This is a genomic window from Streptomyces sp. NPDC090741 (assembly GCF_044769045.1).
GTDB lineage: Bacteria > Actinomycetota > Actinomycetes > Streptomycetales > Streptomycetaceae > Streptomyces.
The window spans coordinates 1-55,947 of the sequence record NZ_JBIVXF010000024.1 but is presented as its reverse complement, the minus strand read 5'-3'; the positions used below and the strand labels follow the sequence as shown (position 1 = coordinate 55,947).

Below are 55,947 nucleotides of genomic sequence, written 5' to 3'. Positions count from 1 at the left end.
CCGGCTGCGGAACGGCAATTTTCGGACCCGCTTTGACCGAAACGGGAACGCCCATGAACTCAGTTGATCAATGCTCACGCCGAGGTGCCGCGTAGAGTGGCGCGAAATAGCATTCCGGTGACGCAATTCCTTCCCTGCATAACCGAAGCGGTCCTGACCCCGTCGGCATCGCTGCTCCCGCACTGTGGGGCCTAAGGCTGCGACGCGCCCGGGCGACACGCGTCCAGCGTTGGGGGTTGGCTTCGACACCATCCGACTGACGATCGCGGCAATCGCCGACATGAACGCCCGGGCCGGACACGAGAAGTGGCCGCCCACAGCCAAGGCGTTGAAGATCTACGCCGACGCCCGGCACGAGCAGCGCCAGGCCGGACGCAGCTCGAAGTCCGCGCCCCCGCTGGACATGGCCCGCCTGGTCCAGATGGCCGACGCATGCCCGGACACCCTGGCCGGGCTCCGCGACAAGGTCATCGCGTACGTCCAGTACTACACCCGCGGCCGACGCAGCGAGGGCGCCCACTTCCGGGTCGCCTCGGTGGAGCCGGTCAGCGATGACCTCCTGGTCGTGCGGAAGTGGACCAGCAAGAACGACAAGCAGGACCAGGGACGGGAGTACGAGATCGACGACCCGACGGCCATCGCCGTCATCCGGGCCTGGATCGAGGAGCTCACCAAGCGCGGTGAGGGCGCTCCCCACATGCCGCTGCTGCGCCGGGTGAACAAGGGAGACAACCTGGACCCTGTCAGCAAGAAGGGGTGGGGCCTGACCCCCCAGGCGATCAACGAGGTCACCAAGCGGATGGCGGTCCGGGCGCAGCTGGATGTGGCGGCGGACGTCACCTCGCAGGGCTGGCGTGCCGGCGTCCCATCCGACCTCGGTGCCCTTGGCTACTCGGCGGAGGAGATCAAGGACATCACCGGCGACTGGTCCTCGACCCAACAGGTGGAGAAGTACCGAAAGGTGGGCCGACGCAGGGCCGGCCTGAAGGCTGACGAGAGCCGCCGCAGCCGGGCCATCTCCGACCTGCACAGGCTGCGGGCCGGGGCGCACCCGGCGGAAGCGGAAGGCGGGCAGGAGCGGTGAGGGGCGGTCCGCTGCTGGACGAGGGCGCGGTGCTGAACTGGGACGACGAGCTGGTCCGTACCGTCCGGGAGCAGTACAACGCCCGGGCGGACGAGCTCGTCGAGGAGCACGACCTGTTCGAGGTGCCGTCCTGGCTGGCTGCCCGGCGTGGCTGGGTACTGCAGCTGGAGGGCGAGCGCGCGCAGGCGTGGGCGGAGCTGGAGGAACGGCGCCGGGTGTGGGAGCGGATCTCCCTGGCCTGGGCCGAGGGCTGGTGGGCCGACCTCGCCCGGCGGGCTGTGTAGGTGAGAACCAGGTTCTGGCACAGATCTTGGGGAGTTGTCGCGGAGTGTTACTCCGGTGTTCGATTGCGAGGAGACGGTTCGCGTGAGACCGCGTACGCCTTGTCGTCCGACGAACAGAATGGACGCTCCCTCAGGTGCCTGCCGGCCGCTGCTGCGGCCGGTTGTGGCCGGTGATGGTGCTGGTCATGCAGACCGTTGCACCGTTCTGGGACTCGCTGGTGTTCGAGGGGATCGACGATGTGGATGTCGAGGCGGTTACGGCTGCGTTCGGCACGGTCGAGGTGGTGGCGAGAGGCCGTGCGGCCGGGGCGGCGTGCCCGGACTGTGGGTGCTTCTCGGGCCGGGTCCACGACCGTTACCAGCGCAGGCTGAAGGACCCTCCGCTCGCTGAGCAGGGCTTTGTGATCCGGCTGACGGTCCGGCGCTTCATCTGCGGACCTGGAGCGAGTGGGGCTCGCGCCGGCCGGGCGGGCCGGCGTCCGGCTGGCTGCCCAGCTGGGCTTCGGAGCCGGCCGGATGACCTTGTTACGCAGGGTCATGGCCTTGCCCGATCCGCAGTTCGGTACTCCGCGGGTGCTGGGCGTGGACGACTTCGCGATCCGTCGCGGCCAGACCTACTCCACCGTCTTGACCAGCGTCGAAGACCATCGCGTGATCGACGTGCTCCCGACCCGTGAAGCCGGGCCACTGGCCGCCTGGCTGATCCGCCACCCCGGCGTGGAGATCATCTGCCGGGACCGGGCGGGCGCCTACGCCGAGGGCGCCCGGCGTGGCGCCCCCGACGCTTTGCAGGTCGCCGACCGGTTCCATCTGTGGCAGGGCCTCGGCCGAGCCGTGGAGACTTGCGTCGCCGCCCACCGCGACTGCCTGCGCAGCCCATCGCCCAGCGGCATGCTGCCGGAGGCCACCCGGGGTTCCGCTCGGCCGCAGGACGACCTGGCGCCCGTCGGCCGGCGGGCCGAGCGAAAGAAGGCAGCGCACGCCCTCGTCCAAGAGCTCCTCGCCCAAGGCCACTCACGCCGGGCGATCGCCCGGCACCTGGGCTGGGGCCTCAACACCGTGCTCCGGTACGCGAACGCCGCACGCTGGCAGGACACCATCCGCGACAACCGCCCCCGGCCCAGCAGACTGGACCCCTACAAGCCCTACCTGCAGCGACGCATCGCCGAGGGATGCGCCAGCGTCACCCACCTCCACAGCGAACTCGTCGCCGACAACGCACCTGTCACCTACCAGATGGTCCGCGCCCACATCGCCACCCTGCGCGGGGCTCGACAAGGCCGCGGGACACGTCCGCGACTTCGGCGAGATACTCACCGACCGCCTCGGCACCACACTCCCCACCTGGATCGACGCAGTCGACGCAAGCCAGCTACCGGGCCTCACCGGCTTCGCACTCCACCTGCTCCGAGACCTCGACGCCGTAACAGCCGGGCTCACCCTCGACTGAAGCTCCGGCAGCATCGAGGGCTCCGTCAACCGCATCAAGAAGATCAAGCGACAGCTCTACGGCCGAGCCGGATTCGAACTACTCCGCAAGATGATCCTCCTCCAGTAACACTCCGCAACGCCTCAAGATTTCTCGCCTACGGAGCCGTATCGCGCAGGTCGGGGCGGTTCCTTGGCAGTCCGAAGCCTGCCATCTCCTTTTCCTCGTAGGACAGGAAGCCCAGGCTCCGGTAGAACGCGTGGTTGCGGTTGCCCCCTGGTGACGACTCGTGGTCCGTGGACAGGAGGAAGAACCGGCAGTGGGAGTAGCGCCGCATCAGGTGCTCGACCAGCGCCCGGCCAACCCCCTGCCTGTGGTTCGCCGGATTGACCACGACGTCCTGGACGTAACAGATGTGCTCGTCGTCGGAGACGGTCCGGGCCAGTCCGAGGAGCGTTCCCGATCCATCTCGTGCCGTGATGACGAGGTGAGAGTTCACGAGACCGCGACAGAGCTTGTCTACGTCACTGGTGTAGCCCTCCCAGCCGACCGAGTCGTAGAGCTTGAGCATCTCCGCAGGATCGAAAACGCCCTCTGCTGCTATGAACATGCCGATCCCCTATGCGCTGGTGCCACTTCTCACCCTCAACTCGACACCACATACTTCCGGCACGTCAAGATCGACTACTGCCGGACCCGGCCGCCTCTCGCAGGCTCCCCGGCTCGTGGACGGGTGCCGGGGAGATGGACAGGACACGCGGCGGTCTCATGAGGCCCTCGCAATCGAAGGCCAGGATGACGCTCCGCGACGACTCCCCAAGATCTGTGCCAGAACCGAGTTCGGGAGTCACTCATGTCGATCAGGCCCCGGAATCCCAGCTCGGACACCACGGGGCAACTGACCCGCCAGTAGTCGCGAGCCGGACATGACGCCGTGGGTACCGACCGCTGTGGAAACGACCCCTGGGGCCGATCCCCGGGTCGATCCTTAGCGCCCTGAGGCTCTCCAAGGCCGGACCCCTGACCGGTGATGGGACTTCATTCGCAAGGTCACGCCAGCCCCCGCCAGGGGGCTGTCCGTCGGGGGGAGCACGATAATTGGTGCATGAGGCGCTTCTCCGGCTTTACCGGAGGCCGTACGCGAGTGCGGCCGGGGTTCTGGGTGCAACCAGAACCCCGGCCGCAGTGTGCGGGGCGTCGAGGTGGGTCCGGCCGATCATGTGCCGGTCGGGCCCGCTTCACACAGGCCGCGACTTGCCGTCCGGTACCTCACCTGCCCACATCGCTGCTAACGCGCGAACTGCGCCACACACCCTGCGATCGATGTGACCGCGCCGAGCACAGCAATGATCACCTGCGCCCGGATATCTGGGCCGATCCGTTTGCGCTGGTCCGGCCGCTTGGCCCGCTTCCGCATGTTCACCTCCCTCCGGAAGACTCCAGTTGGCAGGCACGCCCAATCCTCAGACTGGGACGCCCCACGCCTACCTGACACCCGGGCGCGGGTGGCGGACCAGGGTGCGCACCCTGGCGACTGATGGCGAATACTCGCTGAAGCATCTGACAGCAGGTAACTGTCAACTCAGCCGAGTTTCTAGGGGCCTCCTGGTCGGCTACCACGACGTCTACGGCGACCAGGAGCCGACAGCCGCACCGGCTGCGACCTCCGGCCGATACCGCACCTGGCGGAACTCCGGTCCGTACTCGCCGCAGGACACAGAAACCACTACCGCAGCCCCAGGCTTGGGACGACGTGGCACGGGCCTCGACAGACTGACCACAGCCCCTCGCCGGCCGGGGAGGCCGCGAAGAACGCCACACTCCGGCAGGCCGGCGCGAGCCTCCTCGCCATACGCGGACTTCAAGCGGCCGTGGATCGAAGCCCGGGATGACTGCCTCCCGTTCTCGTGAACATCGTCTATTCGGCGCGAACGTGCGACTCCCAAAGTCGCGTCAAAACGACGTCGCTACTTGGGTTCTGGCACACATTCCGTGAACCGCCTGTCCGGGGTCTGCCGCAGACCTCGGACAGGGGTGGTCTGCCACCGGAAGCTACTCGCTATCGACGGGAGCGTTGACCTGCTTGTACATGTCCTGGAGATAGGCAAGGTCGCTGGCGTAGAGACTCTCGATCACCCCGGCATGGATGTCCGAAACGGTTCCCAGCCGAGTGACCACCAGGCTTAGCAGAACTACACCGAGGTAGGCCGGGTTCTCGTGCACTCGCCGGTCGGCCAGCGGAGCCAGTTCGTCCCGAGCGGTGGCCAGACGCATCGCACCCTGCTTGTGAACGGTGCCCAAGCTGTCGACGTACCCGTGCGGCAGTTCGAAAGGGAACTCAGTGGCTGTGGTCATGCTGTATCCAGCTCCTTGAATGGGGCGAAGGCCGTTCGGATTGGACCGTCCAGGGTCCATGTCCGCGTGATGATCTTCACCAGGGTGGCACTCGCCTCTACCGGCGCGAGCGCAAACCAGCCGGTCAGGCAAGCATCCGGTCGGCCCAGCACTCACCACCATCCGCTTTACCTCGAGCGGGGTTCGCTGCTGTCGCCATCTTGGTTCTGTCATTTCGTGAACGACCTTGAACTACTGCCGCTCGACGGTGACGCTGTATGGACACGCGCAGCTGACACTGCGACAGTGCGCATCCGAGATCGTTCACGGAATGTGTGCCAGAACCGCTACTTGTGTACAGAGCCAAACGCGGTGAGTACGAGCCCGATCAGGCCACCGATCAGGGTCAGCGTGCCGTCGAAGGCGACGAAGCCACCGGTAATAGCGGCGGGCACCGTACGCCCGGCGCACAGCGGATGCCCTTGATCCGTAACCCGGGGTGGAACTGGCGGCCGGTGCGCAGGTCCGGCACGAAGGCGTCCAGCACCACGCGGCGGAAGCGCCGGCGCTGTGCGGGGGTGAGGTGGTGGAGGTCGGTGGTGAAGCGGGGGAGTGTCTCGAAGGTGGGCACGCTGGTCTCCTCCGGGCAGCACGACGAAGCCCCCGGCGGTCGCCGGAGGCTGCTGTAGGCGGTGCTCGTTGGTGGTGTTCGTTCCGTGGTGCTGGATGGTGCTCAGTGGTGCTGGATGGTGTTGTCCGGGCCGAGGTGTGAGAGTTGCCGGAGAGCGATGACATTCGCGTCCAGCCCGGGGCCGCTTCCCGCCTGGCGGGCGCACGAGAAGAAAGTTCGACCGTTGCTCCCGCCTGGCGGGACGTCCCGCTGATCGGCCTTTTCTTGCAGGTCAGAGCCGTGTGGCGTGGTCTCCATGACAGTGGATATCAGGGTCGTCCGGGCCGGTCAGATGTACCGCTACTTCCTGCGCCAGACCGTCGTCGGCGACGGCCGCCGCCCTGCCCGCACGCCGCTGCGCGAGGCCCAGGAGCAGGCCGGTGTCCCGGCCGGGCGATGGATGGGCCGCGGCCTGGCCGTGCTCGGACTCGCGCCGGGTGAGGAAGTCACCGAGGCGCAGCTGCGGAACCTGTTCGGCGAGCGGGGCCGGCACCCGTACGCGGACCGGATCGAGGCCGACCGGCTCGCCAAGGGCGAGTCCCCGAAGAAGGCGTTCAAGGCCGGCGCCCTCGGCCGCCGGGTGATGGTCACGGGCGTCGACTTCCTCTTCCGGCCGCAGCCGACGATCTACCTCCTGTGGGCGCTGGGGGATGAGGAGACCCGACGGGTGATCGAGGCCGCGCACGAGCGCGCGATCGAGCGGGTGCTGGAGTGGATCGAGGACGAGGTGGCGGTGATCCGGTACGGCAAGGACGGCATCTACCGGGTGCGGCCGCCCGGCGGTCTGGTCGCCGCGCGCTTGCGCCACTACGAGGCACGCTCCGGGCGACCCTTGCTCCATGACCATCTGCTTCTGTCCGTGAAGGGGCAGCGCCTGGACGGGAAGTGGGGCTCGATCCACACCACGGCCCTCCACGAGAACACCGTGGCCGCCTCCGCGCTCTACAACGAGCTCGTGGCCGCTGAGGTCTGCGAGACGCTGGGGCTGGCGACCGAGCCGCGCACCGTCACCCCGGGGCGCCGGCCGGTGATGGAGATCGCCGGGGTGCCGCACGAACTGATCCGCTGGACCTCCCGGCGCAGCGACCAGATCGCCGCCTGCCTGGCCGAGCTGGAGCACGAGTACGTCACCGCCGTCGACGACGACGGCGAGCTGAAGTTCCTGCCCGTGGTCTCCGAACGGGCCCGCGCAAAGCTGAACCAGATCGCCGCCCGCAAGACCCGCCCGCCCAAGCAGAAGACCCGGCCGCTCGCGCAGCTGCGCGCGTGGTGGAAGACGAGCGCGATCCTCACCTCCGGGGTGGCCGTCGACATCATCAACTCCCTCCTCGAGCACGCCCGCGCCGCAGCCGCGGCGATCCGGGCCCGGGTCGCCGCCGTGGTCGACGTCGCCCTGGCGGCCGTCGACGTCACCGCGACGGTGTTCGTGATGAACGACGGCGGCCGCTTCCACCGCAGGCACCTGCTCGCCGAAGCCCGCCGCCAGCTCGCCCTTGTTCTGCGCGGCCGCCGCCGCGAGCCGGGCCTGGACGACCGGATCGTGGCTGCCGCCATCTCCACGTACTGCTTGGACATCAGCGAGCCGAAGACGGTGCGCGGCCTGGAGGCCGGCTACCGCCTCTACACCGCCCGGTGGTCCCTATCCGACCTCCCCGCCCGCCGCCGCCCACCCACCCCCGCACCCGACCCGGACCGGCAACCCCCGGCCGACCCCGGCGAGCCGGCCGCGCCCCGGCCCCCGGGCCAGGACGCGGCGGAGTGGGAGATACCCCGACTCCCTTTGCAGTACGAGCGGGCCGTCCTCGCCGGCGTGGTGGTGCGGGAGAAGCTGCGCAACACCACCACCGCCACCGCCGTTCGGGGCCGGGCGTACGACGTCGTCGCCCACCAGCAGGCAGCGACGCCGGAGCAGCTGCTCGCACCCCCGGCCGCCGAAGCCGAGCACGACGACCAGGAGCCGGAGGCCGGACGCCGGGAGGCGATCGACATGACGGCGCTGCGGGCCTTGCGGGAGTCCCGCACGGACGTGGAAGCCCTCGATCTCACTGCCGAGCGGCTGCGCCGCCTCCAGGACGCGTTCACGAAGGCGGCCGACCAGGCCCGCAACAGGATGGACCGATACGCCGACCCCAAGGACGCCACCGCGCCGCGTCCGGTGCGCGAGGACGACCAGCGCGCACCCCGTCCTCATCCAGGCTCGCATCGCGGTCCGGAAGCCGGCGGCTGAGCCCACCCGATGCGGTGCACTCGGTGTACGCCGACCCTGTCGTGCACTCTCCGCACGGACGCCCGACATCCTCAAGGAGCGCAGGCACGCCGGGCCGCGGTCGGCTTCTGGCCGTTTCGGAGTTTCGCATCGCGAAACGTTCTCATTCCACTTGGCTGTTCGACGCCTCGCGCCGCCAGATGTCGCACGGGATTGTCGTAGGGGCCGCGGCTTCCGCTGCAATAAAAGGTCAGCATGTACCCCGACGTCAGAGTCGGCGGGGTACAAAGCGAAACAGTCGTGTCGACCGCCGAGGGCAATGACACCTGGACCCATGCCCGGGTGATCGCTGCCGGCGAATACGGGATGAACGACTGGGAAGACGACCTCTTCGTCCGCTGGTCCGACGGTGAGGTCACCATGTACGGCAACACTCAAGCCGGCGCCATGGGACGCGAGTACGTCCTCGTGCCTCCGTCGCCCCTCCTCCGCGCTACCGCGCCGGCCATCGTCGGCCGCCCAGAGGACCCATGCGCCACAGTCTGCGGCCCCGAGCTCTACCGCCGCACGCACTGACGCCACCCACCCGTACGACCTTCCGGGGCCTCGCCAACACCACGCGGGGCCCCGGGCCCCTCTAGGATGCTGCCATGCGGATAACCCGTGCCCTCGCCGTTCTGCTAGCCACCGCCGCCTTAACCACCGCCTGCGCCCAGGGCGACGGCAGCCGAGCCAGGGAGTGGGAACCCGACGACGCACTGCAACGCGCGCAGCGGGCTTTGGACGCCGACGACGCAGACACCACGCAGGTTGCCGAGGCATCCAGCTACGTCGCCTCTGGCATTGACCGGACCCTGGACACCCCGGGCGACAAGCCCTACCGCTTCGACATCGCCTGCGACACCGATGGCGTCTCCGCTGTCACCCTTACCATCACCCGCGGCGCGGTCAAGCGGCCCCTCGAAGTCCGCTGCGGAAACCGGCAGGCCTTACGTCTGAACGTACCTGCAGGTTCGGCCTTCACCGTCAAAATCCCAAAGATTGACAAAGAACCCATCCCGAGCGGCGTCATCGTCTGGAATCTCAACACCCTCGAGCCCCACGACATCCACGGCTGCCCAGACGACATCCAGGGCTGTAAGCAGTGACATAGGCCATGAGCGAACCGGCGGACCCTTTTACCAAGGGACCGGTAAGGATGGAACGGGTGCCGACCCGGCGCCACAACGATGTGACGGTCCCGCTGCGAAGCTCCCGTACGACCACGTCGCGCGTCCGTCGGCGCACAGGTAGACCCCAGGTGGCGACACGCACGCCCCTCACGCGCAAGCCGGGCCGGAAGGATGGGTCAGCGAGTGGCCATCTCGACGCAACCAGCCACGGCACCGGGCGGACAGCGGGATGCACCCGACCTCGTCCAGGGCGTGGGAATCCGCGTGCGGCTCCCTGTCGCCCAGGACCCCCATGACGGGGAAGACGATGTTCTCGGCGAGCCGCAGCAACAGGAAGGCCAGCTCCGGAGTGGCCGGCGTGCGGCCGGACGCGTAGTTCCCGCCGTCCATCTGCAGAGCGAGGATGTAGTCGAAAGCGCGGTCGACCTCCTCCGGGGTGAGCGGGGTACGGGCCGGTATCAGGTACGGCATGGAGGCCTCCTCAACTGTCGGCCGCCGTGCGCATCACGGCGACGTCCCGACAGCTTCAGGTCGCGGGCCTCTGGACAGCGGCCGGAGATTTCTCCTCCCCTCGGAAACGGACAAACCCTGCAGACGAGGGGCGTTACCGGACCCCCTTGACCAGCGCCCCGTTCGACGCTGTCTCCGCCCGCTGCGCTCCTGACCAGGTCGACCGCACGGCCGCGAACGCTGTATCGCCCCCTGACCTGCTCTGCGACGGGCGACCGTTAGACAGTGGTCAAGGGGTACCTCTGCAGGCTCTCTCTCCTCGGCCCCGGTGCGGGGCAGTGAGTGAGCGAAGGAGATACAACGATGGCGACGATCCACTGCCGCCCGGGAGACGGCCTGCGGCCGCCGGCCCCGGCGGGCGCCGAGCTGGAGGCGGGCAAGCCCCGCACTGGCTGGGCAAGCCGAAGTGGGCTCCTTGAGTGGGCACTTCGGAGCCTCCTTCGGTACCCACTTGGGGGCCCGACACCCGGCAGGGTGGCAAACATGCAGGTCAGCACGCGAATCAGCGTGGAAACTGCGCCGTCATTCCCCTCTTCTCCCCTCTTGTTGTCCGTATGGGAGGAGATCATCGGGTTCCAGGGGGCCCGGCGCCCTCCACGACCAGACGGGTCCAGCTCACGGCGGACCGGTGCAGCTGGTCGCGTACGGCGTAGGGGTGGAGCTGATGGCAGGCAGGCGGCTGACGAATCCGGCGGGGTCCTCGAACGACCTGCGCGGGGATGTGCTGCGCGTGCTGGGGGTGCTGAAGGTGGCCACGGCCGACCAGATCCAGCGGATCGCCTCACCCCATCTGACCTACCGGCACACCTCGAAGGCGACCGCCTCCGAGCGGAAGACTGCCCGGACGGCCTCGCATGCGGGTGCGCTCTCCGATCTGCGCAAGCACGGTCTCGCCGAGAACGGCGGCACCACCCGGGTGGGGGAGTCGCTGCGGAACCTGACCACCAAGGGTCTGGAGGCCGACTCCTACGAGCTCGGGCGCCCCATGTCGGAGATGGGCTCCACCGCTCGCGGTGCGGGCTCCAGCGGGGCTACCCACCCCATGGCCGTCAACGAGGCGGTCATCGCACTGCTCCGCCCCAAGCCCGACCTTCGGCTGCTCACCGGGGAGCCGGCTGAGGCGCAGGCGGCCGCGCAGGCCGCCGTCGACGCCCCGGCCGGTATTGGCACGATCGCCTCCTACGCGACGGAGGTCCCGCTGCCCGCCACCGGCACCTGGGGTGCGCCGGGCAAGGGCGGTGTCCAGGCCGACATCGTGCTCACCGCCCCGCAGGACGGGATCCCGCTGTTGTTCATCGAGGTCGACAACTGCCACGAGACCGCCGAGGAGATCGCGGCGAAGCTCGCGAAGTACCACCGCTTCTTCAAGCGGCAGATCAAGGACACCGACGGCAAGGACAAGCCGATGTGGCGCACCCGCTGGATGGCCCGCGTTCCGGAGCGCGGGGAGGCCCCGCACCCGCCGGTCCTGATCGTCTTCAACCACATCGGCGCCCGCGACCCCAACCGCACCGTCCCGCGGCTCCAGGAGCTGACCCGGCCGCTGTGGGCTGGCGAGCCGGCCGACGGGTTCAGCAGCTACGACCGGAAGATCCCGAGGCCTGCGCAACCTGCGCGAACATGGTCCCAACGGACCGGTCTTCCTCCGCTTCGGCCGCACCCACATGCAGCCCCTCCACGACGCGATCGGCAACCCCCGCCGCGACGCCGTCCTCGCCCGCCGGGCAGGGCGGATGAAGGCGCAACAGGCGGAGTACCAGGAGCAGTTGCGCCGCGCGGCCGAGCAGAAGAGGGCTGAGCGCGAGGCCGCCCGCCCTGCCTGCGCCGGCTGCGGGACGAAGTTCGACAACGACCGATGGGAGAACACCCAGCTGTCCCCGGGGCCGGGTCACCGGTGGTACCCGACGCTGTGCGAGCCGTGCGAGGCCAAGACGGTCGCGGCCGCCGACCAGGCCGAGCGCGACCGCTTGGAGGCGGAGGCCGCCGTGACTGCCGAGAAGGCCCGCGGCTGGCGCTCCCGCTTCCGCCCCGGGCAAGCCTCCTGATGGGCTGGGCAAGCCTCTCACCGACAGCGAGGGCAAGCCCAAGGCGAACCTGGGCAGGCCTCGCTGTCGGTGGCGGCTGGGACGCATGGAGGATTGATGTCTTGGTCCTCGACGAGGCGGTGATAACGGACGACCGGTCCTCGCCGTTCTCCCGGTGAAGGTGTTCGGCCATCGGCTCTTCGGGCGTGGCCCGTGTCGGTCACGTGCTGCGTTGGTCGTGGGTGTCCTGGCGGAGTTGGTTGGTGTGGCGGGTGAGGGCGTCGATGCGTTTGGCGAGCTCGGCGTCCTCAGGGCGGAGGTGGTTCCGGGTGTCGGCCAGGGGGCGGACGAGGCGGGCGGCGTCGTTGTCGGCGAGGGCCAGGTTCAGGTCTCCAATGGCGGTCTCGGCGCCTGCCGGGAGGCTGGTGAGGGCGGTCACCTGGCCGGCGAGGCGGCGCAGGTCGGCGGCGTTGTCGCGGGCCCAGGCGGTCACGGTGCGGTCGGCGGCACGGGTATCACGGGTGGCCTGGACGCGTTCCTCGCCGGTGCTCCCGGCGGTGCCGGGGCGCAGCCGGAGGTAGCGGCGTTCGGCGGCCTGGCGGCTGGCGACCCCGAGGGGGCCTGCGAGGTCGGCCCAGCTGGCGCCCTGGCCGCGGGCGGTTTCGATCAGGCCGCTCTCCCAGCCGGCGAGCTGTTCGCGGATCTCGCGCAGCATCAGCAGTGCGGCCAGGGCCGGGTGCGGGCCCGCGTCGGCCTCGGTTGCGCGCGGGCCAGGCGTTCCCGCGGAGGGTTGCTGCGCATCCTTGACGGCCTGGTCGATGGCCTCCAGTGCCGCCGCGGCGGCAAGGAAGGGGATAGGTGCGGTCGGCTCTGCGGCCTCGTTCATGGCACTCTCCGTGGTCTGTCATCCTCCTGATGACGTCCTGCTTGTCATCGCTTCGATGACATGCTACAACGGTGGCACGTTGAAGCGCATTGGCAGTTTCTGCCTGAACCAACTGGAGGTGTTTCGCGATGTTGATGCGCACTGACCCGTTCCGCGAGATGGACCGGATCGTCCAGCAGCTTTCCGGCACGTCCGGGACCTGGTCGAAGCCGTCCGCCATGCCGATGGACGCTTACCGTGAGGGTGACGAGTACGTGATCGCCTTCGACCTCCCCGGAGTGAGCACCGAGGCGATCGACATCGACGTCGAGCGAAACATGCTGACGGTCAAGGCCGAGCGTCGGCCCACGGGCAAGTCCGACGGCGTGCAGATGGAGCTCTCCGAGCGGCCCCTCGGTGTCTTCTCCCGCCAGATCGTCCTGGCCGACACCCTCGACACCGAGCACATCCAGGCCGACTACGACGCGGGTGTCCTGACTCTCCGCATTCCGATCGCCGAGCGCGCCAAGCCCCGCAAGATCAGCATCGGCGGCGGGGCCGGCCGCAAGCAGATCTCCGGCTGAACCCTCCCGTATCAGCCGGCAGCGGAGGGCGGGAAGAGCCGATTCCCCTCCGGCAGCCCCGTCCTCCGCACCCTCTTTGACCCCTTCACCCCTTTCCGGAGGTGACGTGATGTCGATGCGCAGGGAGTCGTTTCTGGCCCATGTCCAGGAACGCGGCGGGTACGAGACAGCGGAAGAGGCCGATCGCGTTGCCCGCGTCGTCCTGGCCCTGCTGGGCGCACACCTGGTCGGCAACGTGCGGGCCGAGCTCGCCGCCCGGCTTCCTGAGACGTACGCCCTGATTCTCCTCAACCCGCTGCAGGCCGCGGAACCGCTCTCGCCGGAGCGGTTCGTCCGCGCGACCGCAGCCTGGATCGAGGGCGCCACCGAGAAGACGGCTCTGTGGGACATCGGCGCGGTCCTGTCCACCGTGGCCGCCGCCGCGGGCGACGTCCTCACCCGCGAGGTCCTGCTCCAGCTCCCACCCGGCTACGACCTCCTCTTCGGCCACCCCCAGCCCACCTGACTGCCGACCCACCTGACCGCCAAGCCCACCTGACCACCACCGGCCGGACGCCGGACCCTTCCAAAAGAAAGGCAACCGCAGTCATGTACGACCAGCTTCGACCGAACCTGGGCCATCACGCCATGACGTTCGACCAGATGCTGGAACGCGTGCGCTACGAAGGCGCCTACCCCACCCGCGAACGCGCCGCGGAAGCCGTCCACCACGTCCTGGCCGCCCTCGGCCGACAGCTCACCGGCGACGAACGCGTCGACCTCGCCCAGTGCCTGCCCGTCGAGGCCGCCCTCACCCTGACCGCCCAGATCCCCGACACGCAGCAGCTCACCGGCTGGAGCTTCGTCAAGGACCTGGCGGCCCGCACCGGCGTGAGCCCGGCCGTCGCCCGCTGGGACACCGGCGCCGTACTCGCCGTCGTCACACGCCTCGCCGGCCCCGACCTCATCGCCCGGATCCTCCGCCAGCTCCCCGACGGCTACGCCCTCCTCTTCGGCCAGGCACAGCTGCGCCAGCCCGAGCCCGCCGCCTGACCGGCGGCCCCGGCACACGGGAACACGAGAAACGGGGCCGGAGCCGCCACTGCGGTCCCGGCCCCGTCGCGTGGGGCGGGAGTCTCAGTGCTTGAAGGTGTCCTTGACCTTCTCCTTGGCCTCGCGGGCATCGCCCTTGGCCTGCTCCGCGCGGCCCTCGGCGGTCAGCCGCTCATTGCCCGTCAGGCGCCCAGCGGTCTCCTTGAGCTTGCCCTTGGCCTGCTCGCCCTTCGCCTTGCCCTTCTGCTCACCAGACACAGCTGATCACTCCCTCTTCGGTGGAAACGTCCTACCGACCCCGTATGGCCGCTGAAAGCACTCCCAAACAGACAGAGCCCACCACTGGCCAACCTGGGGCTCTCGCTGGCCCGGCGTTGGCCGTGGGTAGGTGATGGCCCCGTCCGGGCGGCTTCAGGCGGGCCACGGGCGGCCACTCATCAAGGCGCATGCCGCGCCGACCGCATTGGTGTCAGCCGCAACGGCGCTTCAGCGGGGGAGGAGGGCGCGGACGGTCTTGCCACCTTCGGGCGTGGGGGTGACGTCGGTGGCGAGGGCGAGGTCGTTGACCATGTGCCAGCCGAACCCTCCGGTGCCGTGGTGCAGGTCGGGAACGCGCTTGCGCGGCGGATGGGGGCTGGGGTCCTCGACGGCCACTTCGATGCTGCCGGGATGGGCGGTCAGGCGCAGGGTGCAGGTGGCGCCGCCGTGGCGCACGGCGTTGGTGACGAGTTCGGAGACGACCAGGACCACGCTGTCCGCGGCGTCCGGACCGACGGCCGGCCGCAGAGCCCCGAGGAAGCCCCGGGCTGCCTCACGGGCCTCGGCGACAGCGCCCGCGGAACGGACGGCCGGGGCGTCGATGCTCAACGTCTCCATCAGGTGCTCCCTGCTCTGTGACCGTCGATGCCGGATCCCTGCCCGCCAGTTGTGCCCCGGTCCGAAACCGGCCAACCCCGCCGGCTGCGATTTCCTCATCACAGAGCACCCGAAATCTATGTCGGCCAGAGTAGACATTGGGCTGTGGCGTGGTTATGGTTTCTCTCGTAGCGCAGAGAGACAGCAGGGCCTGGCAGAGACGAACTGCCGGGCAGCAAGACCCGCAGTTGCAGTTTGTTGGACGGTGCGGTGGTGGAGTTCCGAAGCCAGAGCGGTTGCAGGGCGGTGACGGGACTGACGGCCGGACCGGGTGGCCCGCAGTGATCAGGGGCCGCCACAAGCAGTACCGCAGTAAGTGCAGTTGGCAGTACCCAGCAGTGAAGTCTGTGAGTGGTACCTCGGTGAAGGCGTCGGCTGCAGGCGCGCGCACCGGGAGGTTCGGCAGTGGGGTTCTAAGCCAGAGCAGACGCAGGATGGGCGACGGGGCTGGCTGCCGGAACGTGGCGCTGGGCGAGGCCACGAGCAGTACGCACCACCAGCAGTACAAGCGGTTCGCAGTATCAGCAGTAAGAGCATTACCAGCAGTACGCAGTCCCCCGTTTGGTAAGCAGTTGATCACCGAGGGAAGAACGGAGGAGTTGAGGCGCCATCAGGATCGCCCGGGCGGAACTCTGAGCCCGGGTACCGCAGGACATCGATAGTGAGGTGGTCTCCGGTCACGCAACCGCGATCCCCGCATTCCCGACAGAGCTCAGGTCGGGTCGGCGGAAACAGAAGGCCGGCGCAGTATCAGGGCCGGCAGATGGTGTAGCAGTTCCTTCGGGGCCCGGGTGCCATTACGGCACCCGGGCCCCTCCACGCGTTCCACAGAGAGGTGCAATGACCGCAGACGATTCGTTCGGCCGTCTCGATGACGACGACTACCCCGCCTACACCATGGGCCGGGCCGCAGAAATGCTCGGCACCAGCCAAAACTTCCTCCGCGCGATCGGCGAAGCCCGCTTGATCACCCCGCTGCGCTCCGAGGGCGGGCACCGCCGCTACTCGCGGTACCAGCTGCGCATCGCCGCCCGTGCACGGGAGCTCGTCGACCAGGGCACCCCCATCGAGGCCGCCTGCCGCATCATCATCCTGGAAGACCAGCTCGAGGAAGCCCAGCGCATCAACTCCGAATAGCGCCGCACTACCGAATCCGTCAATCCGACAGCCGGGGCTTGAGCTGGGGCGCGCCTGCCGGTTCTCGGCGGGCCTGCGCGCCCCTGGACAGCCGACGGTGGCCGTGGTCACGACGACGCCCATCACGCCCACCGCATCCCGACACCTCGGACAGCTTCTCCACCCGCTCCGACGTCAGTGTGGCGGCCCGGCATCGCTGGTTGTCGACCCACGTCCCCAGCTTCAGCGAAACGTCCCGCTGCGCCCGGCCGTCGCCGTCGAGGGTGATGGTCTCGATGTGCTTGCGGGGCACCGTGAGGTGGCCCTCGCGGGCGAAGAACTGGGCCGCGGCGGCGTAGTGCATGGCCCACTTGTCGGCCTGGCTGGTGCGCGGCTTCGGCTTCTCGTCCTCGCCGGCGGGCTCGATCCCGAGGACCTGCTCGCACATCCACTGCTGCACGGCGGTGAGCTGGTCCCACCCGTGCCGGACCGAAGTCACCGACCGGCCGAGGTCCTCGCCCTGGCGCACGACCTCGCCGGCCGTGGTGGGCACTGCCTGGCCGGTGTCCAGGTGTTGGCGGACGAGGTGGAAGCAGCGCTGCCACGTTACCGGCCATGCCGGGCACCAGGAGGGGTCGATCTCTTCCAGCTGTTCGCGCCGTTCCCGCGTCATCGCGCCTGCCGGCGATTCCACCGGCAGCCCCTCGGCACGCCGCTGCTCGATGTCCTGTGCCTTCCGCGCTGCGGTCCGTGCGTTCTTCAGCCAGATCCCAACGGCCGCGCCCCGGTAGGCGGCGTCCAGCGGCGCGAGGAGGTGGCCGTGTCCGGTGGCCCACCCGTGGGTGGCGGCCAGGCCCTCGGCCCAGGCGGTGTCGGCGTGGGACCAGACCATGCCGAGCTTCTCCAGCTGGGCGACGCGGTCTGGGTCCATGTCGCCGCGGTTGTAGAAGCGGCGGGCGTCGGCGGTCCACTGCCCGAGCGGGAAGCCCGCGAGGGCAGCCGGCCACCCGGCCGCCTCCGAGTTCTCGACGGCCGGCACGCGGCAGACGAAGGGGACCCGCAGGTTCCCGTGCATGCGGGCGTAGATGACGGCGGCTTCTACCCCGCGCCGCCAGTGCTCGTGTTCGGGGTTGAGGACGCGGAGGTTGATGAACGCGGCGAGCGCGGCCGGGTCTCGGGGCGTACTGAACTTCAGGAGGGCCTTGGCGGGGGCGCTGACGCTGCCGGTCCCGTTGCCGCTCGTCGGGCTGCTGTTCTCTCTGACGGGCTTGTAGCGGCTTGGCGCCTGCTGCTCGGCGAGGGTCTCCACGATCCGCGCGTCGTGCGCCCGGAGCGCCTCCAAGAGCTTGGCGAGGCCGCCGTACGCGCGGCTGGTGAGCATGTTGTCGGCGGTCTCGCCGGGCCCGAGGAGGATCGGCACCACGAGCGAGGCCACCTTGTCCTCGCCAGGCTGCATCCGCAGGGCGCGGCCGACGGCCTGGACGAGGTCGGCCATGGAGCCGCGTACGTCGGCCCAGTAGACGGAGTCGCAGTTCTTGGTGTCGACACCCTCTCCTAGGGCCTGTCTGAAGTCGTGATCAGGCGGCGGGGTGGGTGACAGCTTCATGCATGGGGCCGGTTAGGGTCTGCGCATGTTCGCTGAGCCTGTTCCCGCCCCCGTTCTTACGTTGCGCCTCGCAACCCGCACCGACCTGCCCGTGGTGCTTGCCCTGCTTGCCGATGAGGAGCGGGTGGTGGACCCGGCGACTGTCATGGTCACGGAGGCTTACGAGTACGCCTTCGCGGAGATCGACGCGGACCCGCGCAACGAGATGATGGTCCTGGTTGAGGACGCCGACGGTCAGGGTGAGGGCGGGACGGTGGTGGGCTGCCTGCAGGCGACGTACATCCCCGGGCTCGGCAAGGGAGGCGCCGAGCGGGTCCTGATCGAGGCGGTGCGGATCCGCGCGGACCGGCGAGGCGGGGGGCTGGGCCGGATCTTGATGGAACGTGCGGTCGCGCGGGCACGCGAGCGTGGCTGCGGACTGGTCCAGCTGACGAGCAACAAGCAGCGCGAGGACGCGCACCGCTTCTATGCCGGACTCGGCTTCATCCGCAGCCATGACGGGTTCAAGCTCGGCCTCTGAAGTCCGCCGCCAGCAGCGATCATGTGGGGCTCAGGCTGCGGAGCCAGATCACCGCGCCGCGCAGGTGGAGTCCGGCGAGGTAGCTCTGCGGCGTCTTGTCGTAGCGGGTGGCGAGCCCACGCCATGCCTTGATCTTGTTGATGCAGCGTTCCACGGTGTTGCGGTCGCGGTAGAGCGTGGCGTCGTGGTCGACGGGCCGTCCGCCCCGGCTGCCCTTCTTCTTGCGGTTGGCGGCCTGGTCCGCCTTCTCCGGGATCACCGCTTTGATCTTCCGTTTGCGCAGGTAGGCGCGGTTGGCGCGGGAGTAGTACGCCTTGTCGCCGGCGACCGCGTCGGGCCGGGTGCGCGGGCGGCCGACCGGGCCCCGGACTTTGACCTTGTCCAGGACTGGGACGAACCGGGGGCTGTCGGCGGCCTGCCCCTCGGTCAGGACGAAGGAGAGCGGGCGGCAGCGCGGATCGGAAGCGAGGTGGACCTTGGTGGTCAGGCCGCCACGCGAACGGCCTAGCAGGGCTGCCTCCAAGCGGGCCCGGCGCCGTCGCCGGATACGCCGCCGTTCCTCCCGGTCCGCGTCGACCGGGCCCTGTTCGCCTTCAGCCTGCGGCTTTCGTTCTTTTCCGCGGCCCCCTTTGACGTCTCAGCGGCCTTCTCCAGGGACGACAGGACCTCCTCGTCGACCCGCATGCCCGCGGCGTCGTGATGGGCACGGGCGACCGTGGAGTCCACGCTGACCAGGGACAAGTCCGTCTGCCCGCGCCGAGCCGCCTCGGCGATCATCCCGTCCATCAGCGCCTCGAAGATGCCCGCGTCACGCCACCGGATGAAGCGGTCGTAGACGGTCTGCCAGACCCCGAACTCCGGCAGCATCTCCCGCCACTGGGCACCCGAGCGGAACTTCCAGATCACGCCCTCGAACTGCTCCCGCAGATGCTCCGGATACGGGCCGGACCTGCCTATTGGCAGGAACGGCTCGATCAACTCCCACTCATCGCTCGCGAGTTCCCTACGCGCCATCCCAGAGGTCTACCAGTCGCCGAACGATCACCGGAAGACGCATCTCACCCATTGATCACGACTTCAGACAGGCCCTAGAGGCGTTGCTGTTACGTCCGTGCTATGCAGGAACTGCCGGGCCCCGCGCAGTGTGGTGCGCAGACCTCGCTGGGTGGCCCGGCTGTCGAGGCGTACGTCGAGGGCGCCGGGCAGCGTGCTGGCGGCCCGTAGGCCGGTGGGGAGTTGGGACGCGTCGAGCCCGTCCCGCTCGGCGATGAGGATGCCCAGCTCGTGACGGCTCACGGCGTCGGGCCCTGCGAGGTGGTGGACTCCGGTCGCGTCGGCGGCTGCCAGCTCCAGGAGGGCCGCGGCCAGGTCGGTGACGTGCACGGGGCAGCGGATGTCGTCGGTGAACAGGACGCCGTCGCGCATGCCGTCGGCGAGTTCGTGCACGGCCTTCTCGTGCACGGACCGGCCGTGACCGATGATCAGTGACGTTCGGGCGACAGCGGCCTTTGGGTGCACGGCGAGGACGCCGGTTTCTGCCGCGGCCTTGGCCGCGCCGTAGGGGGTGATGGGGTCGGGGAGGCTGGATTCGTCGTAGTGGACTTGCGAGCCGGAGAACACTGCGTCGCTGGATATGTGGACCATGCGGGTTCCGTACTTCGCCGCGGCCATAGCGAGCCGGATGGGGCCCTCTGCGGTGGTCGGCCAGTGGGCAGATCCGCTCGACGCATTGAGGACGAGCTGTGGGCGCACCTCGGACAGGACGGCGTCCAGGCTTCCGGCGTCGCGCAGATCGAGGTGACGCCACGCGGTGGAGGAGGCGGGGCCGGGTTTGGTGGCGTATGTCGCGACGGTCGTGTGGCCTGCTGTGTTCGCCTTCCGGACCAGTTCGGTCCCGAGGAAGCCGCTGCCGCCGACGATCAGAACTGTCATTGAGCCACCGTAGACCGGCTCTACCACGGTGAAGGCGCTCACCCGGGAGTCCGGGTGACCGCCTTCACCGTCAGCGTGCCGGTGGGCCCTGCCAGACGTATCGGACGTCCGGCTCGCGCTCGTCGTTGCGCAGGCCGTCCGTCCGCTCGACCGCGATGAAGCCGTGCCGCTCGTAGAACCGGTGCGCCGATACGTTGACCTGGAACGTCCACAGCGCCAGCCCGTCTGGCTGCCGCTCCTTGGCCAGGGCGATGAACCGGTCGCCCAGGCCCCGCCCACGCCACGCGGGGTCCAGGTAGAACTGCTTCAGCTCCCCACCATTGATCACCATGAGCCCGACCACGTTTCCTCCGGTCACCGCGACCCAGGTCTCGTACCGGGGCACGAGTACACGTGCGAACCAGTCACGTACGTCGGCTTCTTCATGGGCACAGCGCACGGTCGGTAGCGCGGTGGCGAAGGAGCGCAGCCAGACGTCGGCCGCGGGACGGGCGTCGAAGTCGTCGGCGCGACGGAGAAAAACGTTGTCACTGGTCATGGCAGGGCTCCTCCGGCTTTCCAGACGGTTGGTGATGCGATGCGGGCTTTCTCCTCGGGGACCGGTTCTACTTCCCCGGTCGTCCGAGCTGGTGGACGGTCCAGCCGGCCGTGCGCCAGGGCTCGGGGTCGAGGGTGGTGCGGCAGTCGACAGCAGGGCGTCGGCGGGGAGGCCGACGAGGGCGTGGGGGTCGGCCTTGCCGTACTCCGGCCATTCGGTGGCCAGGACGACGAGGTCGGCTCCGTCGACGGATTTGGCGAGGTTGTCGGTGTAGTCCAGCTCAGGGTTGCGGGTCATGGCGGAGGCCACTGCCTGCGGGTCGTGAACAGTGACGTTGCCGCCGGCCTGCTGGAGGGCGTGGGCGAGGGCGAGCGCCGGGCTTTCTCGGACGTCGTTGGTGCCGGGCTTGAAGGCGGCGCCCCACACGGTGATGTTGGCGTTCTTGACCGGGTGCCCGCTCAGGGCTTCGCGGATGAGGCCCATGGCGACGTCGGTGCGGCTCTCGTTGATCTCTTCGGCGGCCCGCAGGAGGGTGGCTGCCTTGTCGGCGCCGAGCTGGTGGGCGGAGGCGGTGAAGGCGCGGACGTCCTTGGGGAGGCAGCCGCCGCCGTAGCCGATGCCCGGCCGCATCCCGCCGCTGCCGATGCGCGGGTCGATGCCGAGGATTTCCACGATCTGGGAGACGTCGCCGCCTGCGGCCTGGCACATGTCGGCGACGGCGTTGATGTAGCTGATCTTCAGGCCGAGGAAGGTGTTCGCGGCGCCCTTGGCCAGCTCTGCCGTCTGCGGGTCGGTGACGAAGAGGGGGACGCCGGTGTCCAGGATGGGGGCGTAGACGGTACGGATCGCCTTTTCGGCCTCGGTGGTGGTGAGGCCGGCGATGATGCGGTCCGGGCGCAGGGTGTCCTCGACCGCGTGGCCCTCGCGGAGGAACTCCGGGTTCCATACGACGTCGACGCGTTCGCCGGCCGGGGCCAGGCGCTGGGCGAGGGCGGTGACCTGGACGGTGGTGCCCACGGTGACCGTGGACTTGCCGACGATCGTGCACGGCCGGTCGAGGTGGGGAGCGAGCTGGCGGATGGCGCCGTAGACCTGTGCGGTGTCGTAGGAGCGGCCGTCCGCGTCGATGGGGGTGCCGACGCCGATGAAGTGCATGTCGGCGAAGGCCGCGGCTTCCTGGATGTCGGTGGTGAACCGCAGGCGCCCGCTCGCGGTGTGCCGTGCCAGCAGCTTCGGAAGGCCGGTCTCATAGATGGGGCACTGGCCCGCGTTCAGGCTGTCGACCTTGGCCTGGTCGACGTCCACCCCGATGACTTCGTGACCCAGTTCGGCCATCGCGGCCGCGTGCGGGATGCCGAGGTGTCCGCAGCCGATTACTGAAATGCGCATTCCTTGACTCTCATCCTGGGAGGGGCCCGCGTGGCGGGGCCGGGGAACGAGCCCAGAGGCTAGCGCCGTTGCCCGGCCCCGCATTTCACGCGCTGGTCGAGTTGGGGTTCAGCAGCCGCTCCAGCTCGCCGATCGCGACGGCGGCCGTCTGCCGTACGACGACGTCACCGCTCTGCGGGGCTTCCAGGGGGTACTCGAACCAGGTGCCGTCCGGACGGGGGAATCCCTCCGGGTCGACGATGAACACCTTGAGGCCGGCCGCGCGGGCCCGCTTGGCCACCCACCGCCGGTCGGCGTGCAGGCCGATCACGACCAGCGCCTTCGCGTCGGGGTGGAAGCTGACCGGCGGGATCCGCTGGTCGTAGCGGCGCATGAACTCCTCCTCGAACCCCGCACGGGCGCCGAGCGCGTCGAAGTTGTTCGTGATGAACGGGCCGACCATGTGCCCGGCCTCCTCCATACGCTTGAGCGCATGCAGGGCCGGGGTGACCTCGGTGTTGAAGCAAGCCCGGTACATGTCCGACAGCTCGCCGACCTTGTCCTCGGTGTCGAGGAACATCTCCGCGAGCAGCGGGTCCCTGCCCGGCGCGAGGACGAACGTGAAGCCCTTGCCGAGCTGCTCGTCCTCGATCTCGTTGACGTGGTACATCTCGTGGAGCCGGTGCAGCGGCGGGATCCCGGCCTCGTAGGAGACCCCGCAGCCGACCTCGACCTGGAACGGCAGGAAGTCCGTGAGTTGCGCCAGGTCCTCGGCGTAGACCGGCTGTCCAGGGGTGTCCTTGACCCGCACCCCGTGGGTCAGGACCTCCCACGGCCGCCGCCGGACTGCCCTTGGGGGGAAGCAGTTGACGGACGTGAAGACGGTGTCGATGACCTCGTAGTCCGCCGGAAGCCGACGGCCTGCCCGCAGGTCCTCCGGGTGCTCCTCGACGCGGATCATGTGGACGCGCAGGTCCCCCAGCTCGAACCGGCCCGCCCCGACCTGCTTCCAGCCGCCCTCGGACAGCATGGCGTGGTTCTGCTCCCACGCCTCCTCGATCTCGGACCGCGGGGCTGCCACCGAGTGGTACAGGTACATCTGCGTCATGGCGAGCGACGGCGCCGCGGTGGTGTCGACGAGTCCGTACTGGTGCCAGTAGTGGACGATGCGGCGGCGCGCGTCGCCCTGGCCCGTCCAGCCGGAGTTGGAGGCGGTCTCCTCCTGCTGGGTGCGCCGCCAGATGCCCTCCTCCTCGAAGCGGGGCCGGTCGGCGCTCACCCCGTAGAAGTCGTGCCACTTGCGGAGCTGGGCCTCGTCGAGCTGGTCGATGACCGTGACGGGAAACTGCATGACGTGTCCTCGGATTCTGCTTCGAGACGGTCCGTCCCCACAGCAGGGGAGCGGCGGGGCGGGTCAGCTGAGGGTGGCGACCGCGTCGGTCAGCGCGGTGGTCAGGAAGTCGATGTCCTCGTCGCTGGAGTTCAGCGGGGGCGCGACGACCAGGCCCTCGCTGCGCGGGTCACCGGCTCCGGTGAACGGGTAGAAGAAGACGCCGCGCCGCTCGCACTCCTCCATCAGCGGCCAGAGCAGACCGGGGGCGACTTCCACCCCGTACAGGTGGCCGACGCCCCGGACCCCCCGCACCGGCGCCCAGCCGGCCAGGGACCGCAGCGACGTGCCCAGACGCTCTCCACGCGCGGTGAAGGCGCCGAAGTCCATGGCCTCCAGCTCGTCCAGGACCCCCAGACAGGCCGCCGCCTGGAGGGGGTGGGTGGCCATGGTGCCCATTGCGGGCAGCGGGTCCACGTCCTTGTGCCGCAGCAGCGGCGCGATCTGAGGCGACATGAGTACCGCTCCGACGCCGGTGTAGCCGGCGCCCAGGCCCTTGGACAGGATGACCAGGTCGGGCTCGCACCCGTCCCAGTGATGACTGGCCAGGGGCGTGCCGGTGCGCCACAGCCCGGTCAGGACCTCGTCGTGGATGACCAGGACGCCCCGCTCCTGGCAGATCTCCGACACCCGCCGCAGGTAGCCGGCCGGGGGCACGAACGCGCCGCCCGTGGTCCCGTTGATCGGTTCGATCAGGACCGCGGCGACGTTCTCTACACCCCTGCTGTCGATCGCCCGCGCCACCTCCTCAGCGCATGAGGCATCGCACCCGTGCCCTTCATGTGCGTGGCCGTGCGTTGGCGGGTAGGGCGCGGGGAAGGCAGGGCCGAGGCCGTAGCGGTCTTCGGGACGGGGGTTGCGGATCTGGTTGCCCGCGACCCCGAGGGTGAACATGCTGTTGCCGTGGTAGCTCAGGCTGGACGTCAGGATGTCCCCGCGCCGCTTTCCGTCGCGGACCCGCACGATGTTCCGTGCCAAGCCCACCGCGACCTCCACGCCGAGCGTCCCGCAGGTGGTCAGCGCGACGGAGTCCTCCGGACGGTCCACGGCGCGGCACAGGCGGTCCATCAGTTCCATCTGGATGTGAGGCTGGACGACGGCAGCGCCGCCGAACGAGTAGCGGGAGAACTGCTTCTCGATCCGGGCGAAGACCGCGGGGCTGCCCTGCCCCACGTTCGCGCAGAGGAGGCCGCTCGATCCGTCGAGGATCCGGCGGCCGTCGGCACGGTGCAGCCAGGGCCCGTTGGAGCCCACGGCTTCGAAGTCCGGCAGCGGCCTGGAAGACGTCAGCAGACGGTCGCGCTGCGGCAAGTACTGATCCACGGAGAAGTCCCTTCTGGGGAGTGCTCACAGGGGTGGGGAGTGCGCGGCGTTGGCGAACCGCCGCAACTCCAAGACCACCGCACCAGGACGCGGTAGAACAGTCAGTAGCCATTGGGCTGCAAGGAGTTTGCATCTCGTGCAAGTACGGACGGCCGCGTCCGGGCCCCCGCTCTCGGGGACCACGCAGCCTCGGCTACACCGGGACGGGGTTATGGATGCAGTTCGAAAGTCACAGGTGACACCCGATGCGCCATCACCGGGCGAGGTGGTCCGCACAACGCGCAGAACCCAGGGCATGACCCTGGCCAAGCTGGGATCGCTGACCGGCTACTCGGCCGCCCAGGTATCCCGTCTGGAGCGCGGGAAGTCGAACATGACCGACCTCTCCGTGCTCCAGCGGTTCGCCCAGGCTCTCGACATCCCGCCCCAGGCGCTCGGCCTCGCCCCGACGACCGGCGCCCATCCGGACCCGCTGAGTCCGCAAACCGGGCCGTATCCCAGCCTGCCCGCCCCTACTCTGGGCACCCCAGGGCGCGACGACGGAGAGGACCCGGTGCGCACGCGAAGGCAACTGCTCGCGAACCTGGCGGTCACCGCGGCGGCCGCCATGGGAGCCCCCCTCGCCGGCGCCACCCCGGCCAACACTGAGGAGGCGCAACTCGGCGAGACGCTCGTCGCGGGGCTGCGCGACGCGATGCTGGGACTCGGCCGCGCGGCCCCTGACACGCCCCCGGACCGCCTCTCGGCGGAACTGCACCGCGCCTCGGCCGACTTCAACGACTGCGCGTACTCCAGCCTCGCCCTACGGCTCCCACGCCTGATCTCCGCCGGGCACCAGTCCAACAGCGACAACTTCCCCGTGCTGGCGCAGGCCTACCTCCTGGCGACACGCATCCTCATCAAGCTCGACGAGCCGCAACTCGGCTGGATGGCAGCCGACCGCGCCCGGCAGTTCGCCGCCGCCGGCGGCGCGCCCGTCGCGGTCGCCGAAGCGGCCCGCCAGCAGGCCGTCCTCGCCCGCAAGGCGGGATGGCACGACCAGGCCCTCACCCTCGCCCTGAACGCCGCCGACGACCCGGCCCTGCGCGAACTCGGAAACGCCGGGATCGCCCAGCGAGGCCTGCTGCTCCAGTGCGCCGCCTACACCGTCGCCCACCAACGCGACCAGACAGGCATGCGCGAACTGACCAGCGAGGCCACCGCCATCGCCAAGAGCCTGGGCTCCATCACCCACCTCCGGGACACAAACGGCGGGTTCAGCTGGGCCACCGTCCAGCTCCACCTCATCTCGGCTGAGAACACCGCCGGAGATCCCTCGGCCGCCATCGCCGCAGCAGACGCTCTCGCCCCCCAAGCACTCCCCACCACGGAACGGCGCGCGCTCTACTTTACCGACCGCGCGAAAGCCTTCGCCCAATGGGGCCGACGAGACGAATGCATCCGCGCCCTCCTCCAGGCCGAATACTGGGCCCCCCAGGAAACCCACGCCCGCCCAGCCGTGAAATCCCTCGTATCTGGCCTGCTGCTCTCCGGACGCACTACGCCCGAACTCCGAGGCATCGCCGCCCGCACCGGAGTCCTGCACAGCTAGCTGAACCCCGAACCCGCCCTCGCGCACCTCACCGCCGAGACGGAGCCGGTCGCCGGGAGCACGGCACCACGAGTGCCGCGGCGACGACTTGCGGACGTGGAGGCCGCCCCTGTTGGGCAGTTGGCGTATCCGCAGGTCGCCCGTGGGGAGTACCGTCCGGGTGAGGAGTCCAGAACGGAGAGGTGCCGTCAGGACCCATTCCCCTGACACGGGCATCGGGGCGCGTGTGCGCGTGGCCCGGATCGCGGCAGGCCTGACGCACGCGGAGATGGCCGGTCTGGTGGGCCGCTCCGAACGCTGGGCCGAGGACGTCGAGACCAGCCGCCTCCCACTGGACCGGTACTCACTGATCACGGCCGTGGCCACGGTCTGCGAGGTCGACGTCGTCTGGCTGCTCGGACAGCCCTACCGGCTCCGCCGCGAGCAGGGCTCGGCGGTCCCGCACGTGCCCGCGCTGCGCGCCGCGCTGCGGCGTTCATCCCTCATTCTCTCCGGTCACCCCGGTCTCGTTCCGTCCGCGCCGGCTGCCGACGTCCAGCGGGTCCGGGACCAGGCGGCGGCGACGAACCGGCACCGCCAGGGCGCGAACCTCCCCGCGGTCGCCGGACTCCTGCCCGCCCTGCTGGAGGACCTCAACACCTTGATCCTTATGCATGAGCGCGGCACGGCCGAGTGGGACGAGGCCCTGCGCCTGCTGGTGGACGCGGCCCGCAACGCGCGCCAGACCCTCAATCAGACCGGACTGCCTGATCTGGCGTGGGTGGCGGCGGAGGTCGCGGCCGGGGCCGCGACCCAGTTGGACGATCCGATCGTGAAGGCCGCGGCGGAAACGTGCTCACCGTGTCAGGGACCGTGGTGCAGCCCCGGAGTCGTGCGGCGGGAGCTGGAGCGACGCGTCCCGGAAGGCCATCACCCGCATGTGACTGGAGCCGACGGCCTCCTGCCCCATGGGGGTGTTGATCCACTTCTGGAAGCGGGCCGTGACCTCTTCGGCGGCTCGTACGGCGTCGTCGCGGGTGGCGTACGCCGTTGGGTCCTCCGCTCGACGAGCCGCTGCATCACCGGCTCGGCGGCGTCGGCCGCGTTCTCGGCCACCGGTGGCGAAGGCGTCGAGGCAGCCTCGGCGGTGCTGTAGGTGATGGTGGTCGTCGGAGAGCCATCACGGAGCGTGTTGGCGCACGCCCCGCTGAAGAGCCGGTGCCGCTAGGGCCTGTGTGATGTTGTGATCAGTCGGCGGCTTTCAGGAGGTCGTCGATCCAGATCATTGCGGCGCGGAGGTGCAGGCCGGCGAGGTAGCTCTCGGGTGCCTTGTCGTAGCGGGTGGCGATGCCGCGCCAGGCCTTCAGTTTGTTGATCAGACGTTCGACGGTGTTCCGTTCCTTGTAGAGATCGGCGTCGTGGCTGACGGGCCGGCCGCCTCTCGCGCCCTTCTTCTTCCGGTGGGCGGCTTGGTCCCTCCTCTCCGGGATGACTGCCTTGATTCCGCGTTTGCGCAGGTAGGCGCGCTTGCCGCGGGATGAGTAGGCCTTGTCTCCGGCGGCCGCGCCGGGCCGGGTTCGGGGACGGCCGACGGGGAAGCGGATCCGTACTTTCTCGAGCACGGGGATGAATTGCGGGCTGTCCGCGGCCTGTCCGGCGGTCAGGACGAACGCGAGCGGACGGCATCTGCAGTCCGAGGCGAGATGAATCTTGCTGGTCAGTCCGCCACGGGACCTGCCGAGCAGGGCTTCCTTCAGACGGAGCTTGCGTCGGCGTCGGACGCGTCGACGCTCGGCCTGTCCGTTCTGTTCCTCCGGTCCGCCCCTTTTTGCCGGGCCTCCTCCTGTTCCCGCGCAGCCTCTTCCAGGGCCTCCATGAGGCTCTTGCCGACGCGCATCCCGGCGGCGTCGTGGTGGGCGCGGACCGTTGTGGAATCCACGCTGACCAGCGACAAGTCCGTTTTCTCTACGCGGGCGGCCTCGGCGATCACGCCTTCCAACAGCGCGGAGAAGACGCCGGCGTTTCGCCAGACCCGGAAACGCCCGTAGACGGTGGCCCAGGGGCCGAACTCGGCAGGCATCTCCCGCCACTGGCCGCTGGAACGGAACCGCCAGATCACCCCCTCGAACTGTTCCCGCAGCCGCTCGGGGTACGGACCGTACCTGCCGATCGGCAAATACGGCTCGATGAACTTCCACTGACCATTGGTGAGTTGCCTACGCGTCACGACCAATGTCCTACCGGGTTCCGCCCCACAGAGAAGGCAAAACCCAGCAACTGATCACGACACCACACAGGCCCTAGTCGGCCCCGGCTCTTCCCATGCCCGGACGCTCCATTCGCCCAAATTACCTGTACGGGAGTCGGGCCCCGTGGTCCCCTGCATACGCTGCCTGTTCGCCGTAGCGGGCGGGCGGATCTGAGGGGGCGGCATGGTGGTCGGGCTCTGGCACTGGATCGAACAGAACGCGGCGGGGTTGAGCCTGCTGGTTCCGTTCCTTGCGATCGGGGGCGGGCTGCTGGGGAACTGGCTGGGCGCGAGGATTCAGGCGGCGGGCGGGTTGGCGCAGGCGAGTGCAGCGAGGGAAGCGGCCCGAATTACAGCGGAGGCGTCCCGGCTGGCGGCGCTGAGAGATGAGCGCCGGCTGGCGATTGCGGAGTTCGTCCGGGCTGCTCGCACCCTGTTCCGTATCAGTTGGGACCTGTACCACCAGGACCACGAGGAAGAGGCGAGCCGAGCGCACGCTGCGCTCTCCTACGCTTATGCCGAGGTCGAGCTGTGCGCCCCGACGAGCATCGTGCTGCTTGCAGCTAGTGTGCTGGAGGCAGCCGAGGATGCCTGGTTCCTGGCGCGTTCCAGAGGCCCAGCCGCCAGGATCGTGCGGTTGCTGCGTGTGCCGGCGGCGGACGGAGGCACGCCGGGCTTGTTGGCGTATGACACCGTGAGGGCGGCGCGGATCGCAGCGGCCAACGATCGCCCGGACCGGGACGCGATCCAGGTGCAGGCTCTGAGGGAACTGCGACGGTGTGGCCTTCTCGATGAACGGCAGGTCATGGCCGTGTACATGGACATCCCCCATGGGTATCTTGTCACCGCGCAACAGGAGCGGGGCGACGCGTACGCGGCGGCGCTACACGCTTTCGTCAATGCGGCTCGGCAGGCACTGGGCGCCAACCGGGAGGGCGGCGTGGAGTGGATTCCCGCGTCCGGAGGCACCCGTCCCGTCCAAAACTAAGTCACTTGTAACAGACCCGTACGGGTCATCGCCGTGGCGGCGCGCGGCAAGATCGCGGTTCTACCGCCAAGGCCTGCGCCGCCGGGAGGCTGCGTGTTTGACCGTCCGTCTGTCCGCGCCGGCTCTCCCATGTGGGTGGTCTCGTGGTGTGGCTCCTCAGCCGCTTTCGCCGTGGGGTGTGGCATAGGTGGAGTGACCGGGACACGTGGCATCGGAGGGCTCCGCCGGATCGTGCATCGGCGTGCGGCGAGGCGAAGGCAGCAGCTGCGGAGGGGCCGGTTCGGGGCGCGTGCGGCCGCTGGAGGCAGCCCGACGCAGGGGATCTCACTGCTGATCCTCAGCCTGCCAGGGCTGGCTGCCCTGGCGGCGCTGCTCTTCACTTGGATGCAGGTGAGCCAGACCGGCAAGGAACTGCGGATCAGCGAGCAGGGCCAAATCACCGGCAGGTTCAACGCCGCGATCGGCAACCTGGGGTCGAGCTCGGTGGACGTGCGCCTGGGCGGCATCTACGCGCTGGATCGCATCATGCACGACTCCGCCCGGGACCAGCCGACGGTGGTCTCGGTACTGTCCGCGTACGTACGGCGGCGCGCTCCACTGCCGACGGGTACCAAGTCGACCGAGGGGCCCCCGCCCGCCGAGATCGACGCGGTGATGAACGTCCTGGCCGGGCGCCGCCCCGAATACGATAAGGGACTGTCGATCAACTTGAGTCACACCGACCTGAGCGGGTGGACACCTTCGTACGCGCATGGCGAGCGTGGCATCTCCCTGGTGGGTGCGGACCTCACCGGGACCGACCTCAGCGACACCAACCTCAGCGATGCGCAACTTCGCGGCGCCTACATCTCCGAAGCCAACCTCCGCAATGCGGACCTGAACGGCGCGAACCTGAGCGGCGCAGACCTGGGCATGACGAATCTCCGCGAAGCGAGTCTCATCGACGCGAACCTCTCGGACGCATCCTTCTGCGGCTATTCCGATCCCGTCCAGTGCGCGGACCTGACCGACGTAACGTTCGACAACGCAAACCTGACCGGTGCCATGCTCGCTGCCGCGGACCTGACCAAGGCGACTCTCTGTTCAGGTAATTTCTTCATTGATATCAGGACGGGAAGGGAACGTGGTGGGGGTTGCGCTCGCCTGACACACGCGGATCTCGCCAATGCGAACCTCTCGAAAGTGGACCTCTCCGGGGTAGCCCTGAACGGCGCGGATCTATCGAACGCCAACCTCAGCAAGGCCAACCTCACGGGCGCCGACCTCACTGGGGCGAAGCTGGATGGCGCCAGACTGGACGGAGTCCGTGGCCTTCCGCCGTCCCCCCCGCCGAGCGCCCTAAATTCTGGGCTGCGGCAGCTCAGTCCTGGTAGCGAGGCTGGTTGCGGAGTTTCTGGCACGTATCGAGCCCAATGTCCGCCGGACTGTGCTTCGGCCTGCAGTGCCATCCGCGCCCGGGTCGGGGTCGCCTTCATGATGGAAGGCGACCCCGGTTCCCGGGAACGCTCGTACGGCCGGGTGGCCTCGGCTCCCACGCAAAGGCGGTTCCACTGGCGTCGGCGGTGCGCCTCCGCGCGATGGGGTTGGTCGGCGGGCTTGATTGTCGCTTAGGTATGTGGAGACGTCTCGTCCGAGCCCTCGCCCTGGTGCTATTCCTCCTGGCCGCCACTCTCGCGGCGGTGCCCGCCGACACAGTCGCGCATCAGACGTGTAAGAGGACGTCTGGTTCGTGTACCGAGCTCACCTTTTCGACGACGTCTTCGGATCCGATACCGCCCAGGCCGCGTGAGCGAGGCTGCTGCAACGGCGGTCCCGGTTGGCGACCCGGGGTTCGTCTCGGAGCAGCCCTCCGCAGTGTCTGTCGGTGGCTCGCGGAGGGCCGCGCGGCGGGATGCGTACGCGAACGATCTTGGCCAGTTGTCCTCGCTGGTCGCGGTGACGGCCCGCCTGACCGGAGCAACGCCGCCACGCGGTGGCGTACGCGCGGACGGGCCAGGCGTGCGTGTGCAGACGGCACGACTGCGCCGGCGTGGTCCCCGTCTCCTGGTGCGCCGAACACGGCGATGCCCTCGGGCCGGTGCTGGAGTGGCACGTCGGCGGCGGGATCCGCTGCGCGGAGCCGTACCCTTTCCGCTACTTCGGTGAACTGAGGGGGGAACCAGAAGGGCCCCGCGTCCGAGGACGCGGGAAGGCGCGGATCCGGACCGCGCGTCGCTCGTCCGCGAGTCCGGCAGCGGGCTGTTGCCGCTGGGGAACGGTCGTTGCGGCCGAGATAGCCACGGATGAAAGGCAGCGGCGTCGGGTACCACTTGCCCGTAGGGGTCGATCAGCTCCGGCTCGTCGGTGTCTCCTGTGTAGCGGGAGCTCAAGTTCAGGAGGCCGTCCATGCCCCGGAAACGCCGGGTGTCCTTCCGGATCCGAACTTGCCCTCCGCGTCCCGTATCGATTGACCGAATACCGCCACAATTGCTCGATCGTGTCCACGATGTTCTCTCTCCGGCCGACGTTAGCGAACGCTTTGGGGAATCCACTGACCGGGCGCTTGTCGCCGTCTTCAGCCATCGGGGAGCGTTCTCATCACGTAGGCGCGTCCACTGCACTGAAGGGAAGTCAATGAGCTTGATCAGCGAAGCACTCCCCCTCGTCGGTGTCGTTGTGGGTGCCGCAACGTCGTATCTGGTCAGCAGTGCGAACGAGCGCACCCGATGGCGTCGGCAGCAGTCGGTCCGCTGGGACGAGCGGCGGCTGAACGCCTATGCCGAGTACGGCCACGCGGTCAAGGCATTGGCGCATCGCTACCTACGCATCGCTGTCTTCCGTGGGATCGCGACGGGATCCGCCCCGTTGGAACCCACCGATGAGGTACTTGGCGAGTTGGGGGAGGCCGAGAGTCATCGCTCGGCTCTGAGCGAGGGGCTCTGGCTGTTGGGCGACGCGGCGACCAACAGCGCTACGGTCCGGGTGAACCACTGTCTGTGGCATCTCGAGTGGCTGGCTCGTGGTCTGATCCCCGCGGACGCCGGAGCATGGGACACAGCATTCGCGGAATACCGAACTGCCCGCCAGGCATACCTCGAACTTGCGCGAGCGAGTCTTGGCCTGCCCACTGGGGAAACACGGTCGGATGTCGCCTGGCCGCCGTCCTGGCGGACTCCGCCGGACCGCGCGAGAAGGAATCCGGGACAATGACGCGCGTCCGGTTCATGCGCCGCCACCGGGGTAACGAGACAACGTTCCGTTGTCCAGGGACGAGAGGGTGGCCGCAAGGATCCTGAGGTGCGCGAAGAGTCACGTGAGCGGTTGTCCGCGCTCATGGACGAGCCCGCGGCGCACTGGCCCCGGCGCGGCACCTACACCCCGTCCCACCTCGCCGGACAGAAGACCGGCTACTGGCCTTCCGGTCGCCGACCGCCTTGCCCACGAGCCCGGCACTGTCCTACACGTCGCGTTCTCCCCCGACGGCACCCTCGTGGCCGTCGCCGAGGCCGCCGGGGTCCGCCTCCACAGCCTGCACCCGGGCACCTGAAGGTCCGGCGACAGGCACCGTCCCACCAGCCATTCCGGTTCTTTGTCACGGTGACGCAGAACTGGAACGGCTGCACCCGCCCCACTCGCTACAAACCAGGGCTGACCTGTGGTGCTACCCATCTCAAACAGTCACTGAAAGAGCGTTTTGTCCCGGCAGGGGTGTTTGATGGGTTCTTGAGTGGGTGACCTGCCTGTGAAGGTTGAGGCTGTTGGTCGCCTTCGTGGCATCTGTGGCGGGTGACGACGGTCGAGGGTCCGCTTGGGTCCCTTGGCTCCTGTCTGATCCCAAGGCGCCCCCCTCACCCCCGTTTGCGCCCTGTGGTCGAGGGACTGGTCCCGGTACTACCGAAACATGCGCCGACAGCGACCGTACCCAAGCGATCTGTCCGATGCCCGGTGGGAGTTGATGGAGCCCATTCTGTCGGCCTGGCGGGCCGAGCGGAGAGGGAAGGGCCTGGACATAGGCCGGCCGCCCGAGCACGATCTGCGGAGGATCATGGACGCGGTCCTCTACGTCGACCGCACCGGCATTCCCTGGCGCTACCTGCCACACGATTTCGCACCGTGGGAGACGGTCTACGGCTACTTCGCCGCCTGGCAGAAGGACGGCGTCTTCGACCGGCTCAACGGTGTGCTGCGGCGACTGGTACGTGAGGCCGAGGGCCGCGACCCCGAAGCAAGCGCATGCGTCCTGGACGCGCAGAGCGTCAAGACCTCCGCGAACGTGCCCGCGGCCAGCCAGGGTATCGACGCGGGCAAGAAGATCGCCGGCCGCAAACGCCACATCGGCGTCGACACCCTCGGCCTCCTCCTGGCCGTCCTTGTCACCGCCGCCAGCGTCTCCGACAATGCCGGCGGCATCCAGGTCCTCTCACAAATCTCGGTGGCTCACCCGCTCGTCACCAAGGCCTGGGCGGACAACGGCTACCGCACCAAGGCCATCGACCACGGCGCCCGCCTCGGCATCGACGTCGAAGTCGTCCACCGCGACCCCGGCCAGAAGGGCTTCAAAGTCATCCCGCGGCGATGGGTCGTGGAGAGGACGTTCGGCTGGCTCATGCACCAGCGCCGCCTGGCCCGCGACTACGAAGCCCACCCACACCGCTCCGAAGCCATGATCCACCTCGCGATGATCGACCTGATGAGCCGCAGACTCACGCGAGAGGCGACTCCGAACTGGCGCGACCTCTAACCAGAGCCTCCACCCCCGCCAGACGCTTCACGCAAGGCGGTGAAACGCCAGTCGAGGAGATCCACGCATTCATGAATCCCCGGCATCAGGCCGTCGGCGCACTCGCGCATCACCAAGACGGCCTGCACGTTGCGACCGGCGGTGATCAGGCGGTCCACCTCCCGCTGGCCCTCGACCGAGAGCCGGCCCCACAGAGAATCGTTCATCCCTGCATTCAACCGCCCGACCCAACCAGCGATTGCACCGCCTGCTTCGTCAGGTCAGAAGGGCCTTTACCAAACACCCCTACCGGAACAAAATGCTCTTTGAGGGCTTGGGCACGGAGGGTACGACGTTCGCCCGGGCCTCTGGCGACTTCGGCTTCAGCGGCGCTACGCCGTAGTAGACGTCGGGCAGGGGCCCCGCCGCATCCGCCACAAAGCAACGGATACGGCTGGCCTGGGTGCTTCGCCTGCCGGCTCCCACCCGCCCTGGAGAAAACCGGCCGTACTGCGTGTAGAACTTCAGCAGCCCGGCGAGGCCCAGTCGCGTCGCACCGCGCTTGCCGGACACGATCTCCTGCCCGTCGTTGGGGCGTGACCCAGCCGGGGTGAGCTTTGGCTGGCGCCCACCGACCCGGGCGCGGTCAGTCGGCAGCGAGCCATCCGACCTTGTGGTAGTCCCCGGCTTCGGGCCTCTCGTCGTATCGGCCGGTTCCCTCATAGAAGTCCAGTGCGCCGCGCATGTAATGCCGGAAGCACGTCACGAAGGTGTCCAGCTTCTCGCGGTCTTCGGTCGATGCCTGGGGCAGGACGCTGGGGAGTGACTTCTCCAGGGAGAGGTAGTGCCTCATGTAATTGTCCGCGAGTTCGATGGTGCGGCGGATCGCTTCCTCGCGGGTACACCCGAAGTCCCGTTCGATGATGGGCACCGCGTTGATGTCGTCCCCCCAGGACGCATCGCGTTCCAGGCCGTAGACGTCGTTGGCGAGATGGGCAAACGTGGAGCAGCTGTGGAGCATGGCGTTGACAGTGGGTGAAGCCAGGAGGGCCTCGCTCATCTCGCAGTCGTAGGCGAGCGTGGTCAGGTGGATGTAGGCGGGCGAGGCCCCGGACCACAGCCGGTTGTCGATGTAGCGTTCCAGGCTCGGGAGCCTGTCCTTGGCGCGGATGTCGGCGTCGCGCAGATAGGTCTCGATCCACCGCGAGAGCCGGTCCGCCAGGCGCTGGTTCCAGCGCGGTGACATCCCGCGTTCGCGGGTCGTGCGCCAGATGTCCGCCAGCGCGATCTCCAGCGGATGGGCCCCGGGCCGGGCGCCTTCTGCGGTGTCGGGGGCGAGGATCGCCAGGCAGCCCTCGATCATGGGTTTCACCAGGCTGACATCGCGGGCCTCCATGTAGTCGTCCGTGAGGGTGCCCCACATGTCCCAGTCGTGCATGAGCTTGAGGGAATCCTCGTCGCAGTCGGGGTGGACGCACGCAGACCACACCTCGATGCGGTATCCGCTCGCGGCCTCGGCGCCCTTGTCGGTGAGGACTCCGAGCCTCCGGTAGAAGTCGAGGGTGTGTGTGCGGGCGGCCTCGATGTGCGGATTCATCGCGTACGGCATCGGACAGAAGAACGCGTACCGCGGCGCCGAGCCCAGGCCCGGACCGTAAGCCGCCAGATCGCGTGTGGCGGACGCGGTGGTGTCGGCAGTCGTCATGGTTGCCTCGATCCTGTCGGTGGTTCGCTCACGGGGGCCTGGGCGCGCCGCTTCGTGCAGGGCTGTGTGGACGCGGGTGGGAAGGGGCTGTGGTTCATCTGGTTCTCACGGCGGCGGGCGATCTCCCACAGGGTTGCTGTAGCAGGAGGCGTGCCAGCCGATCACGCACAGCAGGGGGCCGGACCCGTTTGCCACCCGAGAACAGCAAGGCGCGCAGCACGTCGACGAGCTCGCCGGGCAGACCCTGCTCGGCGGCGGCGCGGGCCTTGCGGTCCAGGAAGCCGGCCAGGCGTGGGTCGAGTTCGCCTCGGTCGGCGGCCGTGTAGAGCGGGTCACCACCCAGCACGCTGTCGGTCCCGGTCACGCAGACACCACCAGGTCGCGAGCGGGCGCCGAGCGGAGGCACCCGAGCGAGTACTGCCCAGCTGGAGACCGCTGCAACCCCCACGGAAACCGCGCTCCAGGACAGCAAATCCCTCCCGCTGTACATGCTTCTCCGTACCCGACCACAACTTGCAGCAACGAGTTCGCTCACAGTGTGTTACTGGCCAACTAGGACGCCAAGTCTCAGCCGCTGTGACCGAGGACTTCGCTTGGCGAACCTCGCCAACTCAAGCGCTCATAGCGTGCGACCTGAAGGCGCCGGCAGGGCGCAATCATCGCGGATAGCAAGCGCAGGAAGGGCGCCATCCCTGCAGAGCGGGCGAGCCGGCCGAGCCGGTGGCGGCGGCTGGGACGCGACTGATCCGCGTGCGGCTCGTTGCTGAGGCAGCGCCGTCAGGAGCGTCTCGGTGACGCCCGTGTATTTGCCTCCGGCCGCAAGCATCACGTTACGCAGTTGATCCAATACGCTACGTTTATGGCTAGTGATCTGATCGAAGACCGAAGTGACGAGTCCTACCTCCTGGAAATCCAGGACATCACCCTCACGCCGAGCTTTCCGGTGCCCGGACAGCCTCTGACCGTGGAGCTGGTCGGCAAGCTCCGGGAGCAGGTCGACCTGACCAAGGTCATCGTCAATGTCCAGGTGAAGTTGGGGAACATCACGCTCTCGCGACGGACCCAGACACTCCTCTATTACCTGGAGTCGGTGGGGGCACCCGGGGATTACAAGCCGGCGGCTGGGCCCTGGAAGCAGACCTGGACCTTCCCTGTCCAGCGGGCGATGCCGAAGGCGGACTTCCGTATCTACGTGCAGTCCAGCACCACAGGACCGGAGGAGAAGGACTTCGCCGACCTCAACGTGCGCTTCGACTTCCGGACCAAGCAGTAACCATCGCACCTGACCCCCGTCCTCGCCCCGCCTCGCCCCGCCCCGCCCCGCCCCGCCCCGCTCCACTCTGCGTGGCGGGGCGGCAGGAGTCCTGCAATGCCGCAGTGAGGGCTCACCTGCTGTGACAACGCACCCACGCCACGGGCTTACAGCCCGCCAACCACAGCGCTCAGATTCCCCACCCCAAGCGCTAACCCGCCAAGTGAGGCGCTCAGTCACACACGGTGTGACTTAGCGTTGTAGTTGGCCCGGGTGGCCAACTACAACGCTCATCGTGTCGATGGCGCAGTGCCCGTGCACGCCAGTGTCCGGCGCCAGGTGTTCGTAGATGGCTGGTGCGCGGTGAGCTCCGCCTTTTGCAGCCAGTCGATGTACCAGTGGGTGAAGGTGACCGGCTTGCCGGCCTGGTCGAGGAGCGGGGCGAGGTCGGCGTCGTCTGCGCGGCAGTCGGACCAGAGGGTGCCGCGGTGGGTGCCGCTGATGATCAACCACTCCCTCTGGGCGCAGCCGATGTGGGAGATCACGATGGCGCCGGCGGTGCGCTCGGGGGCGAACATCAGGGCTTCCCAGCGTTCGTCCCACGCTTCGATGGCGTCGTCGAAGTCCTCGATCTGGTCGAAGTCCTCTTCTTCAGGGCGTACGGCGAGAAGTGCGTCGAGGTCTTCGGGATCCGGGCCGTGGTCAGGAAAGGGCCAGGCGAGCATGGCCGGGTCAGCCAGGTCTGCACCGTCTCCTTCCCAGCGCCAGCGGCCCTGCACGCGGCGAACCGGGAAGACACCGTACGCAGGACCCGCGCCGCCAGCGCCCACGCAGGAGAGGAAGCTCCGGTAGTCATCCGGCAGCCGTACGCCTATCTGTGCTTCGAGTTCGGCAAGCCCATCATCGGCCAGTGGGTCTTCCAGGACCCACACCGCTCCATTGCTGATCAACCATGCGCAGACCGTACGCGGAGCCAGTGACAGCGGAAACGGCCAGGAGGCACGCACGCTCTGCGGGCCACCTAGAACGCTCAACCGGCCAACTACAGCGCTAAGTCACAGCGCTGTGACCGTGCACGATGGTTGGCGGGATTCGCCAACTGTTGTGCTCAATCCCCGCAGCCCTGACCTGCGAAGATTGCGCACGAGTTCGTCAGCCGTGCTCGGACTGCCGGTAGAGGTTCTGCGCGAAGGCGCCGAGTGCCGTTCCGTAGCTGGTGTCCTCGTCGCCGCTGATGTTCACCGCGACGACGCTGCCGGCCGCCGGGTCGCCCGAGAGGTACGGGCCACCGCTCGACCCCACCCCCATGTGGCAGGGGATCCGCACCAGGGCTGTGCCGGCTGCCCAGGCAGTGACGCCCGAGCAGTGCAGGACCCGGTCCGTGTACGGGTAGCCGAAGAAGTGCCCGGACGCGCCCGGTGCCGCGGTGAACGAGATGGGCTGGGCCCCGACTACATCCGAGATGTTCCGCCCGTCGGCGCCGGGGTTCATCTCCAGCATGGCGACGTCCCGTCCGTCCGCCCCCCAGTCCTCGGCCATCCGCACCCGGCGCACCGTGAAGCCGCCATGAGGCCCCGACCCGCCCTGATACCCCGGTACAAAGTAGAGGTTCCGGTCCCAGGCGGCGGCTCGTGCAGGCGATCCCTCGGTCGATGTCCTGACACAGTGCCCGGCAGTGATCACGGTACGGACCCCGACGACGGTCGCCGTGCAGGCACCGGAGCCGCCGTCCACACCCGACATCCCGTACAGCCGGCCGACCGTACGGGCTATCGAGCCACCGCCGGTCCACGCCGGCTGGACCAGATTGTCCTTGGCGTCCACGCTGGCCACCTCGGCCATGCCACCAGCAGCCCAGTGGGTATCTACCCAGCGGCGGTCCTCCTCGGTGGTGGAGCCGTCGTGAACCACGGTGCTCACCTCGACGGGCGCCGTCCCGCTGCTTCCGGCAGTCGCTGCCAGACCACAACCCACGGCCCCCGACAGGACCAGAGCGGCCACTGCCGCTGCGCCCAGTGCACGTGTGTTCCCCATACCCCTTACAACCTCATCCCTGTTCCCACTCGCCTCCCGGGCCCATCGGGGCATCGTGCCCTCCCCGGTCGCAGTCCGACTGCCTGCATGTGTAATCGATCAACCGCGCGGAGCTTACGACAGCCCCGGACAGCGGATGCGCGAGGGGGTCGCCCACTTCAAATGCGTCGTAGTTGGCCAGCCTGGCCAACTAGTTGCTCAGGCGCGAGTCAGTGGAACCAGGCGACGAGGCGTACGTTTTCGGCGCCGTGGATTTCGCTGAGGATGCGCATGACCTTCCAGACTGGGCCCCAGTGGGTGTCGATCCCCGCGGCTGAGCCGCGGGTTCGCGTGCCCGAGGCATCGGTCCCCTGCCAGTCCGTGGTCTCCAGCTCGGACCAGGTCAGCCAGGTCGTCCCGTGCACATCAGGGGGGCCGCCCAAGTCGGCGAACTCACGTCGCAGCCGCTCCGAGGCATCATCCGGAAAGCCGCGATCCTCCGCGAGGGGCCGGAAACCGAAGTAGTTCCGGATTCCGAAAAGACAGGCCAGGCCGTCGTAGGCATTGCCCGTGTTGAGGAGCCAGAGATCGATGCCGGCCTCCCATACGGAGTCCTCGTCGTCAGGGCCCCACAGGCGAGCCCCCGGCCGGCACTCGATCATTCCGCTGACATCTGTTGACATGGGGAGATCCTGCCTGCGCAGGCCAGGGGGCAGCACCTCCATTTTGCAGAACGCGCGCGCCACCCGTCGAGGCTCCGGCTCTGCCGCTACGTGCAACTCCGGCCAACTAGAACGTTCAGTGGCCAACTGGTTGCTCAGCCGCCTGGATGGCCCTTCGTGACTCGTCGAGTAATCCGTTTGGGATCATGCCCGCATGGACTTCGACCTTGCCCCACCGACCGGCGTTGGCCCGTTGCGGATCGGTATGACTCGGCACGCGGCCAACACGGCGCTGGACTCGCTCCGCGATCTATCTGCGCTCTCGGAGTCTGATCGGCCAGGGCAGCACGTCTTCCGTCCCAGCGGGCTGATGATCAGTATCCACTGCGTGCGCGACATGCTTGAAGCCATCAAGCTGGGAAGGCCGTCGTCCCCGACGGACCGAGTGTCGTTCCAGGGCGTGGACCTATTCGCGCTTCCGGCCCGCGAGGTTATCCGGCGCGTCGGTGAATTCACCTTGATCCAGGAAGATCCTGACGACGATGCTTCATTCATCGCCGCAGACTTGCTACTGAGCTTCTGGCGTCCGTTCGCAGCCGACGATGAGCCGGAGGAAGAACAGGGCTACTACTTCAGCTCGGTCCTGCTGGCACGGCCTGGCTACTACGACACCCCTGCTCAGGCTGCGGAGCGCCTCCAGCAGAGCTCGTGACAGGCAGGTGAGGGCCTGTTGTGAAATGGTCCTGGTCGCGTGCGGTCTGGCATACATAGGGGGCGCCGTTGTCAGTGGTGCTGTGCATGATCGGCACATCAGCTCTACGTGGGAGTAGGAAAGCGCTATGCCGATCACAAACCAGCAGGTAGCGGGACACGCCTTCCTGTGGCAGATGTACGACGACTCGTACTTCCCTGATCGCGTAGTCGACCAGGGGAAGGCGGTCCTGCTGCGGCTGTGCGAACGAATTGAGGCCGAGCGGCCGTCGGATCTGGCGACCTTGTACGAGCTCACTCAGGCTACGACGGAGGAGTTCAACCTGCTGGACAGGGAGTTCGTGGCGGCCGGGAGCGGGATCGAGACGGTTGCGCGTGAGTGGATCTGTGACGAGTTTTGTTTCGTCGCGTCGGCGTACGGGTTCACCGGCGCGGATGCGGAGGAGCTGACCGCCGGCCGGGACTGGTGACCGAAGACGGGAAGGCCGCTTCCGGTCAATGCCATTCGTCAAGGACTGCGACCAGGCCGGTCGCCTCGTAGCGCGAGCCAGGGCGGCGTACGGAGGCCGGACCCGAGCAAACTGGGACGTCGCCTTCGGCAGGGCGTGTCAGGGGCGCCCGCCTCGCGGGTTTCGATGGTCAGCGACTCGCAGACCACGCCCAGAAACGCTGTGGCCTGCCGATCCCACCGATGAACTCGCAAGCTGACCTGTTGTGGCGGTGCGCCATAGATGGCTCCGACGGCCAACTTTGGTGCTCAGAATCCGTTCGCGTAGATGCTAAGGGTGCCGGTGCTAGAGGGTCCGCCCCCGCGGCCGCTGTGCGGTGAGGCCCTCGGCCGGCCTTAGACGTCATCTCATTTGGCCAGTCTTCGGTAGCAGATGAGGGTGCAGGCGATGCTGGTGAAGGCAAGGAAATGCTCGGCTTTGTGTTCGTAGCGGCGGTGGAGGCGGCGGCAGCCGGCGAGCCAGGCCATAGTGCGTTCGATGGTCCAGCGGTGGCGGCCCAGTCGCTGCGAGGACTCGATGCCCCTGCGGGCGATGCGGTGCTTGATACCGCGTCCGCGTAACCATCTCCGCAGGTGGGCGTAGTCATAGCCCTTGTCCGCGTGGAGCTTGCCGGGCTTGCGCCGTCGGCGTCCGCGGCGCGAGCGGATGGGCGGTATGCCGCGGACCAGGGGCTCGAGGGCCTGGCTGTCGTGCAGGTTCGCACCCGAGATTCCGACGGACAGGGGCAGACCGGTCCGCTCCGTGATCAAGTGGATCTTCGACCCGAACTTGCCCCTGTCGACAGGATTCGGACCCGTCAGATCCCCCTTTTCAGGGCCCGCATGTTCACCGAGTCGATTGCACAGCGGGACCAGTCCAACTCACCGCGAGCGCCGAGCTCGTCGAGGACCAGACGGTGGAGCTTGGCCCACACCCGGGCCTTGCTCCACTCGGAAAAACGCCGATGAGCTGTCGCCCCCGACGGCCCGAACGACGCCGCCGGCAACTGCTGCCAGGTACAGCCCGACGTGGCCACGAACACGATCGCGGCGAGCACTTCCCGGTCACCGTGCCGGCGCCGGCCACCCCCCTGCGGCCGCGACGGCGCCTCCGGCACCACCCGCTGGAACAGTACCCACAACTCATCCGGCACCAGCCGCTCAACAATCCCCACCACGACCAACAGCCTACCCAATACTCCAAATGAGATGACATCTAAAACACGGCCTAGGCGAGGTCGCTCCGGAACCAGTTCCAGGAGCTGGTGCTCTCCCACTTCTTGACCGGGTTGTTGAAGCCGCTCCCGGTGCTGGTGAGAGTCCACAGCGCGGTGATGTTGGTGCCGTCTGCGTCCTGCCCGTTGTTGTAGAGCACGCCCACGTCGGCCTTGCCGTCGCAGTTGAAGTTGCCCGTCGTGACCTTCGAGCGGTCCCAGTTCCATGAACCGACCCCGCCGCTCACGTTGTCCCACACCTTCACCGGAGCGTTGAACCCGCTGCCCGTGCTGGTGAACGTCCACAGCCCCGAGTGGTTGGCGCCGCCGTCCTCCTGGCCGTAGTCGTACAGCACCCCGGTGTCCGCCTTGCCGTCGCCGTTGAAGTCGCCCGAGGCCTGGGTGGCCGTGGACCGGTTGGCGGTGAAGAAGGAGACCCCGGCCGAAGCGGGGCCGGGCTGGCCGGCGTCGTTCACGGCCTTGACCGTGAGCGTGTGCGGGCCGTCGGACAGGGCCGAGGTGTCGAAGAGCACCCTGTACGAGGGGCCGGTACCGGTGTCCGTGCCGACCGCCGTGCCGTCCACGTAGAAGGTGGCGCCGGTCGGAGTGCCGACCGCGTCCGTCGCCGAGGCGGTGAGCGAGACCGGGCCGGTCAGTACGGTGCCCGCGCCCGGGCCGGTGACCTTGGACACCGGCGGGACCGGGTCGGGGTAGGGGTCGGCGTGGTCCGCTCCGAGCCCGGAGGACGGCCCGCACAGCGGCCAGGCCCGCTCGCCCTGCCCCTTGAGGACCTTCTCGCCGATCAGGATCTGCTGCTGCTTCGTGGCGCGGTCCGCCCGCGAGGCGTAGGCGAGGCCCCCGTACGCCTGCCAGGTGGACTGGGAGAACTGGAGGCCGCCGAACCTGCCGGCTGTAGCCCTGTACGAGCGGCTGGGGTTCTCGCGCGTGGGGACCTCGGAGCCGGCGCCCGGCCCGTGGATGGCCGATTTCCGGCTGAAGCGATCCGGCTGAGCGAGAAGGCGATTCGCCCCAACAGCCGGTGCGGGACCTGCCGCGGTCGGCCGCCCTGTATCGACCACCGACGCCCAGGGCGCCACGGTGTTCACCAGCTACGACGTCCTGGGCGGGCCCACTCTGCGCAACCCGGCCACCGGCCGTCTGTTGCGCACCTGGCTGGACAAGCAGGATTCGGTCACTCGCGGAGCCTGCGAGCACGACCCACGCATCGGCACGCCGGTGTGCGGAACTCGACTGCCCGGCACGCCCCTGCCCCACCCGCCGCAACTCCAAGCGGTGAGTAGTGAGTGGAGCGGCGACTCACCGGTGCGTGGGGCTGGTGAATGAGCTCGGTGCGACCGGAGGTGCGAGCAAGACTGCGACGAGGCACTGCAACAGCGTGCTGCCTCGCGGTCTGCTGCCGGCGTCCGGAGCTCACATAAAGTGCTCCGCGGCCACCAATCGGAGCCGAAGCTCTTTGAGTAGTAGTTTTAGTCAACTGCTCTGAAATGTAGGGCGGTTGAGAGGAATGGATCGGCGCAATGGGTCCCAGTACCCCTCAACATGCTTCCGTTGTGCAATCGTGACTATCCCTTGGTGGTCAAATGTCCAAAATTGTCGGATCTTAATAATGTTTAAATGATCAAGTCGCCGAGGAGGGCTTGACCGCACCTTCGACAACAAGGCGACTCACTAAGACTGCGCATCCAAGGGGTTGGCCGCGTCTGGGTGCATGGGGGTGCGTATGCCCTGCTGCCTGCGCGGCATCGGGTACGCCTGTCTGGTGCCGTTTGGGCTCCAGTGCCGACTCTCTCCTTGCTTGCCCGGGCCCCTTGCTGCCTCGTGGGTGCGGCCGGTAAAAGGAATTGATTATGAGTTTCGCAAAATCTCGTTTCGTGATGGCCGCGATTGTCGCCACTGCAGCAACGCTGCTGATTGCACCTTCCGCTCATGCAGGCTCTGCAGAGGATGAGGCGAACTACTGGGGGAAGGATGTGTGTGTGGACCCGGGATACGGGGCGTTCAAGTTCACGCTGTTCTATAACTCCAACTTCATGGGTGCCCACCGGAACATGGGCTACAACGTCTGGGATTTCGGCGGTCCGCGGCCTTTGACCTATTGCCTGGACGGCGCGAGTGCGCCTGCCCCGGGTTACGGGCAGAACCTTAAGAACAATGCTGCTTCCGCGAAGAACTTCCATGCCACCTTTGTGGCTGATGTTTACTACAACAGCGGCTTCAAGGGTGCGGTCGACGATGTCTCCTGGGGGCGCAACTTGAACTACACATACAACAACAATGCGTCGTTCGCCTGGCGAGGGTGACATGAGTTAATTCGCTTGAATTGCCAAGCGGATACTCGGCTGGCAAGTCCCCGCCGGGTTCAACGCCGGCGGGGGCCCAGCCTTCCCCCACCCAATTCCGTCGTCAGTTCACCCGAGCACGTCCCGTAGTCCCAGAATGGTAGACCGCATGCGTTTCTTGATTTCTTTCCCAGCCAGGTCGACGGGTACGTTTGTTTCTCTCGGCTTGGTGGTTATCACTGCAGCCGGCTGCTCTTCTACGTCCGGGTCGACTCCGTCTCTCCGATCCGCCCCCACGCGCGCCTTCAATGGAGCGGACCCTGCAACGTGGACGCTACCGATGGAGGCGTACTTGCCCTCGGAGGACGAGCGGCGACAGGTATCCCAGGCGAAGGCCATGCTCATCGGTGACTGCATGAAGGCTGCCGGGTATGGGCAGTGGCGTGCGGCGCCTGAACTGCCGAAGATGGGGCCGAAGACGCTGACTGACTGGCGTTACGGCATCCATGACGGGGAGTTGGCCAAGAAGCGCGGCTACAAGCCGGAGGAAGCTGAGCAGGCTGCCTACGACGCGGCGGTGAATGTGGGGGCGGTCGACGGAACCTCGGCCCTTGGCCCTGACGGGCAGGCGCTCCAGGTATGTCGGGGCGAAGCACGCACCAAGCTCAAGGGGGACGTGGTCGATTACTCGGATGAAGCGCAGAAGCTGGGTAACGAGGCATTTGTACGGTCGAAGGAGGATCCTACGGTCGTCGCCGCGTTCCAGGCGTGGTCTGCGTGCATGAAGGAGCAGGGATACGACTACAAGCAGCCGCTGGACGCCAGTGATGACCCGCGTTTCGGTAGTCGCAGTGTGTCACCTGAGGAGATCGCGGCGGCGACCTCTGACATAACCTGCCGCGACCGGACTCAGGTCGCGAAGATTTGGTGGGAAGCGGAGACCAAAATTCAGGCCGCTGCGCTGGAGAAGCACGCTGAGTCCCTGAACAAGTCCCGCAAAGACATGGATACCGCGGCGAAGGCTGCGGCCGATGTTCTCGCCGGCAAGAAGTAGGGGCGCCGGACGGTGAAAGACTCCACCGCCTTCGGCGAATCCACCACAGAATCTCGTACGCCGGGACGCAAACGCACTGCTGCGCAGCGCGGCGGGCTGGTGCGTCGCCGTCGGATCCTCATCGGCGTCGTCGGGGGGACGCTGGCACTCACCGGTGTTGGCGCAGCAGCGGCCGCCCTGCTCAAGTCACCGGCTCAGGTTGCTGCGGAGACCGCGCCTCCGACGCCTGATGTGCTGACGGCACCGGTGGAGAAGAGGGTGCTTTCGGCTTCGCTGGTCACACGCGGCAAAGTCGGCGCGTCTCAGCGGGTGGAGGTTTCCTCCGCCGGGCTGAGCGGACCGGACACCATCCGACCGGTGGTGACGAAGGTGAACGTGAAGCCGGGCGATGTCGTGAGGCCCGGCTCGGTTCTTGTCGAGGTTGCCGGCCGTCCCGTGCTGGCCTTGAGCGGTTCGCTGCCGGCCTACCGAAACTTGGTCAACAGCGCTGTCGGTCAGGACGTAGTACAGGTTCAGCAGGCACTGGCTGCGCTCGGCCATCACTGCGGGAGTGACGCGTCGGGCTATTTCGGGCCCGGTACCCAGGAGGCCGTCCGTGCCCTCTACAAAGCCGCCGGCTATCCGCCGCCGACTGGCGGGGGTGGGAAGGGCGACCCCTCGCCTAAGCCGGGCAGCGCGAAAACTGGAGAAACCCTCGACAAGCCCGCATCTCCTGGGGCGTCTGTAAGCGCGTCCGCAGGCGTGACGTTGCCGGCCTCTGAGGTGGCGTTCGTGTCCGACGGCCCTGTGCGGGTCGAGGCTGTCGATGCTGTAGTCGGCGGGACGGCAGCTGAGAAGCTTATGACCCTCAGCGCTGGAGCACTAGTCGTCGATGGCGCCTTGGAGGGCTACCAGAAGGACACGGTGCGGCCGGGTCAGAAGGTGGAAATATTCTCCGAGACCACGGGGGGACGGGCTGTCGGTACGGTGACGTCAGTGAACGCTGCGCCCGCTCCTACGGCGAAGGACGCCGCTGCCGGGGCAGCGCCCGCTTACGTGGTCAAGGTCAAGCCCGACACGGCGCTCCCAGCCGAGTTCGCTGGCCAGAACGTCCGACTGACCATCACCGCGGCAGCATCCAAGGGAGAGGTCCTGGTCGTTCCGGCATCGGCCATCTCCTCCGGAGCGGATGGACGAACCACTCTTACCGTCCTCTCAGGCAATGGCAACCAGACCCGAGTGGAGATCCGTTCCGGAATGGCCGGCGACGGGTATGTGGAGGTCACCCCCGCCGGAGGCGCTCTCGCGGCCGGTAACCGTGTGGTCATTGGTGTGGGCCGAACCACGGTCTCTCCGGGGGACAAGCCGTGATCCAGGCCGCGCCGATTCCTGTCATCGAGTTTCGCTCAGTGGGGCTCACCTACCCCGGACCGCCGCCGGTCCCCGCTTTGCTGCCGTGCGACCTGACCGTGCAACAGGGTGAGTACCTCACGATCGTAGGGCCGTCAGGATCGGGGAAATCGACCTTCCTCAACATAGCCGGGCTGTTGGACAGCCCCACCGGCGGCACCTATCTCCTCGACGGCATTGACACCACCGGCATCCGTGACAAGGACCGCACCGTCTTGCGCGGATCACGGATCGGATTCGTCTTCCAGGCATTCCACCTGCTCTCACACCGTAGCGCCCAAGAGAACGTCGAGATGGCCATGCTCTATCAGCGTATTCCTCGAGCCCAGAGGCGTGAGCGTGCCAAAGCCGCGCTCGTCCGCGTCGGTCTGCGCCACCGGCTCCAAGCCCTGCCCACCCGGCTGTCCGGTGGCGAACGCCAACGGGTCGCCATCGCGAGAGCGCTGGTCACCGAGCCGTCCCTGCTACTTTGCGACGAGCCCACCGGGAACCTCGACACCGCCACCGCAGAATCGGTTCTGGAGCTGCTCGACCAACTCCATGGCGACGGGGCAACCATCGTTGCCATCACGCACGACCCCCACGTTGCCGCTCGGGGCCAGCGCACCGTGTCGATCCGCGACGGGCGCCTGACCCATAGCAGCACCGCACGGATCGGCGTATGACTCGGCACAGAACTTCCGGTCCTGCGCTCAGGCGATCGACTCTGGGCCGCCGTTCGGGGATGACACCACGTGACCTGCTCGCCGAGGCTCTCGCCGGCGTGCTCCAGCGGCCCGCCCGCTCTGCCCTCACCGCACTCGGTACAGTCCTGGGCGTAGGCGCCTTCATTGCCGTCCTCGGACTCACCGGCACTGCCGCCTCACAGATCGACAGCCGCTTCAGCGAGCTGACAGCGACCGAGGTCACCGTCAAGGACACCGGCGGCCACGACGCCGGCCATGTCCCTCTGGCCTTCCCGCCAGACGCTGATGAGCGCATCACGGCACTGAACGGAGTCTCCGCCGCCGGCGTCTTCTGGAACGTGCGGCTGCGCGCCGACCAGGACATCACCACGTCGTTCCTCGGAACAAGCGGAACTGGCAGGAGCGCCGTACGCCCCCAGGTCATCGCCGCATCCCGGGGAGCCCTCCAGGCAGCGGGCCCTCACCTTGCCCAGGGAAGGACCTTCGACGCCTTTCATGAGCGCGCACATCAGCAGGTCGCGGTCATCGGCTCGGCGGTCGCCGCACGGTTGGGCATCACAGGTGTCCAGAACAATCCGGCGATCTTCATCGGCAGTACACCCTTCACCGTGATCGGCATCCTGGGAGACGTCGACCGCAAACCCGACCTCCTGATGTCCGTGACGGTCCCCCGCTCCACGGCCGAACACATCTGGGGCCCACCCGCGGACGACCGGGCGTCCATGCTCATTTCCACTCGGCTCGGCGCTGCGAGCCAAGTTGCCGGCGAGGCAGCCCTTGCCCTGCGCCCGGACCACCCCGAATACTTCAAGGCCCTGGCACCTCCCGATCCCAGAACTCTCAGGTCCGGCGTCGGCGGAGACCTCAGCTCCCTGTTCCTCCTCCTCGCTGCCGTATGCCTGGTCATAGGAGCGGTGGGAATCGCCAACACCACCCTTGTAGCCGTCATGGAACGGACGGGCGAGATCGGTCTGCGCCGAGCCCTGGGCGCCCGCGGCCGCCACATCACGTTGCAGTTCCTTGCGGAGTCCACTGCGTTGGGACTCATCGGCGGACTCATCGGCACATCCATCGGCACCGCAGCCGTGGTCGTCGTTTCCGCCGCCCGGCAGTGGACGCCGGTACTAGACCCCACGACCCTCGCCACCGCACCCGCTCTCGGCCTCGCCACCGGGCTGCTGGCGGGCCTCTACCCCGCCTGGAGAGCGTCCCGAATCCCACCGGCAGAGGCACTCCGCCGCTGAACAGACCATGCCGACCACGCCCGGACAGGGGTGGGCGCGGCTCGGATACAGCCCTCACATCAGACAAGGAATCACGTGGACCAGAAAGTTCTCGACGCGCAGAAGTGGGTCAACAAGACCTACGCCTCGAAGCCGGGCTACAATGCCTGCCCGGAAAACGGCCAAACCGGATGGAGCACGATGTTCGCGCTCACCCGGGCTCTTCAGATTGAACTCGGCATCGCCACCCCGTCGGACAGCTTCGGTCCGACCACGGAAGCCAAGTTCGCGGCTCTCGGAACTGTGGGCCCCGGCTACACGGGCAATCGAAACATCGTGCAACTTATTCAGCATGCCTTCTTCTGCAAGGGCTACTGGGGCGGTGAGGGCGGCGACTTCGGCATGGCCACCCAGAGTGCTGTGATGCAGATGAAGGACAATATGGGCCTGGACAAGGGCGGTCCGAATGTCGAGCCCAAGTTCATGAAAGCGTTGCTGACCCTCGACGCGTACGTCGTGGTCTCAGGCGGGACCGAGAAGGTTCGCGACATTCAGCGTTGGCTCAACGGGCGCTACTCCAACCGGTCCTCGTTCAGTATCGGCCCGGCTGACGGCATCTACTCGCGCGACGTGCAGAAGTCGTTGATGAAGGCAATCCAGTACGAATCCGGTGTCGCAGACGACGCCGCCTCGGGTAATTTCGGGCCGACCACCCAGGCCAGCCTCCAGGCACACCAGGTCGGCACCGGCAGCTCGGGCATCTTCGTACAGCTGTTCTCGGCCGCGTGTATATTCAACGGCCTCGCCGTCTCCTTCGCCTCGTCCTACAGCGACGATCTGAAGTCCAAGGTCTCCACGTTCCAGGAGTTCTCCGCACTGGAGAACACGGACGGCCGCGGTGACTACGACACCTGGTGCCAGCTTCTGGTGTCCATGGGCAACCCGGACCGCCGCGCCACCGCCTGCGACACCCGGTTCTCGATCACCCTGTCACGGGCCAAGGCCCTCAAGGCAGCGGGCTATGAGGTGGTGGGCCGATATCTGGACGAGGAAGTACTCGATCCCAAGTACGACCTGAACAAGGAGATCCAGCCAGGCGAGCTGGACCAGATATTCGATGGAGGGATGAGGTTCTTCCCCATCTCCCAGTACAACGCGCGCAAGCTGCCGGACTTCACCTACACCGAGGGATATCGTCACGCGTCCAAGGCGCACGACCGGGCCGAGCAGGTCTACAAGCTGAATCGGGGCACGGTCATCTACTTCGCTGTCGACTACGATGCCACCGACCCAGAGATCACTTCAAACATCATTCCGTATTTCAATGGGATCCAGGCGGCTCTGAGCTCGAAGGGAAAGAGGTACCTTGCCGGGGTCTACGGCTCCCGCAATGTGTGCCAGCGCGTCAGTGATGAGGCGTACGCGCTGCATTCGTTTGTGTCCGGCATGTCCTGGGGCTTCTCCGGGAACCTCGGATTCTCCATGCCGAACAATTGGTCATTTACCCAGATCAAGGAATTCAAGTTCACCTCGGGTGGGGACACCTTTGACCTCGACCGGAACGTGATGCGGGGCACGGATCGTGGCCTGGGGAAGGAGAACGTCGGACTGCAGGACTCTCCTGTCGACCTGATGCTGAAGTACATCGACGACTTGTACACGGCAGCCGTCTCCTTCGGCAAGGGCAACCCCAACGAGCTGGTCTGCGAATACTTGCGCCACCCGAAGTACGACGGCCTGTCGTCGGGTTGGCAGACGCTGCTGTACAACGCGGATCCGGCATGGCTTTCGTACGCCGACCAAAAAGTGGGTCGGCGAACGTCAAGCTTCACCGACCCGTCGTATGGCGTTTCTCTCAACCTCGACCACCTCGGGGCCGCAGCCAACGCCGTTATCACCAAGGGCTCCAACTCGAGCACGAAGGCCAACCGCGGTGACTTCGCAGGCTGGGGCGGGGACCTGTGCACGTTCTACGTGGACTGGCGGCTGAACGCGGACTCCTACGCCTCCGGCTACCTGTTCTGCCAGGACCGGTTGGCGAAGATCACGGTTCCGTCCTCGTTCGGCTTCGGCGACCTCGTCGAGGACGCCGACGGCTACCTGATCGGCACTGCGGCCGGGATCAACAGCAGGCCCATCAACCAGGTGTTCCGGGCTCACTACGCACCTGGCGGGAAGACCGGCCACCTGCGCCGTTTCGCGGACTTCTACGCGCAGCGGTTCGGCAACAGCATGGACAAGGTGAAGGCCGCGGCCAACGACATGCTGGAAGGCGAACACGAGTCGGTCGTCGATAGCCTCCGCACCGCCGTATTCATCAAGTTCGGCAAGGGCATCCTGACGCCACTTGCCCTGCCGGACGACAAGCTGGCGCCGTTCGTGTCAGGTTTTGCTGATACTTTCCAAAAGATCCTGGGTCAGGAAAATGCTTAGGCGCGGGCGCGCTGACCGACCTCCGCAGAAGAGGAGTACGTGGACGTGATCCAGATGGTTTGGAATGAGGTTCGGGGCAAGCTCTGGTCCCGCGCAGTCTGGTGGCTGCTGCTGTCCATCGTGACCGCCGTGCTCACGGCCGCGGCGTATGCGGCCGGAGCCTTCGCCGGGTGGGGAGGCATGGATATCGGAGAGACCTGCGGCGATTTCTACGACGACGCTTTCAGGGCAAAACACCTCGACGACCCGCTGTTCCCGCTGCACAACTGGTGCAACGCCGATCAGGACCTCGTCCCCTCCTGGGTCAACCCGACCGTCGCGGGTCTCGCCGTGCTGTGTGCGGTCTGCCTGGTCATGACCATGGTGCTGGGCGTGGCCCGCGTCATCCGCAAGAAGAAACAGAGGGAACTGAAGGTATGAGCAAGTCCATAGGCAGGCTGTCGCGCCGCCGGTTCGTCGGGGTTGCCGCGGGCGCCGCCGGCGCTGCGGTGTGGGGGATGGTCTCCGCCGAGAACGCTGCGGCCGTGCAAAACCCACAGACCGCGGGCGGGATCTCCGCCTGGCGGGGCGGCAAGTCCGCCAACGGATGGCCCATTGTCGGTAGCGTGCCCACACAGCTGATCGAGGGCAGTGAGGTGTCCGTGCCGGTCCTGGACGGCGATGTCGCCACGATCCTGCTGCACGTGGCGCGCCGCTTCCATTATGAGATCGACACCTTGCGCGGTGGTGAAGTCGTCGGCCACACCACGTCCCGGACCGTAGCCGCCGAGTACGAGTCGAACCACCTGTCCGGCACTGCCATCGCCATCCGGCCGTCGTCCTACCCTGTCGGTGTGCGGGGCGGGCTCTACCCGCACGAACTGGTGGTGGTCCGGGACGTCTTGGCGGAGTTGAACGGGACTGTCGCATGGGGCGGCGACAAGAAGACACCAAAGGAGTCGCATTTCCACATCGCGCTCCAACCCGGTCACCCGAAGATCAAGGGAGTGGCCCGGAAGATCCAGGGATGGAACGACACCCCGGGCCAGGGCGCCGGCGCGGTTGACGCATTCGAACCGTCCCGGCGCCGGGCGGCGGCGGCTTTTACAAGCTGACCACACTGTTGTTACTGACAGGACCGGGCTGAGGCCGTCGGCGGCATGGTCCGTCGACGGCCTCGGTACCCAGGGCACCGTTACCCGGGCCGGATTCGGAGGGGTCGATGCCTTGGACGAGCTGCTCATGGTCTTCCTGAGAACCCTCAGGCGGACCATGGTGCCCGTGATGATCGGTATCGGACGCTCGTGGTCGATCCACGCCGCCCGCCGGGTCAGCCGCGGGTGGTGCCGGTCCCATGCCTGCGCGGTCGCCGTCCCGTACCGCGTGGTGCTGGTCCGGGGTGCCGCGGTGCCCCCAGGCGACAAGCCCTACCGCTTCGACATCGCCTGGGACACCGATGGCGTCTCCGCTGTGACCCTTGGACACACGGGTGGTGTCGGCCGCGAGGTGACTCGGTGCTGCTGCGCCCGGTCGGCGACCATTGGGTCGGACCGCTGACGCCGCCAGGATCTGCTTCGTGGCCGTGAAGGCTGGGCCGTCTCGCGGTGAAGCCCTAGGGGCCAGTGCTTCACTTCCTCGCGGGCGTTACGGGCGCTGTTCTTCACTTTGGTGATCAGGTCCTGCCGGGTGGGCTCGTCCATGGTGCGGGCCTGTGCCCAGGTGCGGGCCATGTCAACGCCCTGGGCACGCAGGCGTTCCGCGCGCTGCTTTTCGGGGGTGTTCCTGAGTTCCTGGAGCCACGCGGCGGTGAGGGGACCGGCCGGCTCCGCCTGGTCTGCCTGTTCGGTGAGCAGACGGCCGAAGACCGTAGCGTGCCATTTCCGGGCCTCTTGGGCGTTCTGGCTTGTGGCTGCGTCGGCGATGCCGTCCAGGACGCCGAGAGCGCGGGCGTTCTTCGTCGGCTGCAACAGGTCTGCGCCGGTCGGCTCCGCAGGGACGGCCGCGAGCCGCCCAGCCGCGGTGCGGGTCTCTGCCATCCGCAGCAGGGCGTATGCCCGGGGGTCCACTGCCACCGCCCGCAGGGTTTTTGTGAGCACGCTGTTCCAGACCGACAGGTGGTAGGTGCCCTCGGCTTCCCAGGGCGGCTTGTTGTCGCCCGCCTTCACTATGTACTCGTTGTCGAAACCGGCGAGCACCTCATGTACGTCGGGGGCGTAGTCGGCCAGGCCGTTGCAGGGTGGGGGCGTCTCGCGCCTGTCAATCCCCTCTGATCGTGGAGTCCTTCCTATGCAGCCAGGCCCATTGTGAGGCCGGCCCTGTACTCACGTTCGTAGTCGATGGGTGACTTCCATCCGCAGACGCTGTGTAGCCGACGTGTGTTGTAGAAGTCGGTGATCCAGGTCGCGATCTTGATGCGGGCCTCGGTCCGGGTGCCGAAGGTGTGCCGGTGGACGTACTCGACCTTCAGGACGCTGTTGAACGCCTCGCTTACGGCGTTGTCGAAGCACGACCCGACGCGGCCCATCGACTGGAAGACGCCCAGCTTGCGGCAGGCCTGGTTTAACTTCCGTGAGGTGTATTCGCTGCCGCGGTCGCTGTGGAAGATCACGCCGCGGACGTCCCCGCCCCGGGTAGCCGCGGCCATGTTCAGCGCCGCCACGACCAGGTCCGCGTCGTGACGGGCGCCCATGGCATAGCCGAGCAGGCGACGGGAGTGCAGGTCTATGACCGTGGCCAGGTAGAGCTTGCCCTCGCCGGTGACATCTCGGTCATGTCGCCGACCCAGACCAGGTCGGGTTCCTCGGTGGTGAAGTCACGCTTCACGAAGTCTGGCGCGGCCGGCCGCTTGCCGGGCCGGGTCAGCCCCCGGCGGCGTCGGACCTTGCGGCCGGCCAGCCCGAGCTCGGCCATGATCTTCGCGACGGTGTTCACCGAGACCCGCCAGCCGGGGATCAAGCCCAGGGCCTCGGTCCGAGGCTGTCACTCAACCGATGATGAGGGCGGGTAGACGCTGGTTCTCCACCTCATCGCGAGGGAGGAGGAGACCGAATCGGGTCTCTATGAGCGCCAGTGTGTGGCGGTCACGGTCACGGTAGGGCTCGCCTTCCGGTCGTGCGTACGTGCCGTCTGGGTGGAGCACACCAGCCGCAATCAGCTCCGGCAGTAGAAGGTCCGGCTGGTCGCCCCATCGCCATACTTCTTCGCCGATTCCGAAACTGCAGAGGTCCGCACCGTTTCTCGCGTAGGAGAACATCGCCGGAGGATGGTCGGGGGAAGGGTCCAGGTGGATCGCCTCCACTCCGTCTCGCGAGATCTCGGCCAGCCTCCCACCTCCGTCTCCCAGCCCGTACTCGACAGCGAAGGACCAACCGCCGCAGGCACCGACCCGCACAACGTCATCGTCGTTCGTCGCCAGGTCCAGGACCCTGTTCCAGGCCTCCGCGTCCGTGAGCGGTGACAGCACAGATTCCGGCACGCCACCCATCCGCACTCCCAGCACCTCCGGCTCGATGCCGCGCGCGAAGACCACGCCGTGATGCCAGTCGTCCTGATCCACAAGCCACTGAATGCCGCCACCCATGACACGCCTCCCTCACAGGCACAGGTTGTCCCGCCATCCGTGCCCACCGAAGCAATCCCCCTAGCCAGGGGGACTGACAAGCCCTGCGAATCTGCGGTTCGTTGTCATTGGGGAGTTGTCCGTTGTCATTGGCCGGGGAGTGTTGTTGTGTTGGTGACGGGCTCGGCATGGTTGGGCTGGTGACAGGTCGCTGCGGTTTTGGTGGTGACGGGTGGTGACGTTCTTGCTGGACAGGATGTTGCAGATTCTCAGCGAGTGCTGCGCAGCTTCAGCGATCCTCGACACTTGCCCCTGATGGACGTCAGCCCGGTTTGGTGTTCCAGAGTGTATCTGCTGAGCATTTTGAATCAGTGGTGGACTGCGCTCCCGACCGGCGTGGTCGGCACGGGGCCGGAGAGCGGCTGCGAACGTGCCGGATGTTAGTTTCCTTCGCGCGGTGGAGCACGAGGACGAGACCAGGGCGGCCTACGACGACATCGTCGAGCTCTATGCGTCGATGTTCGCCGACCGGCTGGAGACGCGGCCGTTCGCGCGGGCCATGATCGGGACCTTCGCCGAGCTGGTGCGCGCGGCGGGAAACCTGCGGACGGCCGACGTCGGGTGCGGGCCCCGCCCAACGGGCCGGAGGCCCGGACCCCGTGAAACGGGGTCACTTCCCGCGCGCAGCACGGGAACACCAAGGCCCGCGAAGCGGGCCCGTTCGGGTGGAGCGCAGCGGAACCCGAACAGTCCGAAGCGCAGCGCAGGACCCCGGCCGAAGGCCGGCCTTGAGTCCGCGAAGCGGACTCCCGCCGAGCGAAGCTCGGCGGTCCGTTGGCACAGCGCGCAGCGCTGTGGGACCCGCTCCGCGGG

General features: G+C 67.9%; 54 protein-coding genes and 6 pseudogenes. 32 read left to right on the top strand and 28 right to left on the bottom strand.

What is annotated here, in order from left to right; all coding sequences use genetic code 11:
• The first annotated feature begins 280 nt into the window (after positions 1–280).
• The 4 genes and pseudogenes from ACIQU4_RS39605 to ACIQU4_RS39590 all read left to right on the top strand — a co-directional run.
• Positions 281–1,084, top strand: coding sequence for a hypothetical protein (locus tag ACIQU4_RS39605; protein ID WP_403741889.1), 804 nt, complete (start codon positions 281–283; stop codon positions 1,082–1,084).
• Positions 1,081–1,368, top strand: coding sequence for a hypothetical protein (locus tag ACIQU4_RS39600; RefSeq protein WP_403741886.1), 288 nt, complete (start codon positions 1,081–1,083; stop codon positions 1,366–1,368). The genes ACIQU4_RS39605 and ACIQU4_RS39600 overlap by 4 nt, the downstream gene beginning before the upstream one ends.
• Before the next feature lie 173 nt (positions 1,369–1,541).
• Positions 1,542–2,045: a transposase family protein gene (locus tag ACIQU4_RS39595; RefSeq protein WP_403741950.1), complete on the top strand. Its 504-nt coding sequence runs from the start codon at positions 1,542–1,544 to the stop codon at positions 2,043–2,045.
• Positions 1,942–2,917 (top strand): annotated as a pseudogene (locus ACIQU4_RS39590) (transposase); the annotation flags it as partial. The gene ACIQU4_RS39595 and the pseudogene ACIQU4_RS39590, both read left to right, overlap by 104 nt.
• Before the next feature lie 37 nt (positions 2,918–2,954).
• Here the strand turns inward: ACIQU4_RS39590 and ACIQU4_RS39585 are convergent.
• From ACIQU4_RS39585 to ACIQU4_RS39575, 3 genes and pseudogenes are all read right to left on the bottom strand, one after another.
• Positions 2,955–3,407: a GNAT family N-acetyltransferase gene (locus tag ACIQU4_RS39585; RefSeq protein WP_403741884.1), complete on the bottom strand. Its 453-nt coding sequence runs from the start codon at positions 3,405–3,407 to the stop codon at positions 2,955–2,957.
• Between the two features lie 1,460 nt (positions 3,408–4,867).
• Positions 4,868–5,152 (bottom strand): annotated as a pseudogene (locus ACIQU4_RS39580) (hypothetical protein); the annotation flags it as partial.
• Between the two features lie 385 nt (positions 5,153–5,537).
• Positions 5,538–5,762: a hypothetical protein gene (locus tag ACIQU4_RS39575; protein WP_403741881.1), complete on the bottom strand. Its 225-nt coding sequence runs from the start codon at positions 5,760–5,762 to the stop codon at positions 5,538–5,540.
• 295 nt (positions 5,763–6,057) lie between these two features.
• Between ACIQU4_RS39575 and mobF the strand changes: the two genes are divergently transcribed.
• The 3 genes from mobF (at position 6,058) to ACIQU4_RS39560 (ending at position 9,155) form a co-directional block, all read left to right on the top strand.
• On the top strand, positions 6,058–8,028 hold the full coding sequence (gene mobF / locus ACIQU4_RS39570) for a MobF family relaxase (protein WP_403741878.1): 1,971 nt from the start codon (positions 6,058–6,060) through the stop codon (positions 8,026–8,028).
• 234 nt (positions 8,029–8,262) lie between these two features.
• The gene (locus ACIQU4_RS39565) at positions 8,263–8,583 is read left to right on the top strand and encodes a hypothetical protein (RefSeq protein WP_403741876.1); all 321 of its coding nucleotides are present in this window, start codon (positions 8,263–8,265) and stop codon (positions 8,581–8,583) included.
• A 74-nt stretch (positions 8,584–8,657) separates the two neighbouring features.
• Positions 8,658–9,155, top strand: coding sequence for a hypothetical protein (locus ACIQU4_RS39560; RefSeq protein ID WP_403741873.1), 498 nt, complete (start codon positions 8,658–8,660; stop codon positions 9,153–9,155).
• A 171-nt stretch (positions 9,156–9,326) separates the two neighbouring features.
• On the opposite strand, the gene ACIQU4_RS39555 is transcribed toward ACIQU4_RS39560, so the two are convergent.
• Positions 9,327–9,650 (bottom strand): hypothetical protein, encoded by a 324-nt coding sequence (locus ACIQU4_RS39555; protein WP_403741870.1) that lies wholly within the window; start codon positions 9,648–9,650, stop codon positions 9,327–9,329.
• 667 nt (positions 9,651–10,317) lie between these two features.
• Between ACIQU4_RS39555 and ACIQU4_RS39550 the strand changes: the two genes are divergently transcribed.
• Together ACIQU4_RS39550 and ACIQU4_RS39545 are read left to right on the top strand one after the other, a co-directional pair.
• Positions 10,318–11,487, top strand: a complete 1,170-nt coding sequence (locus ACIQU4_RS39550) for a replication-relaxation family protein (RefSeq protein WP_403741867.1) — start codon at positions 10,318–10,320, stop codon at positions 11,485–11,487.
• A complete protein-coding gene (locus tag ACIQU4_RS39545; RefSeq protein ID WP_403741864.1) occupies positions 11,423–11,734 on the top strand; it encodes a hypothetical protein in 312 nt (103 codons plus the stop codon). Before ACIQU4_RS39550 ends, ACIQU4_RS39545 begins: the two co-directional genes overlap by 65 nt.
• A 199-nt stretch (positions 11,735–11,933) precedes the next feature.
• Here ACIQU4_RS39545 and ACIQU4_RS39540 read toward each other — a convergent pair whose 3' ends face one another.
• Positions 11,934–12,599 carry an HSP18 transcriptional regulator gene (locus tag ACIQU4_RS39540; protein ID WP_403741861.1) on the bottom strand — a complete coding sequence of 222 codons (666 nt, stop codon included), beginning with the start codon at positions 12,597–12,599 and terminating at the stop codon, positions 11,934–11,936.
• A gap of 128 nt (positions 12,600–12,727) precedes the next feature.
• On the opposite strand from ACIQU4_RS39540, the gene ACIQU4_RS39535 reads away from it, so the two are divergent.
• The 3 genes from ACIQU4_RS39535 to ACIQU4_RS39525 all read left to right on the top strand — a co-directional run bounded on the left by ACIQU4_RS39535 (position 12,728) and on the right by ACIQU4_RS39525 (position 14,194).
• On the top strand, positions 12,728–13,162 hold the full coding sequence (locus tag ACIQU4_RS39535; RefSeq protein WP_403741858.1) for an Hsp20/alpha crystallin family protein: 435 nt from the start codon (positions 12,728–12,730) through the stop codon (positions 13,160–13,162).
• A gap of 109 nt (positions 13,163–13,271) precedes the next feature.
• On the top strand, positions 13,272–13,667 hold the full coding sequence (locus tag ACIQU4_RS39530) for a DUF2267 domain-containing protein (RefSeq protein ID WP_403741855.1): 396 nt from the start codon (positions 13,272–13,274) through the stop codon (positions 13,665–13,667).
• Positions 13,668–13,750: 83 nt separating this feature from the next.
• A complete protein-coding gene (locus ACIQU4_RS39525) occupies positions 13,751–14,194 on the top strand; it encodes a DUF2267 domain-containing protein (RefSeq protein WP_403741852.1) in 444 nt (147 codons plus the stop codon).
• A gap of 84 nt (positions 14,195–14,278) precedes the next feature.
• Here the strand turns inward: ACIQU4_RS39525 and ACIQU4_RS39520 are convergent, their stop codons facing one another.
• Together ACIQU4_RS39520 and ACIQU4_RS39515 are read right to left on the bottom strand one after the other, a co-directional pair.
• Entirely contained in the window at positions 14,279–14,452 is a 174-nt protein-coding gene (locus tag ACIQU4_RS39520; RefSeq protein WP_403741849.1) for a CsbD family protein, read from the bottom strand.
• A 228-nt stretch (positions 14,453–14,680) separates the two neighbouring features.
• Positions 14,681–15,070 (bottom strand): ATP-binding protein, encoded by a 390-nt coding sequence (locus tag ACIQU4_RS39515; protein ID WP_403741846.1) that lies wholly within the window; start codon positions 15,068–15,070, stop codon positions 14,681–14,683.
• Between the two features lie 879 nt (positions 15,071–15,949).
• Between ACIQU4_RS39515 and ACIQU4_RS39510 the strand changes: the two genes are divergently transcribed.
• Complete coding sequence (locus ACIQU4_RS39510; protein ID WP_403741843.1) at positions 15,950–16,246, top strand: MerR family transcriptional regulator; 297 nt, start codon at positions 15,950–15,952, stop codon at positions 16,244–16,246.
• A 19-nt stretch (positions 16,247–16,265) separates the two neighbouring features.
• On the opposite strand, the gene ACIQU4_RS39505 is transcribed toward ACIQU4_RS39510, so the two are convergent.
• Positions 16,266–17,831 carry a Helicase associated domain protein gene (locus tag ACIQU4_RS39505; protein WP_403741840.1) on the bottom strand — a complete coding sequence of 522 codons (1,566 nt, stop codon included), beginning with the start codon at positions 17,829–17,831 and terminating at the stop codon, positions 16,266–16,268.
• A 25-nt stretch (positions 17,832–17,856) separates the two neighbouring features.
• On the opposite strand from ACIQU4_RS39505, the gene ACIQU4_RS39500 reads away from it, so the two are divergent.
• A complete protein-coding gene (locus ACIQU4_RS39500; protein WP_403741837.1) occupies positions 17,857–18,351 on the top strand; it encodes a GNAT family N-acetyltransferase in 495 nt (164 codons plus the stop codon).
• A gap of 19 nt (positions 18,352–18,370) precedes the next feature.
• Here ACIQU4_RS39500 and ACIQU4_RS39495 read toward each other — a convergent pair.
• From ACIQU4_RS39495 to ACIQU4_RS39470, 6 genes and pseudogenes are all read right to left on the bottom strand, one after another.
• Positions 18,371–19,365, bottom strand: a pseudogene (locus ACIQU4_RS39495) (IS5 family transposase).
• A gap of 63 nt (positions 19,366–19,428) precedes the next feature.
• Positions 19,429–20,283, bottom strand: a complete 855-nt coding sequence (locus ACIQU4_RS39490; RefSeq protein WP_403741834.1) for an SDR family oxidoreductase — start codon at positions 20,281–20,283, stop codon at positions 19,429–19,431.
• A 70-nt stretch (positions 20,284–20,353) separates the two neighbouring features.
• The gene (locus tag ACIQU4_RS39485; protein ID WP_403741831.1) at positions 20,354–20,821 is read right to left on the bottom strand and encodes a GNAT family N-acetyltransferase; all 468 of its coding nucleotides are present in this window, start codon (positions 20,819–20,821) and stop codon (positions 20,354–20,356) included.
• Positions 20,822–20,888: 67 nt separating this feature from the next.
• A pseudogene (locus ACIQU4_RS39480) lies at positions 20,889–22,210 on the bottom strand (UDP-glucose dehydrogenase family protein).
• Positions 22,211–22,295: 85 nt separating this feature from the next.
• Complete coding sequence (locus ACIQU4_RS39475) at positions 22,296–23,540, bottom strand: hypothetical protein (protein WP_403741828.1); 1,245 nt, start codon at positions 23,538–23,540, stop codon at positions 22,296–22,298.
• 63 nt (positions 23,541–23,603) lie between these two features.
• The gene (locus tag ACIQU4_RS39470; RefSeq protein WP_403741826.1) at positions 23,604–24,902 is read right to left on the bottom strand and encodes an aminotransferase class III-fold pyridoxal phosphate-dependent enzyme; all 1,299 of its coding nucleotides are present in this window, start codon (positions 24,900–24,902) and stop codon (positions 23,604–23,606) included.
• Between the two features lie 211 nt (positions 24,903–25,113).
• Between ACIQU4_RS39470 and ACIQU4_RS39465 the strand changes: the two genes are divergently transcribed.
• On the top strand, positions 25,114–26,493 hold the full coding sequence (locus ACIQU4_RS39465; protein ID WP_403741823.1) for a helix-turn-helix domain-containing protein: 1,380 nt from the start codon (positions 25,114–25,116) through the stop codon (positions 26,491–26,493).
• A 142-nt stretch (positions 26,494–26,635) separates the two neighbouring features.
• A complete protein-coding gene (locus tag ACIQU4_RS39460; protein ID WP_403741821.1) occupies positions 26,636–27,628 on the top strand; it encodes a helix-turn-helix domain-containing protein in 993 nt (330 codons plus the stop codon).
• Between the two features lie 91 nt (positions 27,629–27,719).
• Here the strand turns inward: ACIQU4_RS39460 and ACIQU4_RS39455 are convergent.
• A pseudogene (locus ACIQU4_RS39455) lies at positions 27,720–28,699 on the bottom strand (IS5 family transposase).
• Between the two features lie 205 nt (positions 28,700–28,904).
• Between ACIQU4_RS39455 and ACIQU4_RS39450 the strand changes: the two are divergent.
• The 4 genes from ACIQU4_RS39450 to ACIQU4_RS39435 all read left to right on the top strand — a co-directional run bounded on the left by ACIQU4_RS39450 (position 28,905) and on the right by ACIQU4_RS39435 (position 34,428).
• Positions 28,905–29,708 carry a hypothetical protein gene (locus ACIQU4_RS39450; protein WP_403741818.1) on the top strand — a complete coding sequence of 268 codons (804 nt, stop codon included), beginning with the start codon at positions 28,905–28,907 and terminating at the stop codon, positions 29,706–29,708.
• 390 nt (positions 29,709–30,098) lie between these two features.
• Positions 30,099–31,319 (top strand): pentapeptide repeat-containing protein, encoded by a 1,221-nt coding sequence (locus tag ACIQU4_RS39445; protein WP_403741815.1) that lies wholly within the window; start codon positions 30,099–30,101, stop codon positions 31,317–31,319.
• Between the two features lie 1,002 nt (positions 31,320–32,321).
• Positions 32,322–32,897, top strand: coding sequence for a hypothetical protein (locus ACIQU4_RS39440; protein WP_403741813.1), 576 nt, complete (start codon positions 32,322–32,324; stop codon positions 32,895–32,897).
• A gap of 691 nt (positions 32,898–33,588) precedes the next feature.
• Positions 33,589–34,428 (top strand): IS5 family transposase, encoded by an 840-nt coding sequence (locus ACIQU4_RS39435; protein WP_403741810.1) that lies wholly within the window; start codon positions 33,589–33,591, stop codon positions 34,426–34,428.
• Here ACIQU4_RS39435 and ACIQU4_RS39430 read toward each other — a convergent pair.
• The 4 genes from ACIQU4_RS39430 to ACIQU4_RS39415 form a co-directional block, all read right to left on the bottom strand.
• Positions 34,425–34,634 carry a hypothetical protein gene (locus ACIQU4_RS39430; protein WP_403741807.1) on the bottom strand — a complete coding sequence of 70 codons (210 nt, stop codon included), beginning with the start codon at positions 34,632–34,634 and terminating at the stop codon, positions 34,425–34,427. The genes ACIQU4_RS39435 and ACIQU4_RS39430 overlap by 4 nt on opposite strands.
• A 79-nt stretch (positions 34,635–34,713) precedes the next feature.
• Positions 34,714–34,980: a hypothetical protein gene (locus ACIQU4_RS39425; protein ID WP_403741804.1), complete on the bottom strand. Its 267-nt coding sequence runs from the start codon at positions 34,978–34,980 to the stop codon at positions 34,714–34,716.
• A 73-nt stretch (positions 34,981–35,053) separates the two neighbouring features.
• The gene (locus ACIQU4_RS39420; protein ID WP_403741802.1) at positions 35,054–36,112 is read right to left on the bottom strand and encodes a hypothetical protein; all 1,059 of its coding nucleotides are present in this window, start codon (positions 36,110–36,112) and stop codon (positions 35,054–35,056) included.
• Positions 36,113–36,206: 94 nt separating this feature from the next.
• Entirely contained in the window at positions 36,207–36,476 is a 270-nt protein-coding gene (locus ACIQU4_RS39415) for a hypothetical protein (RefSeq protein ID WP_403741800.1), read from the bottom strand.
• A 495-nt stretch (positions 36,477–36,971) separates the two neighbouring features.
• On the opposite strand from ACIQU4_RS39415, the gene ACIQU4_RS39410 reads away from it, so the two are divergent.
• Entirely contained in the window at positions 36,972–37,385 is a 414-nt protein-coding gene (locus tag ACIQU4_RS39410) for a hypothetical protein (protein WP_403741798.1), read from the top strand.
• 269 nt (positions 37,386–37,654) lie between these two features.
• Here the strand turns inward: ACIQU4_RS39410 and ACIQU4_RS39405 are convergent, their stop codons facing one another.
• The 3 genes from ACIQU4_RS39405 to ACIQU4_RS39395 form a co-directional block, all read right to left on the bottom strand.
• Complete coding sequence (locus tag ACIQU4_RS39405) at positions 37,655–38,314, bottom strand: SMI1/KNR4 family protein (RefSeq protein WP_403741795.1); 660 nt, start codon at positions 38,312–38,314, stop codon at positions 37,655–37,657.
• Between the two features lie 202 nt (positions 38,315–38,516).
• Positions 38,517–39,284, bottom strand: coding sequence for a trypsin-like serine peptidase (locus ACIQU4_RS39400; protein WP_403741792.1), 768 nt, complete (start codon positions 39,282–39,284; stop codon positions 38,517–38,519).
• Between the two features lie 323 nt (positions 39,285–39,607).
• The gene (locus ACIQU4_RS39395) at positions 39,608–40,060 is read right to left on the bottom strand and encodes a hypothetical protein (RefSeq protein ID WP_403741789.1); all 453 of its coding nucleotides are present in this window, start codon (positions 40,058–40,060) and stop codon (positions 39,608–39,610) included.
• A 193-nt stretch (positions 40,061–40,253) separates the two neighbouring features.
• Here ACIQU4_RS39395 and ACIQU4_RS39390 point away from each other — a divergent pair, with 193 nt between their 5' ends.
• Together ACIQU4_RS39390 and ACIQU4_RS39385 are read left to right on the top strand one after the other, a co-directional pair.
• Entirely contained in the window at positions 40,254–40,751 is a 498-nt protein-coding gene (locus ACIQU4_RS39390) for a hypothetical protein (RefSeq protein WP_403741787.1), read from the top strand.
• Between the two features lie 127 nt (positions 40,752–40,878).
• Positions 40,879–41,220, top strand: a complete 342-nt coding sequence (locus ACIQU4_RS39385; protein WP_403741785.1) for a DUF5713 family protein — start codon at positions 40,879–40,881, stop codon at positions 41,218–41,220.
• 386 nt (positions 41,221–41,606) lie between these two features.
• Here the strand turns inward: ACIQU4_RS39385 and ACIQU4_RS39380 are convergent.
• Both ACIQU4_RS39380 and ACIQU4_RS39375 read right to left on the bottom strand, forming a co-directional pair.
• Positions 41,607–42,406 (bottom strand): IS5 family transposase gene (locus tag ACIQU4_RS39380; RefSeq protein ID WP_403741947.1). Its coding sequence is split into 2 segments (ribosomal slippage): positions 41,607–42,067 and positions 42,067–42,406, totalling 801 coding nucleotides; the frame shifts between segments, so codons are not numbered across the junction.
• A gap of 59 nt (positions 42,407–42,465) precedes the next feature.
• On the bottom strand, positions 42,466–43,557 hold the full coding sequence (locus ACIQU4_RS39375; RefSeq protein WP_403741782.1) for a transglycosylase family protein: 1,092 nt from the start codon (positions 43,555–43,557) through the stop codon (positions 42,466–42,468).
• 762 nt (positions 43,558–44,319) lie between these two features.
• Between ACIQU4_RS39375 and ACIQU4_RS39370 the strand changes: the two genes are divergently transcribed.
• From ACIQU4_RS39370 to ACIQU4_RS39335, 8 genes are all read left to right on the top strand, one after another.
• Positions 44,320–44,772, top strand: a complete 453-nt coding sequence (locus ACIQU4_RS39370; protein WP_403741779.1) for a hypothetical protein — start codon at positions 44,320–44,322, stop codon at positions 44,770–44,772.
• 331 nt (positions 44,773–45,103) lie between these two features.
• Positions 45,104–45,805 (top strand): hypothetical protein, encoded by a 702-nt coding sequence (locus ACIQU4_RS39365; RefSeq protein ID WP_403741776.1) that lies wholly within the window; start codon positions 45,104–45,106, stop codon positions 45,803–45,805.
• 12 nt (positions 45,806–45,817) lie between these two features.
• Positions 45,818–47,155: a peptidoglycan-binding protein gene (locus tag ACIQU4_RS39360; RefSeq protein WP_403741773.1), complete on the top strand. Its 1,338-nt coding sequence runs from the start codon at positions 45,818–45,820 to the stop codon at positions 47,153–47,155.
• A complete protein-coding gene (locus ACIQU4_RS39355) occupies positions 47,152–47,859 on the top strand; it encodes an ABC transporter ATP-binding protein (RefSeq protein WP_403741770.1) in 708 nt (235 codons plus the stop codon). The genes ACIQU4_RS39360 and ACIQU4_RS39355 overlap by 4 nt, the downstream gene beginning before the upstream one ends.
• Positions 47,856–49,124 carry an ABC transporter permease gene (locus ACIQU4_RS39350; protein ID WP_403741767.1) on the top strand — a complete coding sequence of 423 codons (1,269 nt, stop codon included), beginning with the start codon at positions 47,856–47,858 and terminating at the stop codon, positions 49,122–49,124. Before ACIQU4_RS39355 ends, ACIQU4_RS39350 begins: the two co-directional genes overlap by 4 nt.
• Before the next feature lie 75 nt (positions 49,125–49,199).
• On the top strand, positions 49,200–51,536 hold the full coding sequence (locus ACIQU4_RS39345; RefSeq protein ID WP_403741764.1) for a glycoside hydrolase domain-containing protein: 2,337 nt from the start codon (positions 49,200–49,202) through the stop codon (positions 51,534–51,536).
• Positions 51,537–51,575: 39 nt separating this feature from the next.
• Complete coding sequence (locus tag ACIQU4_RS39340; RefSeq protein WP_403741760.1) at positions 51,576–51,956, top strand: hypothetical protein; 381 nt, start codon at positions 51,576–51,578, stop codon at positions 51,954–51,956.
• Complete coding sequence (locus ACIQU4_RS39335; protein WP_403741758.1) at positions 51,953–52,630, top strand: hypothetical protein; 678 nt, start codon at positions 51,953–51,955, stop codon at positions 52,628–52,630. Before ACIQU4_RS39340 ends, ACIQU4_RS39335 begins: the two co-directional genes overlap by 4 nt.
• A gap of 312 nt (positions 52,631–52,942) precedes the next feature.
• Here the strand turns inward: ACIQU4_RS39335 and ACIQU4_RS39330 are convergent, their stop codons facing one another.
• The 4 genes from ACIQU4_RS39330 to ACIQU4_RS39315 form a co-directional block, all read right to left on the bottom strand.
• Positions 52,943–53,710 (bottom strand): hypothetical protein, encoded by a 768-nt coding sequence (locus ACIQU4_RS39330; RefSeq protein WP_403741756.1) that lies wholly within the window; start codon positions 53,708–53,710, stop codon positions 52,943–52,945.
• Between the two features lie 89 nt (positions 53,711–53,799).
• Positions 53,800–54,219, bottom strand: coding sequence for a transposase (locus ACIQU4_RS39325; RefSeq protein WP_403741945.1), 420 nt, complete (start codon positions 54,217–54,219; stop codon positions 53,800–53,802).
• Positions 54,220–54,236: 17 nt separating this feature from the next.
• A complete protein-coding gene (locus tag ACIQU4_RS39320) occupies positions 54,237–54,446 on the bottom strand; it encodes a hypothetical protein (protein ID WP_403741753.1) in 210 nt (69 codons plus the stop codon).
• A 52-nt stretch (positions 54,447–54,498) separates the two neighbouring features.
• A complete protein-coding gene (locus tag ACIQU4_RS39315; protein WP_403741751.1) occupies positions 54,499–55,095 on the bottom strand; it encodes a hypothetical protein in 597 nt (198 codons plus the stop codon).
• Between the two features lie 436 nt (positions 55,096–55,531).
• On the opposite strand from ACIQU4_RS39315, the pseudogene ACIQU4_RS39310 reads away from it, so the two are divergent.
• A pseudogene (locus ACIQU4_RS39310) lies at positions 55,532–55,705 on the top strand (SAM-dependent methyltransferase); the annotation flags it as partial.
• Between the last annotated feature and the right edge of the window lie 242 nt (positions 55,706–55,947).

Bases quoted from the DNA above. Each gene is read 5' to 3' on its own strand.
- ACIQU4_RS39605 (WP_403741889.1), top strand. From the start codon at position 281: ATGAACGCCCGGGCCGGACACGAGAAGTGGCCGCCCACAGCCAAGGCG.
- ACIQU4_RS39595 (WP_403741950.1), top strand. From the start codon at position 1,542: ATGGTGCTGGTCATGCAGACCGTTGCACCGTTCTGGGACTCGCTGGTG.
- ACIQU4_RS39585 (WP_403741884.1), bottom strand. From the start codon at position 3,407: ATGTTCATAGCAGCAGAGGGCGTTTTCGATCCTGCGGAGATGCTCAAG.
- mobF (WP_403741878.1), top strand. From the start codon at position 6,058: ATGACAGTGGATATCAGGGTCGTCCGGGCCGGTCAGATGTACCGCTAC.
- ACIQU4_RS39565 (WP_403741876.1), top strand. From the start codon at position 8,263: ATGTACCCCGACGTCAGAGTCGGCGGGGTACAAAGCGAAACAGTCGTG.
- ACIQU4_RS39560 (WP_403741873.1), top strand. From the start codon at position 8,658: ATGCGGATAACCCGTGCCCTCGCCGTTCTGCTAGCCACCGCCGCCTTA.
- ACIQU4_RS39555 (WP_403741870.1), bottom strand. From the start codon at position 9,650: ATGCCGTACCTGATACCGGCCCGTACCCCGCTCACCCCGGAGGAGGTC.
- ACIQU4_RS39545 (WP_403741864.1), top strand. From the start codon at position 11,423: ATGAAGGCGCAACAGGCGGAGTACCAGGAGCAGTTGCGCCGCGCGGCC.
- ACIQU4_RS39540 (WP_403741861.1), bottom strand. From the start codon at position 12,599: ATGAACGAGGCCGCAGAGCCGACCGCACCTATCCCCTTCCTTGCCGCC.
- ACIQU4_RS39535 (WP_403741858.1), top strand. From the start codon at position 12,728: ATGTTGATGCGCACTGACCCGTTCCGCGAGATGGACCGGATCGTCCAG.
- ACIQU4_RS39530 (WP_403741855.1), top strand. From the start codon at position 13,272: ATGTCGATGCGCAGGGAGTCGTTTCTGGCCCATGTCCAGGAACGCGGC.
- ACIQU4_RS39525 (WP_403741852.1), top strand. From the start codon at position 13,751: ATGTACGACCAGCTTCGACCGAACCTGGGCCATCACGCCATGACGTTC.
- ACIQU4_RS39515 (WP_403741846.1), bottom strand. From the start codon at position 15,070: ATGGAGACGTTGAGCATCGACGCCCCGGCCGTCCGTTCCGCGGGCGCT.
- ACIQU4_RS39510 (WP_403741843.1), top strand. From the start codon at position 15,950: ATGACCGCAGACGATTCGTTCGGCCGTCTCGATGACGACGACTACCCC.
- ACIQU4_RS39505 (WP_403741840.1), bottom strand. From the start codon at position 17,831: ATGAAGCTGTCACCCACCCCGCCGCCTGATCACGACTTCAGACAGGCC.
- ACIQU4_RS39500 (WP_403741837.1), top strand. From the start codon at position 17,857: ATGTTCGCTGAGCCTGTTCCCGCCCCCGTTCTTACGTTGCGCCTCGCA.
- ACIQU4_RS39490 (WP_403741834.1), bottom strand. From the start codon at position 20,283: ATGACAGTTCTGATCGTCGGCGGCAGCGGCTTCCTCGGGACCGAACTG.
- ACIQU4_RS39485 (WP_403741831.1), bottom strand. From the start codon at position 20,821: ATGACCAGTGACAACGTTTTTCTCCGTCGCGCCGACGACTTCGACGCC.
- ACIQU4_RS39475 (WP_403741828.1), bottom strand. From the start codon at position 23,540: ATGCAGTTTCCCGTCACGGTCATCGACCAGCTCGACGAGGCCCAGCTC.
- ACIQU4_RS39465 (WP_403741823.1), top strand. From the start codon at position 25,114: ATGGATGCAGTTCGAAAGTCACAGGTGACACCCGATGCGCCATCACCG.
- ACIQU4_RS39450 (WP_403741818.1), top strand. From the start codon at position 28,905: ATGGTGGTCGGGCTCTGGCACTGGATCGAACAGAACGCGGCGGGGTTG.
- ACIQU4_RS39440 (WP_403741813.1), top strand. From the start codon at position 32,322: ATGAGCTTGATCAGCGAAGCACTCCCCCTCGTCGGTGTCGTTGTGGGT.
- ACIQU4_RS39435 (WP_403741810.1), top strand. From the start codon at position 33,589: ATGCGCCGACAGCGACCGTACCCAAGCGATCTGTCCGATGCCCGGTGG.
- ACIQU4_RS39430 (WP_403741807.1), bottom strand. From the start codon at position 34,634: ATGAACGATTCTCTGTGGGGCCGGCTCTCGGTCGAGGGCCAGCGGGAG.
- ACIQU4_RS39420 (WP_403741802.1), bottom strand. From the start codon at position 36,112: ATGACGACTGCCGACACCACCGCGTCCGCCACACGCGATCTGGCGGCT.
- ACIQU4_RS39410 (WP_403741798.1), top strand. From the start codon at position 36,972: ATGGCTAGTGATCTGATCGAAGACCGAAGTGACGAGTCCTACCTCCTG.
- ACIQU4_RS39395 (WP_403741789.1), bottom strand. From the start codon at position 40,060: ATGTCAACAGATGTCAGCGGAATGATCGAGTGCCGGCCGGGGGCTCGC.
- ACIQU4_RS39390 (WP_403741787.1), top strand. From the start codon at position 40,254: ATGGACTTCGACCTTGCCCCACCGACCGGCGTTGGCCCGTTGCGGATC.
- ACIQU4_RS39385 (WP_403741785.1), top strand. From the start codon at position 40,879: ATGCCGATCACAAACCAGCAGGTAGCGGGACACGCCTTCCTGTGGCAG.
- ACIQU4_RS39370 (WP_403741779.1), top strand. From the start codon at position 44,320: ATGAGTTTCGCAAAATCTCGTTTCGTGATGGCCGCGATTGTCGCCACT.
- ACIQU4_RS39350 (WP_403741767.1), top strand. From the start codon at position 47,856: ATGACTCGGCACAGAACTTCCGGTCCTGCGCTCAGGCGATCGACTCTG.
- ACIQU4_RS39335 (WP_403741758.1), top strand. From the start codon at position 51,953: ATGAGCAAGTCCATAGGCAGGCTGTCGCGCCGCCGGTTCGTCGGGGTT.
- ACIQU4_RS39315 (WP_403741751.1), bottom strand. From the start codon at position 55,095: ATGGGTGGCGGCATTCAGTGGCTTGTGGATCAGGACGACTGGCATCAC.